Genomic DNA, 54,573 nt, shown 5'->3' on the forward strand with positions numbered 1-54,573 from the left:
TGGCCCGGCTGGGAGGACTGCGCCGTACCGCCCGCCGCCCTCGGCGCCTATCTGCGCGACCTCCGGTCCGGGCCGCCCGGCAGCGTTTCCGTACGTCCCGTGGTGGGTCCGCCCGCCGCGGGACGTACGTGTACCGGGGGCCGCCGGAGCCGTACCCACATGGTGCCGGGAACGTCGGCACCGTACGCGCGCGTGTTTCGCGGGACGGTCGGGTCCGTACGCACGGGAGCACGGCCGCGGTACGGCTCAGCGCACCGCCTCCGCCGCCGCCCGCCCCGCCGCGCGCCCCGAGAAGATGCAGCCGCCGAGGAACGTGCCCTCCAGCGAGCGGTAGCCGTGCACACCGCCGCCGCCGAACCCGGCGGCCTCCCCCGCCGCGTACAGCCCGGCCAGCGGTGTGCCGTCCGCCCCCAGGACCCGCGAGGACAGGTCCGTCTCCAGCCCGCCCAGGGATTTGCGGGTCAGCACCCGGAGCCGTACGGCGATCAGCGGACCGGCCGACGGATCGAGGATCCGGTGCGGCGCCGCGGTCCTGATCAGCTTGTCGCCCAGATACCTCCGGGCCCCGCGGACCGCCGTGACCTGGAGGTCCTTGGTGAAGGGATTGCGGATCTCGCGGTCCCGGGCGACGATCTCGCGGCGCAGCACCGTCTCGTCGATCAGTTCGTCGCCGGTGAGCGCGTTCATCCCGCGCACCAGGGCCGCCAGATCGTGCTCCACCACGAAGTCCGCGCCGTGCTCCATGAAGGCGCGGACCGGCCCGGGGACGTCCGCGCGGGCCCGTTCGATCACCCCGCGTACCGAGCGTCCCGTCAGATCGGGGTTCTGCTCGGAACCGGAGAGTGCGAACTCCTTGCCGATGATCTTCCGGTCGAGTACGAACCAGGTGTGGTCGTAACCCGAGGTCACGATGTGTTCCAGAGTGCCCAGGGTGTCGAAGCCGGGGAAGAGCGGGACGGGCAGCCGCCGTCCGCGGGCGTCGACCCAGAGCGACGAGGGGCCGGGCAGGATCCGGATGCCGTGCCGGGCCCAGACCGGGTTCCAGTTCTGGATGCCCTCGGTGTAGTGCCACATCCGGTCCTGGTTGACATGGCTGGCACCGGCGCGCTCGGCGATTCCCAGCATCAGCCCGTCGACATGGGCCGGAACGCCCGAGAGCATCGTGCGCGGCGGTGCCCCCAGCCGCCCCGGCCACTGCGCGCGGACCAGCTCGTGGTTGCCGCCGATACCGCCCGAGGCGATGATCACGGCCTGGGCCCGGAACTCGAAGGCCCCGGCCACCTCCCGGCTGCTGGCGGTGCCGCGTTCGGCCGGGGACGGCTCCAGCACCTCGCCGCTGACGGTGTCCAGGGTGCCGCCGGTCCGGCCGAGGCCGGTGACCCGGTGCCGGAAGCGGAGCCGGACGAGACCGCGGGCCACACCCTCGCGCACCCGCCGCTCGAAGGGGGCGACCAGACCGGGTCCGGTCCCCCAGGTGATGTGGAAGCGGGGTACCGAGTTGCCGTGGCCGGTGGCTCCGTAACCGCCGCGTTCGGCCCAGCCGACGACGGGGAAGAAGCGGACTCCGCGCTCGCGCAGCCAGGGCCGCTTCTCCCCGGCGGCGAAGTCGAGATAGGCGTCGGCCCACCGGCGCGGCCAGCGGTCCTCCGCCTCGCGGTCGAACCCGGCGGTGCCCAGCCAGTCCTGGCGGGCGAGGTCCAGGCTGTCCCGGATGCGCAGCCGCCGCTGTTCGGGCGAGTCGACCAGGAAGAGTCCGCCGAAGGACCAGTGCGCCTGACCGCCGAGCGACTGCTCGGGCTCCTGGTCCACCAGGATGACGGTACGCCCGGCGGCGACGAGTTCGGCGGTGGCCACCAGCCCGGCCAGGCCGGCCCCGATCACGATCACGTCAGCGTCGTACGCCATGGGTCTCCGTCTCCGTGCCGGTGCGGTGTCGGGACGATCCTCGGTACGGGCCAGGGGCATGTCAACAGGTCCGCCGCCCGGGCGGGGAGACCGTCCACCGCCGGTTCCGATGATCATCCCGCGGGTATCGTGCGCCGCATGGGGCTGCCGATACGGAAGCGAAAGCAGATGTGGATGCGAATGTCGATGCGCATGCGGAACCGGGCGGCTGATCCGGGCCGGTGCGGGCACCGGGCGGACGGATGACGGGCCGGGTACGGAGCCTGCGGCTCTGGTTCTCGCCCGAACGGATGCGGGCGGAGGGGCGGACGCCCGACTACCGCTTCTCGCTGGCCAATGAGCGGACCTTCCTGGCCTGGCTCCGTACGGCGCTCGCGCTGATAGGGGGCGGATTCGCGGTCGACCAGTTCCTGCCCGAACTGCGCTGGGCGGTCCGGGCCGCGATGGCGCTGGGGCTGCTGGCGGCCGGGGTGCTCTGCGCGCTGCGGGCGGTCAACCACTGGGTGCGGTGCGAGCAGGCGATGCGGCGCGGCGAGGACCTGCCGGTCTCCCGGCTCCCGGCGGTGCTGAGTCTGGTGGTCGCGCTGGTGGCGCTGATCATGGTGGCCGTGGTGCTGCTGGGGTGGGACGGGAACCGTTGACGGCGGCCGGCGCGGAGGGCGGTGAGCGGGAGCGGGATCCCGGGCTCCAGCCGGAGCGGACCCGGCTCGCCTGGCGGCGTACGGCTCTGGCGTTCACCGTGGTGGCGGTACTGGCGGCCCGTCAGGCGGCGGGCGGGGACACCATGGACGCGACCGCGTCGGCGGCCTGGGCGGCCGCGATGCTGGTGTGGCTGGCGTTCCTGGGGGTGGCCGGCCGCCGGACCCGCGCCCTGGGCACCGCACGCCCGGCGGCCCTGTCGTCCCGTACCGCCCTGGCGGCGGCGGGCTGCACGGTGGCACTCGCGGTCGCCGCGGTCACACTGCTGCGCTGAACCCGGGGCGCCGGGCGGCAGCCGTGGTACCGGTACCGCGGGCAGGGACGGCACGCCCGGTGGTCCGCCGGGCCGGGACGGGCGGCTCCCCCGCGCGGCACCTTGTCCGGGCGGGACCGTATCCCGGGCGGGACCCTTCCGCGCGGCGCCGTATCCGGGCGGCGCCGCATCCCGGGCGGGACCCTTCCGCGCGGCACCGCATCCCCGGCGCACGGCCGCGGCCCGGCGCCACCGGCACTCGGCCGCACCCCGTCCGCCCCGGCGCGCGCGGATGTGCTCCTCGCGCGTACTCCGGCACGCCCCCGGCGCACCCCCTGGACTCCATACCGACCGGTCGGTCATCATCGGTTGGTCCGTCCCTTCGCTCTCGGAGGTGGCTCCGATGCGTTCCGAATCCCCGCCCGGCCTCGACCCGGTACGCCTCCGCGACCTCCTCGACCGCGAACGTCCCGGGCTGGTGACCGGCCCCCTGACCGCCGAGCTGATCGAGGGCGGCCGCTCCAATCTCACCTACGCCGTCGGCGACGGCGGCACGCGTTGGGTCGTACGCCGTCCGCCGCTCGGGCACGTCCTGGCGACCGCGCACGACATGCGGCGCGAGTTCCGGGTGATCAGCGCCCTGCACCCGACCCCCGTCCCGGTGCCCCGGCCGCTGCTGCTGTGCGAGGACGAGTCGGTGACCGGCGCGCCCTTCTATGTCATGGAGTACGCCCCGGGGACCGCGTACCGCACCGCGGAGCAGCTCGCCGCCCTCGGCCCCGAGCGCACCAGGACCGTCCTCCTCGGACTGCTGGACACCCTCGTCGACCTGCACGCGGTCGCCCCCGAGGCCGCCGGGCTCCAGGACTTCGGCCGCCCCGACGGCTTTCTCGACCGGCAGCTGCGGCGCTGGGGCAAACAACTGGCCGCCTCCCGCAGCCGCGACCTCGACGGGATCGACGAACTGCACGCGGAGCTCGGCCGGGCCCTGCCCGAGTCGCCCGCGCCCGCCGTCGTCCACGGCGACTACCGCCTCGACAACGTTCTCGTCGGACCGGACGACCGCATCACCGCCGTACTGGACTGGGAGATGTCCACCCTCGGCGACCCGCTGACCGACCTGGGGCTGCTGGCGATGTACAGCACCCCCCTGGAGCAGCCCCCCGACTCACCGCTGAGCAGCGGCGCGGCGGCGCCCGGCCACCCCCCGGCCGCCGAGCTGGTCGCCCGGTACGCCGAACGCTCCGGCCGCGACGTCCGCGCCATCTCCTGGTACACCGCCTTCGCCTGGTTCAAGCTGGCGGTGATCCTGGAGGGCATCCACTACCGGTTCGGTCTCGGGCTGACCGTCGGCCCCGGCTTCGACCGGATCGGCGCGCTGGTCCCGCTGTTCGTCGGGCACGGCCTGGCCACCCTGCGGCAGGGCTGATCCGTGGACTTCGCGTTCGACGGGCGGACCGAGGAACTCCGGGCGCGGCTCGGGGCGTTCATGACGGAGTGCGTCCTGCCGGCCGAACCGCTGGCCGAGGAGCAGCGCGCGAGGGCGGCCTCCCCCTGGGAGACCCCGCCGGTGCTGGCGGAGCTGACGGCGGAGGCCCGCCGCCGGGGGCTGTGGAACCTGTTCCTGCCCGACGGGCGGTACGGGCGGTACGGCGCCGGGCTGACCAATCTCCAGTACGCGCCGCTGGCTGAGCTGACCGGCCACAGCCCCGAGCTGGGACCGGCGGCCGTCAACTGCTCGGCCCCCGACAGCGGGAACATGGAGCTGCTCGCGGAGTTCGGTACGGCCGGGCAGCGCGAGCGCTGGCTGGAGCCGCTGCTGGCGGGCCGGATCCGCTCGGCCTTCGCGATGACGGAACCGGATGTGGCCTCGTCGGACGCGCGCAATGTCCGGACCCGGATCGCGCGGGACGGCGACTGCTATGCCGTCAGCGGAAGGAAGTGGTACATCTCCGGTGCCATGAACCCGGACTGCGCGGTCTTCGTGGTGATGGGCGTGACCGACCCGGACTGCCCCGACGTCCGGCGCCGCCACTCCATGGTGCTGGTGCCGCGGGACGCGCCGGGGGTACGGATCGTCCGGGCGATGACGGTGTACGGCTACCAGGACCATGCCCACGGCGGCCACGCCGAAGTGGTGTTCGAGGACGTCCGGGTCCCGGCGGACCAGCTGGTCGGCGAGGAGGGCGGCGGCTTCGCGATCGCCCAGGCCCGGCTGGGGCCCGGCCGGATCCACCACTGCATGCGGCTGATCGGGATGGCCGAGCGGGCGATCGCCCTGATGTGCGAGCGGGCGGTGTCCCGTACCGCGTTCGGCGGTCCGCTGGCGGACCAGGGGGTCGTCCGGAACTGGATCGCCGATGCCCGGGTCACCGTCGAGCAGCTGCGGCTGCTCGTCCTCAAGACGGCCTGGCTGATGGACACCGCTGGCAACCGGGGCGCGCACACCGAGATCCAGGCCATCAAGATCGCGACCCCGCGCGCGGTCGTGGACATCCTCGACCGGGCCGTACAGCTCCACGGTGCCGCCGGGGTGGGCCAGGACACCCCGCTGGCCCGGCTGTGGGCGGCCGCCCGCACCCTCCGGCTGGCCGACGGGCCGGACGAGGTCCACCAGCGGTCGCTCGCCCGCCGCGAGCTGCGGCGGTACGGCTGACCGCCCGTCCCGGCCGGGCCCGGGGGCCGGTCGTCAGGGGCGCAGGGCCCGCATCAGCAGGTCCGCGAGATGGTCCGCGATCTGCTCCTTGGTCAGCGGGCCGTCCGGGCGGTACCAGGTCGGCAGATGGTGGACGGAGCCGAAGTGGTAGTCGACCACCAGATCGGCCGGGGTCGCCGTGGCGAAGACCCCGCTCGTCTGGCCCTCTTCCACCAGCGCCCGGAACCGTTCGTGGTAGCGCCTGCGCTCCGCCCGTACCTGCTTGTTCTTCGCGGGCGAGAGATGGTGCATCGAGCGGAAGAAGATATGCGCGTCCTGGAGGTTCTCGATGGTGGTGACGACCACGTCCGCGGCGGCGGCGCGCAGCCGGACGTCGACCGGCGCGTCGGCGCGGGCGAAGGCGTCGAGCCGCTCCTGCTGGAGGCGGAGCATCCGCCCGTACACCTCCCCGAGGAGGTCCTCCTTGGAGTCGAAGTAGTGGTAGAGCGCGCCCTTGGTGACGCCCGCGGCTTCGACGATCTCCTGTACGGAGGTCTTGTCGTAGCCGTGTTCGGCGAAGAGCCGGGTGGCGGCGGACAGCAGTTTCCGCGGTACGGGGGTGTGGTCCCCGTCCGTCGTCCTCGCCATGCCCTCGACCGCCTTCCGTCTTCCGTCTCGTTCGCCGTACCGCCCCGGGGGTTCCCCGCGGGGTGCGGGGCCGGTTCTCCGCGGGCTGCGGGGCCGCCCGTCCGGGGATCCTCCCACCGGTCCCGCCCGTCCCGCCCGTCCCGTTCCGCCCCGGCGCCCCGCCGGTTCTCCCCCGTGCCGTCCGGCGGGCCCGGGACAGGGCGACAGACTAAGCAGTCGGTCATCAACCGGGAAGAGGAACGCCCCTCCGCGTCGTTCCCCCGCCGCACCCGGCCGCGCTAGCGTGCGCAGCACACGAAGGATCACCGGTACCGGGGTAACGCCCGCGTACGGCAGTGACAGCAGGGACAACGGAGACACCAGGTACGCCGAAGAGAGCCTGAGGAGTCGTATGAGCTTGTCCAGACGGGGACTTCTGGCCGCGAGCGGGGCGGCCGGGGCACTCGCCGCCACCGGGTCCGCGGCCCGCGCGGACGACGAGGGAGGCGGGGGTTCCGGCGACCGGCCGGGACCCGGGCGGCGCGGCCGGGTCCGCACCGGCTTCGACCGGCTCGCGGCCGAGGGGTACGCCCGGCTCGCCGGGGAACGCGTGGGTGTGGTCACCAACGCGACCGGGGTGACCGCCTCCGTACGCCATATCGTCGATGTGATGCACGCCGACGACCGGGTGGACCTCGTCGCGGTCTTCGGCCCCGAGCACGGATTCCGCGGCACCGCCCAGGCGGGCGGCTCCGAGGGGCGCTACGACGACCCGGCGACCGGGCTCCCGGTCTACGACACGTACCGGAAGTCCGGACAGCCGCTGGCGGACGTCTTCACGGCGTCGGGCGTGGACACCGTGGTCTTCGACATCCAGGACGCGGGCGCGCGCTTCTACACGTACATCTGGACGCTGTTCGACTGCATGGAGGCGGCGGCCCTCGCGGGGAAACGGATCGTCGTACTGGACCGGCCGAATCCGGTGACCGGCCGGGCGGCGCTGGGGCCGGTGCTGGACATGCGGTACTCCTCGTTCGTCGGCCGCCGCCCCATCGCTCAGGCGCACGGGATGACGGTGGCGGAGCTGGCGGCCCTGTTCAACGCGGAGTTCCTGAAGGACCGTCCGGCGCGGCTGGACACGGTCCGGATGGCGGGCTGGCGCCGCTCCGACTTCTTCGACGGCACGGGCCTGCCCTGGGTGCCGCCGAGCCCCAATATGCCCACCCCGGACACGGCACTGGTCTATGCGGGCACCTGTCTCTTCGAGGGCACCGAACTGTCGGAGGGGCGGGGCACGACCCGCCCGTTCGAACTGCTCGGCGCGCCCGGTATCGACGGCCGGTGGGCCGAGGCCGCGAACGCCTTGGGGCTGCCCGGCGTACGGTTCCGGGAGGCCTACTTCACCCCGACGTTCGGCAAGCACCAGGGGAAGACCGCGGGCGGGGTGCAGCTCCATGTCCACGACCGGGCCGCCTTCGATCCGGTACGGACCGGGATCGGCCTGCTGGTGACGGCGAAGCGGTCCTGGTCCGGCTTCGCGTGGCTGCGCTCCAACCCGTCCTGGCTCGACACGCTCTCCGGCACCGCGGCGGTCCGCACGATGGTGGACGCGGGAGCCGGGACGGACGAGATCACCGGGGCGTGGCAGGAGGGGCTGACCGCGTTCCGCTCGGTCCGGCGGCGGTATCTGCGCTACTGAGCGCGGGCGGCGGGGCGGGCCGTCCGGCGGTACCCGGTGTACGGAGGCGGGGGCAATCCCCCGCCCCCGTACGGAGGGCCGCCGGATGGCCTCCCGCTGATCACGGACGTCAGGCTGGTGCCATGACGATCTCCGCTTCCGGCCGGTCCCGCCGCGCCGTCCTCCGTACCGTGTCCGCCGCAGCGCTGGGCGGGGTGGCCGCGGCCGCCGTACCGGGTGCCGCCTCGGCCCTGCCCGCGGTCACGGCCGGACCACCCGGGGCGGGATCCGGCGGCGCTCCGCCGGCCGCGCTGTCCGCGCTGCGGCGGGCGGCGCGGCCGCTGGCCGATCTGCGCCCGCTGGCGGGCATGGCCGGCGGGGCGTCGATCCTCGGGCTCGGCGAGGCGACCCACAGCTCCCGGGAGTTCTTCCGCACCAAGAACCGCATCTTCCGGTATCTGGTGGAACGGTGCGGCTTCACCACCTTCGTCCTGGAGGCGCCGTGGAGCAGCGGGGTCCGGATCGACGCCTATGTGCTGCGCGGCGAGGGTGATCTCGACCGGATCGTGCGGGAGGAGTTCCAGAGTTCGTACCGCCTGTGGCGGACGCGCGAGTATCTGGATCTCATCCGCTGGATGCGGCAGTACAACCTCGGCCGTCCGGACCGGCCGGTGCGGTTCGCGGGCAACGACTGCTCCTACGCGGGAGCCGGGCTGTTCGACGCGGTCACCGCCCATGTCGCCGGGCGGAGCCCGGGGCTGCTGCCCCGGATCCGGGCGCTCTACGCGGCCTCCCGGCCGGCCGGCTCGCTCCACGAGTGGACCCTGCGGTACCTCACCCGGCCGATGCCGGAGCGGCAGGCGATGGCGGCGGAGACGGCCGAGGCCCTGCGGCTGCTGGAGCCCCTTCCGGCGGGCACGGGGGCCGCCGCGCGAAGGCACTCCCTGGCCGTGGGGCACGCCCGCGCGATCGCCCAGGCCGGCGCGTTCTACACCCATGACTACTTCGACCCGCAGGGGCGCCGGGCGATGATGGACTACCGCGACCGGATCATGGCCGAGAACACGGTGTGGTGGCAGCGGCGGACGGGCGGCAGGGCCGTGCTGTCGGCGCACAACGGACATGTGGGATACGAGTCCGCACGGCCCGATCTGTACCCCCGGCTTCAGGGGGCGTACCTCCGGGATCTGGTGGGCGACGCCTATCTGTGCGCGGGCTTCACCTTCGGACAGGGGTCGTTCAACGCGATGGACCTCACCGATCCGGCGGAGCCGGTCCGCCGGTTCTCGGTGGGCCCGGCCGTTCCGGGCAGCAACGAGGAGACCCTCGGACAGGTCCGGCCGGGGAACTACTACCTCGATATGCGTACGGCGGATCCGTCCGCGCGGCGCTGGCTGGGCCACGCCCGCCCCACCCGGAGCATCGGCAACTCCTGGCCGGAGGAGGAGGTGGAAACCCGGCTGCTGTCGTCCTACGACGTACTGATGCACCTCCCCCGGATCACGGCGGCCGACCTGATCTGAGCGGATCGTGTCCCGGGTATGGCCGGGGCTCCCCTTGCGCAGGATCCTGCTGTGGGGTCCCGCACCTCCGGCGGGCCCGTCAGGGGGAGGGGGCGGTCATGCCGCGCTGGGACGTGGGACCGTATCAGGACATCGGCTTCGACCGGGACGGCGATGTCGATCCGGAGCAGCGGCACCGCCTGCTGGGCCTGGAGGTCACCGACCTGGTCATGTTCGCCCATGGCCGGAACCAGTCCCCCGCGGCGGCGCGGGAGCTGTACTCGGGCTTCTTCGCGGCACTGCCGGAGCTGATGGGCCGGGGCGTGCGGCCGGGGTTCGCGGGGGTGGGATGGCCGTCGATGGCCTTCCCGGACGAGCCGTCCGGGGGGAGGCCCGGCGCGAACGGGTCCGGGGCCGGTAGGTCCGGGGCCGGTGGGCCGGAGGACCTCGGGAAAACGGCCGTGGAAGCACCCGGCGGCGGGCTGTACGGGCTGGACGCCGGCACCCGGCAGGCCTTGGTCTCCCTCTTCCCCGGACACGGCGGGACCGTGGCGCGGCTGGGCGCGCTGCTGGCGGAACGGCCCGGTTCGGCGGTGGCCGTCGCCGAGTTCGGGCGGCTGGCGCGGCGGCTCGCCGAGGCTCCGGCGGGCGGGCTGGAGTCCTCCTGCTTCACCGACGATCTGCTGCCGGGGGACGAGCAGGGCCCGCCCGCGGTGCTGTTCGAGGACCCGCTGTCGCTCTGCCGGAGGTTCGCCGCGGTACTGGAGCGGGTCGAGGCCGGGGGCACCGGAGTGCCCGGCGGCCGCCCCGGATCGTCCGGCGGGCCGGGGTTCCCCGGCGGTCCGGCCGCCCCGGAGGGTCCGCCGCGCGGGCGGGGCCCGGGCGGCGGGACCGCGGCTCCGGACATCTGGCGGGGCGCCCGCGAACTGCTGCGCCAGACCACCTACTACGCGCTCAAGCGCCGCGCGGGCGCGGTCGGGGAGCTGGGGCTCGGGCCGCTCCTCGGCCAGCTGGCCCGCAGCCGCCCCGCGCTCCGGGTCCATCTCGTGGGCCACGGCCAGGGCGCGCGGCTGGTCGCCTTCGCGCTGCGCGGGCTCCCCGACGGTGTACGGACGGTGAAGTCCGTGACCCTCCTCCAGGGGTCCTTCTCCCACTACGCGTTCGCCACCGGGCTGCCGCACGCGCCGGGCCGGGCCGGGGCGCTGCGGGCCATGGAGCACCGGGTGGACGGCCCGGTGGTGGCCTGCCACTCGCGGTACGACAGCGCGCTGGGGGCGCTCTACCCGGTCGCGTCCGCCCCGGCGTACGACGGCCATTCGCCCGCCCCCGCGGCAGCCGCCGACCCGCGCTGGTGGGCCATGGGGCACAGCGGTATCCATGGAGTGGCGGCGGCCGTCCGGCTCTCGCTGGACGAGGCCCTCACCGGCGGTCTGCCGCGCTCGGGCTGTGTGAGCGTGGACGCCTCCTCGGTGGTCCGGGACGGGGCCCCGCCGTCGGGGGCGCATGCCGACATCTGCCGTCCGGAGCTGGCGAGGCTGGTGGTGACGGCGGGCCGGCTGGGCGACTGAACCTGCCCCCCTCCCGGCCCGGGGCGTCCCCGGACGGGCGGTGGAACCTTGCCACGGGGGTGTTCGTTCTCTCGGAAGAGGGCGTTCATCGCTGGCCTTTCGGGGCAGGCGGGGAGGGTGAGAAGGGGCGTGTCGCGCCGGGATCGGGACCCCGGCGCAGGGGACGCCCGGCTGATGGCACCCATCGGAATTCCGATGGAGCCGGATCGGGTGCTCGTACGTCCCATTTCTCGACGCCGATGTACCAGCGACGGAGGTGGCGGTGACGATGGCCGGTTTCCGGAGTCTTGCGAGACAGGTGCGCGACCCACGGTGCGATCTCGCACTGCGGCGCTATTCCTTGCGCAAGTGCCTTGAGAAGTTCGCCCCTTACGGGCACCGGGCGACCTGGGACCATCTGTGTGCCCGGCACGGCTTCGGGCCGGAGGACCGTTCCCCCGACCCGGCGCGGCTGGTGGCCGCGCTGGAGGAGCTGGAGCGGGCGCGGGACATCTGGCTCGGTTACGAGGAGGAGTTCGCCGACCGCCGCAAGCGCGAGAAGCACGACGGGCTGCGGCGCCCCGCGGCCGACGACGAATGGCACCGGCACGCCTGGGGCGGCAACGGGGTGGCGCGCTGCGACAGCCCCCGTGAACACCCTTCGGCCCCGCTCGACGAGGTGCTGCGGAAGCTGGTCGCCGCGCTGGCGGGGGCGCCCGGCGCCGGCTGCCCCGTCTGCGGCGCCTCGGCGATCGTCTGGCGCCGTGATCTGAAGAACGCCCCCTGGGCCGGGCCCGTCTGCACGGGCTGCGGCATAGTCGTCCCCCGTCCGGTGCTGACGGAGGACGCGGTCGCCGCGGCCCGGCGCGCGGCACGGTCCACGGTCCTCGCCTCCGTGGCCTAGGCCGCGGTCCGGACGCACCATGGCCCGGACGCACCTCGAAGCACAGCCGGCCCGGGCACAGCCTCAGCCGCAGCCGCGACTCCGGCGGCGGCCGAAGCCCTGCCGTAGCAGACGGAAAATGGTTCGCCCCACTCCTTTGCCTCGCGGACAGTGGAGCCGATGCGTGAGCGCCCCCTCGGGCGCCCGCGCGGGGCGGGCCTGTCACGGGGGTGCGGGCCCGCCTCGACGGGCCCATGCACCCACCCCGCACCAGGCCCCGGCACGGCGCGGGCAGACCCGACCCTCCGGCGGCGGCGTCCCCACGGTGGTGACCCCCGGGCGCGCGGCACCGCTCGCCGACCGGGCGGCTACTCCCCCGTCTCCCCGGCCTCCTGGGCGGCCCACAGGGGACCGGGCATCAGCCGGGACCCGGGCCGCTGACGGCCGAAGGCGTCCTCGGGGTTGGACAGGGCGCAGGTCTCCAGGGAGAGACAGCCGCAGCCGATGCACTCGGTGAGGGTGTCCCGGAGCCTCCCGAGCTGCTGGATGCGCTCCTCCAGCTCCCGGCGCCAGGTCCGGGAGAGCCTCGCCCAGTCCTCCCGGTCGGGCGTCCGCTCCTCCGGCAGCTCCGCGAGGGCGTCGCGGATCGTGGCCAGCGGAATACCGACCCGCTGCGCGGCCCGGACGAACGCCACCCGGCGCAGCGCGTCCCTGGTGTAGCGGCGCTGGTTGCCGCTGGTGCGGCGGCTGTGGATCAGCCCCTTGGACTCGTAGAAGTGCAGGGCGGAGACGGCTGCGCCGCTGCGCTGGGCGAGCTGGCCGACCGTGAGTTCGCCGATGGTCTCGGATGGTGGAGGCACCCCTCGAACACTACTGGGTGGTCCGTTGACACGGTCGTCGCTCCCCAGGATGCTGAGCAAGCGCTCAGGCGCCCGGCGGCGGACTCGCGCCGGTGCCCGTCCGCCGGAGCCGTACCGGCGCACCGTACGGCGGAACACTCCGTCACCGAGAGGCAGGGACCGGGGAGATGGCCGAGCCGAGGATCTTCACCTCCGCCGCGGAGCTGGCCGCCGGGGTCGGCGAGCCGCTGGGGCACAGCGACTGGCTGGAGATCGACCAGAAGCGGATCGACCTCTTCGCCGAGGCCACCGGCGACCACCAGTGGATCCATGTGGACCCCGTACGGGCGGCGGACGGCCCGTTCGGAACGACCATCGCCCACGGCTATCTGACGCTGTCGCTGCTGCCCCTGCTGGTTCCGCAGGTGCTGCGGGTCGAGGGCATGAGGATGGGCCTCAACTACGGTACGGACAAGGTCCGCTTCCCGGCGCCCGTACCGGTGGGTTCCCGGCTGCGCGCCGGGGTCACCCTCGGCCGGGTCGAGGAGGCGGGCGGCGGGGTGCAGGTGACCGCGCTGGTGACGGTGGAGCGCGAGGGCGGCGAGAAGCCGGTGTGCGTGGCGGAGTCCCTGTCCCGCTACTACTTCTGAGCCGTGCCGGTCCGCCCGGACCGGGCGGGGGCGGCGCGGCGGCTCACGAGAGAGTGAGGCGCTCCGGCCGGCTCCCCGCCGACACCATCCTCAGCACCAGGTCCGCGTAGAGCGCACCGACCTCGTCCGGGGTGCGTCTGCCGTTGACGTTGAACCAGCGGGCGACGTCGATGCAGAGGGAGAGCACGGCCAGCGTGGTGCCGGGCACGTCCGGGACGTCGAACTCGCCCGTCTCCACCCCCTCCCGGAGGATCTCCCGTACGACGGCGTCGCTGCGCCGCCGCAGGGCCACGATCTCGGTGCGGTGTCCGGGGGTGAGCGCGTCCAGTTCGTACTGGACGACACGGGCGGTGTCATGGCGTCCGGCATGCCAGCGGACGAAGGAGGAGACGGCAGCGGCCAGCCGCTCGCCCGGGGTGCCGCCGCGGGCGGCGGCGGTCGACAGCACCTCCAGGGCCCGGGTGTGGCCGATGCTGCTGATCCGGTGGAGCAGCTCTTCCTTGGTCTTGTAGTGGATATAGAGAGCGGCGGGGCTCATTCCGGCCCGGCTCGCGATATCGCGGGTGGTGGTGGCGTGGTACCCGCGCTCGGCGAAGGCCTCGACCGCGGCGACGAGCAGTCTGCGCGCCGCCTCGGGTGCCACCTCGCCCCACGGGACGTCCTCGCTCCCGCTGTCGGGCGTCGTGTCGTCGGCCGCGGCCATGGCTCTCCTTCTGCTCTCCGGGGCATCACCATACCCCGAAGCTGAGCAAGCGCTTAGGTCCGCGGGCCGGAGCGAACCGCACCGGACCGACCGCACCGCACCGCACCGCACCGCACCGCACCGCACCGGCCACGGCAGCCCGGCTCCACCCGGCGGACGGGCGGCACCCGCCCCCCCCTCAGAAGGCGGAGACTCCCGTCAGGGCCCGGCCGATGATCAGCTTCTGTATCTGGCTGGTGCCTTCGTAGAGTGTCATCACCCGGGCGTCCCGGACCAGCTTCCCGACCGGATACTCGTCGATGTAGCCATAGCCACCGTAGACCTGGAGCGCGTTGTTGGCCGCCCGGACGGCCGCCTCGGAGGCGTACAGCTTCGCCTGGGAGGCGGCGGTCGCGAAGTCCTCCCCCCGGTCGACGAGCCCGGCCGCCCGCCAGGTCAGCAGCCGGGCCGCGGCCACGTCCACGGAGATGTCGCTGATCAGCTCCTGCACCAGCTGATGGCCCGCGATGGGCCGGCCGAACTGTTCCCGCTCGCCCGCGTAGCCGACGGCGGCGTCCAGGGCCGCCTGGGCGATGCCGACACAGCCCGCGGCCACCGAGATCCGTCCGCGAGTGAGCGCCGACATCGCGACCGAGAAGCCCTTGCCCTCCGGTCCGAGCATGGCCGAGGCGGGAACCCGTACCCGGTCGAGCACCAGTTCCGCGGTGGCCTGGCCGCGCAGCCCGAGCTTGCCGTGGACGGGGGTACGGCTCAGCCCCGGGCTCCCGGTGGGCACCAGGAAGGCGGAGACGCCCCGGTGGCCGGGGGCGCCCCCGGTCCTGGCGAACACCAGCGCGACATCGGCCCAGGTCCCGTTGGTGATGAACATCTTGGTACCGGTCAGGAGGTAGTCGCCGCCGTCGCGCTCGGCGCGGGTGGTCAGATTCCCGGCGTCGGAGCCGGTCCCGGGTTCGGTGAGCCCGAAGCAGCCGAGCGCCTCGCCGGAGGTGAGCCGCGGCAGCCAGGTGCGCTTCTGGTCCTCGTCGCCCCAGGCCGCGATGGTCTTCGTGACCAGCCCGAGGGAGACCGAGACGATACCCCGCACGGAGGAGTCCCCGCGCCCCAGCTCCTCGGTGACCAGGCAGTACGCCAGCTGGTCACCGCCGGAGCCGCCGTAGGCGGGGTCCACGGTCAGCCCGAGGAACCCGAGGGCGCCCAGCTTTCCGACGATGTCCGGGTCGACGCTCTCCGCCCGGTCCCAGGCGGTGGCGTACGGCACGACCTCCCGGCGTACGAAGTCCTCCGCCAGCTGGCGTACCGCCGACTGCTCGGCGTTCAGCTCCAGATCCACGGCTCCCGCCCCCTTTTTAACTAGCGCTGATAGTCTTCTTTGGGCGGGCCCTACTATGAGCCCCATGGCCCGCCCCCGCAAGCCCCTCCTCAGCCGTGACCGCATCGTCGAGGCGGCCGGCGCCCTGGTGGACGCCGAGGGGCTCGACGCGGTCTCCACCCGCCGTCTCGCCGCGGAGCTGGGGGTCAGCGGCCCCTCGCTCTACAACCACTTCCGGACGAAGGACGAGATCCTCGAAGCGGTCGCGGACGCGGTCAGCGACCGGATCGACCTCTCGATGTTCGACCCGCGGGACGGGCGCGACTGGCCCACCGCCCTGTACGACTGGGCGCTCTCGCACCGCGCGGCACTGCGGGCCCACCCCCATATCGTTCCGGTCTTCGCCCGCGGCCCCGGCCGCCGGCCGGCCGGGCTGCGGGTCGCCGACGCGGTGTTCGGCGCGATGGTCCGCGCGGGCTGGCCGCCCGCCCAGGCCACCCGGATCGGGGCCCTGATGCGCTACTTCGTCACCGGCTCGGCGCTCGGCTCCTTCGCCCGGGGTTTCGTGGACGACGCGACGGCGTACGACCCGGCCGTCTATCCCCATCTGGGGCGGGCGCATCTGCTGGCGGAGCACCAGGAGCAGGTGGACGAAGGCGCGTTCGAGACCGGGCTGCGGGCGATCATCGACGGGCTGTACCTTCAGTACGCGGCCCTGCGGCCGGCCCCGGAGCGCACCCCGGAGGCATAGCCCTCCCCCACCGCACCCAGCGCCCCACCGGCCCTTGCCCGCCCTCCGGGAACGGCCGCGCCCCGGCGACCGAAGGGTCGCCGAGGCGCTGTGGGGGGAGGGAAAGGTGCGGTCAGATGATGCCGAAGAGCACTCCGGCGGCGAGGACCACCAGCGAGGTGAGGGCCGCCCATTTGACGGTGAACCGGGTGTGGTCGCCGAACTCCACCTTGGCCATGCCGACGAGGACGTAGACGGCGGGCACCAGCGGGCTGGACATGTGCAGCGCCTGGCCGACGAGGGAGGCCCGGGCGATCTCCAGCGGGGACACTCCGTGGGCGGCACCGGCCTCGGCGAGCACGGGCAGCACGCCGAAGTAGAAGCCGTCGTTGGACATGAAGTACGTGAGGGGCAGGCTCAGCAGGCCGGTGACGATGGCCATATGCGGGCCCATGCCCTCGGGCACGGCGCCGACCAGCCAGTCGGCCATGTGCTTGACCATGCCGGTACCGGTGAGGACACCGGTGAAGACGGCGGCGGCGAAGACCATGCCGGCGACGTTGAGGACGTTCTCGGCGTGGGCCCCGATCCGGGCCTTCTGCTCGGCCATGTCGGGGTAGTTGACGGTGAGCGCCAGGGCGGCACCGAGCAGGAACAGCACCGGGATGGGCAGCAGCTCCATGATCATCGCGGTGAGGAGGGCGATGGTGAGACCGGCGTTGAACCAGTACAGCTTGGGGCGCAGGGTGGGCCGGTTCGGGTCGAGACCCTGGAAACCTTCGGTGTCGCCGTCGCCGGGAACCGCGGCGGATCCGGCGGCGTCGTCGCCGGAGCCGCCCGCGGAGGCCGGGGAGCCCGCGGAGCCCTCGGAGGCCGAGCCCCCGGTCTTCGCCGCCGAACCGCCGGAACCGGCCTTCACCAGGACCGTCCCGGACTCCTTGCCGGTCTCCAGCACCTCGTCCAGGGAGAGGTAGCCCACGCGCTTGCGCTCCCGCAGGCCCAGGAAGTACGCCAGGATGAAGACGAAGAGCAGACCGACCATCAGCGCGGGGATCATCGGCACGAAGATGTCGGCGGCGTCGAGCTTCAGCGCGGTCGCGGCCCGGGCGGTGGGGCCGCCCCAGGGCAGGGTGTTCATCACACCGTTGGCCGTGGCGGCGATACCGGTCATCACGACCAGGCTCATCTTCAGGCGCTTGTAGAGGGGATACATCGCCGAGACGGTGATCATAAAGGTGGTGGAACCGTCGCCGTCGAGGGAGACGATCGCGGCGAGGAGCGCCGTACCGACCACGACCCGCATCGGGTCGGCTTTGCAGAACTTCAGAATTCCGCGGACGATCGGGTCGAAAAGACCGACGTCGATCATCACACCGAAGTAGACGATCGCGAACATCAGCATCGCGGCGGTCGGCGCGAGATTGCCGACGCCTTCGATGACATAGTCCCCCAGCTGGGCACCCTGGCCGACCAGGACACAGAACAACGCGGGGATCAGGACCAGCGCCGCGATGGGCGACATCTTCTTCATCATGATCAGGACCAGGAAGGTCGCGATCATGGCGAAGCCGAGGATTGTCAGCATGGGGGGCTACCTAACGTTCATCCTTGAACTCCCACCGAATCGGCGGTCCGGATGACGTTAGGTCGCGTCAATCAGCGTTAACAAGATGTTGACGTGCGAGCAATACGAGCAAAACCATCGGTGAACCCGCAGGTCACACGACCGGCCCGGAAATCCCGCCGCAGCGCGCCCCCGGTCGCCGGAATCCACCCGTCCGGAGGTACGGCCCCGCGTCCGGCGATACGGCCCGCCGCCCGCCGCTCATCCCCGGGGGTCCAGCACCCGCGCCAGATACGCGCGCAGCAGTTGCCGCGCCTCCGCGACGATCGCCGCGTCCCCCTCCTCGGCCTCCCGGAACGCGAGCCGCAGCACCGCGTCCGCCGCCTCCACGGCGACCAGGACCGTACGGCGCAGCCCGGGGTCGGGCTCCCGGCCGATCTGCGCGGCGAGGAAGTGGACGAGCCGGTCGGCGAGCGCATGCTCGGTGCCGGCGGGAGGACTCCCGGCGGGGATCCGGTAGCCGAAGTCCACCAGGGAGAACCCCGGCGCGGTGCGCCGCATCGCCAGATACTCGTCCAGAACGGCGTCCAGCAGCCCGCGCCAGTCCCCCGGCGGCAGCCCGGTCACCCGCTCGGCGACCCGCCGCCCGTACCGGTCAAGATTCCGCGCGGCCAGCGCGTCCACCAGGGCGCGCTTGTTCCCGAAGAACCGGTACACGGACCCGATCGGCACCCCGGCCCGGACGGCGACCGTCCGCGTGGACAGCTCCTCGTACCCCGACTCGTCGAGCAGCTCGGCACAGGCATCGAGAATCCGCTCGAGCCGCTCCGCGCTGCGTGCCTGGACGGGTTCCCGGCGTAGATGGGGGTGGGACACGCGGTCCATCATGCTGCATCCGGCGCCGGCGAGCGGGAACTCCGTACTTGAAGCCCCCGTTCGGCCGGTGACTGGGCACCTCCGCAACCGCTCCAGGGAAGCATCGGCGGCGTGACATCAGTCACCTCCCGTCCGCGGTCGCATGAATGCTCAGCGTAGGCACCGCCGCACGGCCGCCCCGCCCCGGCGCACTGCACCGGCGCACTGCACCCAAGGTGGCCCGGGGGCAATCGGATTCCCGCGAGCCGGAGTTGCGCACCGCACGACAGTTGCCTCGGGCACCCGCCCCAACCCTCCAATCCAGTCACTTTGTGTAATCACTTCACCACCGAACGGGCAGATCGGTTGATCAATGTCAGTTACGGCAGAACTCCGACATTAACTCCGCAGTCACCCAACACATCACCCCCCAAGCTCACTTACCGCGCTTGACGTGCAGTTTTTCCTCATCGTTCAATCACCGCACTTTCAAGATCTCTTCAAATCTCCGAGGTGTAGCTGTGGGGTTCGGGTGGAGACGGTCGCGCACGCCGAGAGGCGTGCGGCGTCGTCGAGCGGTATCAGTACTGTCGGTAGTGGTACTCCCAGCGCTGGTGCTGTCGGCGGTTCCGGCCGTCGCGGACCCTTCCCGGCCGACGGCACCGCCCTCGGCACAGTCACCCGAACAGAGCGCCCTCGCCCTCGCCGAGCAGAGCGGTGAGCGGGTCGAGGTAATCGAGGAGCGCACCGAGCGGGAGACCGTCTACGCCAACCCCGACGGCGACACCCTCACTCTGGAGAAGTCGATCGTCCCCGTCCGGGTCGCGGCATCCGGCGGAGGCTGGGTGGCACCCGACGCGACGCTCGTGAGGCGGAACGACGGTTCCATCGGCCCGAAGGCGGGTGCGGTCGAGGTCTCCTTCTCGGCGGGCGGCAGCGGCCGGGATCTGGTGACCATCGGCGAGCCCGGCCGTTCGGTGTCACTGGGCTGGCCGGGTACCCTGCCCGCGCCGCGCCTCGAGGGCCCCCGCGCCGTCTACGAGAACGTGCGCCCCGATGTCAATCTGATCCTCACCGCCACCGTCGAGGGCTTCCGGCAGGTCTTGGAGGTCGAGACACTGGACGCTGCGAAGGACCCGGCCCTGCGGGCGATCGCCTACGCCCTGGACACCGAAGGTCTGACCATGCGAGCGGGTGCCGCCGGAAGCATGGAGGCCCTGGACGCCAACGGCCAGGTGGTCTTCCGTTCCCCGAGCGCCCAGATGTGGAACTCCGCCGGGGAGGCACGGGCAACGCCCCAGGAAGACGGCCTGCGCCCGCTGGGCCTCGGGGTCCGTACCGCCGGCCTCCGGGCGGACCCGGTGCCGGTCGCTCCTCCCGAGGAGGGTGATCCCCTCGCGGGCCCGGGCACCGGTGACGAGGCCGCCGTCATGGATGTCGTCCTGGGCCGGAACAGCGTCGAGGTGGTACCGGACCCTGGTCTGCTGGCCCGGACGAGCGAGGCCGAGCTGCCGCTGTACATCGACCCGTCCGTCGAACTCAACGAGTCCGAGCGCACGGTGCTGTCCTCCGACGGAGACGTGTTCTACAACTTCTCCGGCGGCGACAACGGCATGAGCGTCGGCAAGTGCGGTACGGCGACCATCGGGGGCCGCACCTACTACTGCGGATCGGGCTATGTGAACCGCATGTACTTCGAGTTCGCTCCGGACAAGCTGAAGGGCAAGCACGTCCTGGACGCCACCTTCGCCGTGACGGAGACGTTCTCCTTCTCCTGTGACGCGCGCTGGGTGGATCTGGAGCGGACCGACAACATCTCCTCCACGAGCAAGTGGCCCGGGCCCGCCAAGCTCGACCAGATGGGTGACCGCAATGTGTCGGCGGGGCGGGGAAGCGCCTGTTCCCCCGCACAGCCCAAGGCCGTCATCAAGTTCAACGACAACCCCGATGAGACGGACGAGAACCTCACCCCGACCGTCCGGGACTTCGCCGCCGGGAAGTTCTCCCGGCTCACGCTGATGCTGATGGCGAAGGACGAGACCGATACGGTCTCCTGGAAGCGCTTCGACGACGACGCGGTCCTCACGGTCGACTACTACAGCAAGCCGGCCATCCCCTCGGCATACGGCCTCAAAGTGGGCTCGAGCCGACTGTGCAGTACAACGGAAGCCTCGCCCTCGGTCATCACCGATCCGCGTCCGGATCTCCTGGCCATGCCCCGGGTTGTGGCTGGCGGTGAATCCGGAGCACGGCTCCGGGTCTCGTTCGACGTCGAGGTGAAGAACGGCACTGCGTGGACAAACGCACCGCAACCCAGTACCGGCCCGCTAAAGCCGACGGCTGGCTATGTCGCGTGGACCAGCGCTCTCAAGGGCTTCCCGGTCCAGGACAAGGACTGGGACGCCGCCCTCACCGACGGAAAGCTGTACCGCTTCAGCGCAGTCACCCACTCCCTGTACAACAGCGACAAGAGCTACCAGGCCAGCTCCGCCTCTCCCTGGTGCTACTTCCTCGTCGACAGCAAGGCGCCGAAAAAGCCGACCGTCAGTGCCTGGACCGTGTACGGCGAGTGCGTGCCCGGGGGGACCTGCGCCCCGGCAGGCGCCCCCGGCAAGCCCGGAACGGTGCTGTTCGGCCCCGGAGCCGGCGAGACGAGCCCCAACAACGGCTACCGCTACAAACTCTCCACAGACTCCGCCTGGTCCGACTGGAAGGCCGGGGTGACCTACAAGGCGACCATCACCCCACCGTCCTCCGGAAGCCTGCTCCTGTACGTGCAGGCCAAATCGGCGGGTTACCCGCTGGGCGGCGAACAGCAGATTGTGCGGTTCCTCGTCAGCGAGGGGCCGGGGGCGGCCGCCCGCTGGAGCTTCGACGAACCGGGCGGAGCCGCCCTCGACGGTTCCCCGGCGGGTGCCGGGCCCCGGGACGACCTGGTCCTGGCGGCCGGAGCGGTCCGCACGCCGGACGGCAGGCGCGGTGAGGTCGTGAAAAGCCCGGCGACGGAGACCACCCCCGAAGTCCGCGGACAGGACCAGGGGCTGACGCTGGAGAAAGCGGGCTACGCCGCCACCGTCCAGCCGGTGGTGGAGACCGCTGCGTCCTACACGATCGCAGCCTGGGTCCGGCTCGATGCCAAGGGCGCCGACGCGACCGTCCTCGGCCAGGACGGAGCCCACTCCAGCCCGTTCTTCCTGGGGTACTGCGAGCTGGCGGGCACTTGGTGCATACGCCTGGCCGATGCGGACACCGCCACCACCTCGCTGGACAACCAGACGGTCCGGGCGAAGAGCCCGGCGCAGACCGGGGTCTGGACACATCTGGCAGCGGTCGTGGACCACGAGGCGAATCTGCTGACCCTCCACGTCAACGGCAGACCTCAGGGAACCGACACCATCACCTCCAACTGGCCGGCCCCGGGACCGTTCCAGGTGGGTCGGGCCAAGCACCGCGGTACGTACACCGGCACCTTCCCGGGGACCGTCGACGAGGTCGCCGTCTGGCAGACGGCCAAGGCCGCCGGAGACATCGCTACCGAGGCCCGGCTCCTCGACGGCCCGGACGGTACGGGCATGCCCCATCTCGAGCTCGTTGCCCATCTCGACCCCCGCGGGGCAACCGGTGACGTGGTCAAGGACACCGTCACCGGCTACGGGGCGGCCCTGACCCTCGGCTCGGGGGCGAGTCTGAGCACCGAATCCATCCTGCTGGACGGAACCGGAGGAGCGGAGTTCGGCACATCCCCGCTGGTCGACGCCACGGGTTCGTTCACCGTGGCGGTGGACGCCCTAGTCGACGGGGTCGCCCTCGCCGACCGGCCGAACGGCCACCGGGCCCAGATCCTGGGCCAGCGGACCGCGGCCGGCTCGTCCTGGGGCCTGTGGTTCGAGAAGACCGGAGCCGGCCCCACCGGCCGCGAGGTCCAGGACGCGGATGGGAACCCTGTCCTCGACGAGACGACGGGCGAGCCCAAGGCGGAAATCGCTGCGCTCGGCCGGTGGCACTTCGGACGACTGACCGCGGACGGCTCCGGCGCCTCGGTCCAGAGCGACGAAGTGGCCGCCGTCGGATCGGAAGTGCGACTTGTGGGTGCCCACGACGCCCAGTCGGGGACCATCAGCCTCTTCCTCAGTGACCGGCAGGGCGAGCCCACCGAGTTCACCGCGGAGGCGGGCAGCGGCGGACCCGCCGTCGGTATGGCCTGGCTGAACAGCGCCTGGGGCAACCACCTCCCGGGCCGGATCGGCACAATCCGTCTGTGGGCTGGCGCGGTGCACAACACCGATCAGAAGGACCTGGTCGTCGGGTACTGAGAATCCGGCGGCCCTTCTCCCGGGCGCGGACCGTGACCACGGTCCGCGCCCTACCTCTCTGCTGCCCTGCGCAGCTTCCAGCACGTCCTCGAACGCCGTCGTCGAACCTCCGTCACGAGAATCCGTTCCCGAGGGCGTGCCGTCCACCCTCCCCATCTCCAGAAAGCAGCTCGTGTTCAGACCACGTCTCTTGCGGGACCTGCGCCGCTCCGGCCGCCTGCCGGTGCTCGGCGCACTCGTCCTCGCTCTGGCCTTCCCGGTGTCAACACCGTCGCAAGCCACGGCCTCCCCCGCCGTCCCCGGCACCCCTGACTCCGCCGTGGACCGGGTCAGCAAGGTCCGCCCCCTCACCGGTCCCGGCGGGAAGAAGGCCCGGGAGCGCGTTGCCCGGGACCGGCAAGCCAACCAGCGCCTGACCGTACAGGCCCGGAATGAGCGCCAGACGGATTGGCCGGAACCCGGCACCGTCCATGACTCGCTGACCGCACGATCCACCGGCTCCCCGGTGGACGTCAGTGCGATCCCGGCTGCCACCGCGGCCGGTTCGGACGGTCGTTCGGCATCGGACGGCGCCGCCACGGTCACCGTGCTCGATCAGCAGGCCGCCGACCGGGCCGGCATCACCGGTCTGCTCTTCACCGTCGGCGCCCAGCGGCGGGGCGCGGCCGATATCTCCGTCGACTACAGCTCCTTCGCCTCGGCCGTCGGCGGCAACTGGTCGTCCAGGCTGGGCCTTGTGCGGCTGCCTTCCTGCGCCCTGACCACCCCTGACAAGGACGCCTGCCGCGCCACCACACCGGTCGTCTCCACCAACGACATTTCGGCGGAGAAGGTCCGCGCCCGCACAGCACTGGCGCCGCGGTCGGCTCCCGCAGTGATGGCCCTGACGGCCTCGCCGACCGCCCCGGCAGCCGGCGGCGGCGACCTCCAGGCCACCCCGCTCTCCGCCTCCTCGTCCTGGGAGGCAGGTTCTTCCTCGGGCTCCTTCAGCTGGTCGTACCCGATCAGCCTGCCACCGGCCGCTGCGGGCCCCGTACCACCGCTGTCCCTGTCCTACGACTCCGGCAGCATCGACGGCCGCACCGCCAACACCAACAACCAGGGCTCGCAGATCGGCGAGGGCTTCGCCCTCACCGAGTCCTACATCGAGCGCAAGTACGGCAGCTGCGACGACGACGGCCAGAAGGACAAGTACGACCAGTGCTGGAAGTACGAGAACGCCTCGCTCGTCCTGAACGGAACCGCCACCGAACTCGTCAAGGACGACAAGACGGGTGAATGGCGGCTCAAGGACGACGATGCGTCCCAGGTGCTGCACCTGACCGGAGCCGAGAACGGCGACGACGGCGACGACATCAAGAGCGGCAAGGGTGACGGCAAGGGCGAGCACTGGAAGGTCGTCACCGGTGAGGGCACGACGTACACCTTCGGGCTGAACAAGCTCCCCGGCGCCGCGGCCCAGCGCACGAACTCGGCCTGGAGTGTTCCTGTCTTCGGTGACGATGCCGACGAGCCGGGCCACTCTTCAGGGAACGCCTTCGGGGGACGTGCCAAGACACAGGTATGGCGATGGAACCTCGACCTGGTCCAGGATGTCCACGGCAATGCCGCCACGTACTGGTACGCCAAGGAGGGCAACCACTACGCCAAGAACGGCGACAAGACCGAGCTCGCCGCCTACGACCGGGGCGGCTACCTCACGGAGATCCGGTACGGCCAGCGGGTCGAGTCCCTGTTCACCGGGGCCGTTTCCGGCAAGGCCGTGCTGACGTACAAGGAACGGTGTACGGCCGGGAAGTGCGACGAGCTGACGAAGGACACCGCCAAGAACTGGCCGGACGTACCCTTCGATGCGATATGCGCCGCGTCCGAGAAGGACTGCCTGGCCACCGGCCCCTCCTTCTTCACTCGTCAGCGCGTCACCGCCATCGGTACCCACGTCTGGTCTACGGCGGCCGAGCCGGACGCTTTCAAGCCGGTCGACTCCTACGCCCTGACGCAGGAGTTCTTCGACGGCCAGGAAATCGGCAACAGCTCGGACCAGGTACTGACCCTGACAGGGATCCAGCGGACCGGGCTGAACGGCACGCCCATCACCCTTCCGGCGGTGGGCTTCACCTACACCCAGCGCCCCAACCGGGTGGAAGGCGGCAACCTGCCGGGCGGCGCCGACATCCTGTCGCTGATCCGGCCCCGGATCTCCACCATCACCTCCGAGTCCGGCGCCGTCACCACCGTGGTGTTCTCCAACCCCGAGTGCGTCCGGGGCAGCAGCATGCCGAAGGCGGAGGACGACAACAGCCTCTCCTGCTATCCCGTGCACTGGCCGGTGAACGGCGGTGACCCACAGCTCGACTGGTTCCACAAGTACCGAGTCACCCACATCAACGTCAGCGACTCGGCCGCCAACAACCCCGCCGTCGAGTACAGCTATGCATACGAGAAGCCGGCCTGGCACTACAACGACGATCCGTTCACCAGGGAGAAGGATCGCACCTGGTCCGTCTGGCGCGGCTACCAGAAGGTGACCTCGTACACCGGTGAGGCCGGAGGCACCCGCTCGAAGACCGTGCAGGTCTTCATGCAGGGCATGCACGGCGACCGGCGGGTGCAGCCGGGCACCACCCGCAGCGCGACGGTCGAAGCAGTCGCCCTCCCGGCCCTCGACGTACCGCCCCTGGTCGACCATGAGCGCTACGCCGGCCTGCTTCGTCAACAGGTCACCTATGACGGCAGCATCCCGATCTCGGCCTCGCTGCACACCTTCTGGACGAAGGAGACCGCCAGCCAGCAGAAGTCGTACGCCCACACCAGGGCGTACTTCGTCCGCCCCGAACGGACCCACGAATACACCTGGCTGACGACCGCCAAGAAGTGGCGGACCACGGCGAGCACCACCTCGTACGACGGCACCTACGGAATGGTGACCCGCTCCGACGAGCACGGCGACCAAGAGGTCACGGGCGACGAGACCTGCACCCGCACGTGGTACGCCCGCAATCCCGACAAGGGGCTGACCTCCCTGGTCTCCCGCACCCGGACAGTCGGCAAGCCGTGCGCCGACACCGACGACGAACTCGACCTGCCGGTCGACCGGAACACCCGCGGGGACGTCCTCGCCGACGCGGCCGTCGTTTTCGACGATCCCAAGGCCACCGCTTGGTCGACGACGCAGACGCCCACGCTCGGTCTGCCGACCTGGACCGGCCAGCCCACGGGCTACCCCGCGAAGAACGGTACGGCGGACCGGGACCCGGCCACCGACGGTTGGCAGACCATTGCCGTGACGGCCTTCGACACGGCGAGCGGAAAGCTGGGACGACCGCTCACCGTGACCGACGCCGAAGGCAATGTCACGACGACCGCGTACTTTCCGGCAAGGTCCGGACCGTTGACGGGCGTCGTGGTCACCCATCCCAAGCCGAGCGCCTCGGCCGCGGCCCACCGCTCCTACACCTACTTCGACCCGGCGCGCGGCTCCATCACCTATGCGCTCGACGCCAACCTCAAGCGGACGGAACACAGCCACGACGCGCTGGGCCGGACGACGGCGACCTGGCTACCGAACCGGTCCAGGGCCGCGGGAGACAGTCCGAACGGAAAGTTCGACTACAGGCTGAGCCAGACCAAACCGTCCTGGACCTCCGTGTCCAAACTCAAGGCCAACGGCAACGACTACCACACGGCCTACACCATCCACGACTCCCTCCTTCGCCAAGTGCAGAGCCAAGTCCCCGCAGCTTCCGGCGGAGGCCGGGTCCTGACCGACACCCGCTACGACTCACGCGGACTGGCGACGGTTACCAAAGCGGAGGCATACGACAGCACCAAGGCACCCGATGGCGAGTACGCGGGAATCGAACACGCTCAGGCCCCGGTACAGAACGACACCGTCTACGACGGTGCGGGCCGAGCCGTGAAGACGACGCTCTCTTCCTGGGGTACGAAGAAGTGGCACACGACGACCGAGTACACCGGTGATTCCGTGGCCACCAGCGCAGTCGAGGGCGGCAACGCCACCCGTGTGATCAACGACGCGCTCGGCCGGACCGTCGAAACCCGCTCCTATGCAGGTTCCCGGCCGGACGACCAAGAGTACGGGGCTGCTACCGGCCTCACCTACACCACGGTCGGCTACACCTACACCCGCGACGGCAAACAGAAGACCATCACAGCTCCGGACGGTTCCCCCTGGTCGTATGCCTACGACCTCTACGGCCGGCAGATCTCCGCCTCCGACCCGGCCCGGGGCACGACCACAACGTCCTACACCCTGCTCGACCGAGTCGATCACACCAAGGACGCACAGGGGCAGGTCCTTCACTACGGCTACGACGACATGGGGCGCAGGACGAGCCTGTGGCAGACGGACCGGACGGATGCCAACAAACTTGCCACCTGGACCTTTGACGCCTTGCTCAAGGGCCGACCGGACGAGTCGGTGCGACATGTTGGTGGCGTCGGCCAACCCGGTAGCAAGGCGTACACCAAGAAGGTCACCGCCTACGACAGCCAGAGCCGCCCCACGGCCACCTCACTGACCCTGCCCGCCGACGACCCCCTCGTGACCTCCGGTGCGGTGAAGGCCACCACGGCCTTCGGGACCGCCTACCGTATCGACGGCACCATCAACAACACGAAGGAACCAGCAGCGGGCGGCCTCGCCGCCGAGACAATCGAGACCCTGTACAACGACGCAGGACTACCTGTTCGGGCCTCGGGCACATCCAACTATCTGCTGGGTGTGAACTACTCCGCCACGGGCCGTGTCCACCAGCTCGAACTCGGCACCTCCGCGGCCGCCAAGCGGGTCTTTGTCTCCCGCACCTACGAGGACGGCACCGGACGACTGCTGACCTCCGCCACCGACGACCAGACTCGCGGTCCGGTCCAGGATCTTCAGTACTCCTACGACCAGGCCGGCAACATCACCGCACTGACCGATCGTGCGAGCGGAGACAACCAGTGCTTCGCCTATGACGGCCACCGGCGTCTGGCGGACGCCTGGACGCCCAAGACGGCAGACTGCGCAATATCCGGCCGCACGACCGAAAACCTGGGCGGCCCAGCACCGTACTGGACCGGATACACCTACAACACCGCTGGTCAGCGCGTAACCGAGAAGCAGCACACCGGCACCCCGGCCACCACCCGCTACTGCTACTCCACCGGGCGCGGACACGCGCTGAAAGCGACCACCACGTCCACGGACAAATCCGCCTGCGAGTCGGCACCGGAGCAGTACACGTACGACCGTTCCGGCAACACCGTGACTCGTGTGGAGAAGGCCGGCTCGCCGGTCGAACAGTCTCTGGAATGGGACGCAGAAGGCAGGTTGGCCAAGCTCACCGAGGGCACCACCGCCACCGGATATCTCTATGACGCGGACGGCAAGCTCCTGATCCGCCGCGACCACGCACCCTCCGGGGAGACGGTCCTCTATCTCGGGTCCACCGAGGTTCACCACAAGTCCGGCAGGTCCTGGGCCAACCGCTACTACCAGGCGGCCGGCTCGACGGTGGCCGTGCGCAGCAATGAGGGCAGCACCGAGAAGGTCTCCTTCCTCTCCGCCGACCACCACGGGACCAGCAGCGTCGCAGTATCCGGCGATAGTTCGCAGGCTCTGAGCAAGCGCTACACCTCCCCCTTCGGCAGTGTTCGCGGCTCCACCGGAACCTGGCCGGACGACAAGGGATTCCTGGGCAAGTCCACCGACCCGGGCACCGGCCTCACCAGCGTCGGCGCACGCGAATACGATCCGTCGACAGGGCAGTTCATCAGCGTGGACCCCCTGCTGATGCTCGAGCAGCACCAATCCCTCAACGGCTACGCCTATGCCAACAACAATCCGACCTCACTGAGCGACCCCTCCGGTCTGGGAGTCCCGGAGTGCGGAGACGGATCCATCTCCTGCACCGGCGGAGTACCCGACACCGCCGAACGCGCCAAGGAGAAGGAGAAGATCCGGGGTGGCACCGGAAAGAAGCGGGAGAAGAGGGATCCGAACCCCGACGGACGCTCCGGAAGGCATGCAGACGGCGTACCGCGACAGAACGAGGAATACGAGCGCGCCCTCTTCACCAATGCCGAAACCGCAGCCCGACTCCGGGAGGAACGTGTCCTCCAGATTCTGGGCGGAATGTTCGACCTCCACAACTACCTGGAGGAACAGGTGGAGGAGATGAACGACGACATGTGCAAGAGGGGTGCCCGGGACGGCTGCGCCATGGCAAACCTCGCCCAGAACCTGATGAACTACGCCCTGGAGCGCACAGAGAGCGAAGTCAAGAAGGTCATGGAGCGCATCGACGAGTCCTGGAGATCCCCACAAGCCGTCAAGGGATCGGATTTCGCCTTCAACGACGAGGAGTTCCAGATCGCGCTGACACTGGCCATCGACGGACACAGGGTAACCAGCAGAAACGACGCCAATCAGCCGCCCCAGCACAGGGGGGACGCTTGGGTGGACGGCAGGCGGACCGATTTCAAGGCCATGACCACGAGTTCCGACAGCGAAGGAATGCGAACGCATTTGCGCAAGGCGGAGCGCCAGCAGGTGGATCTCACTGTAGTCGACACGAGAAAGGGCGGACTCAGCAGAGATGACGCCATGAAGGCCTTCAACAAGTTCGACACGGGCGGCAGGAACATGGAGCGAGTCATCGTATACGGCAATGGATATAAGCTGGACCTCGACCTGAATTAGCCTGAGCAGATGCGGCTGTCCGGGTCGACTAGACCGCTCCGGACAGCCGCATCGAACCAGAGAGACCATAAACAAAGATGAGCAAATTTTCGCGCTTCGCGAGATTCCGAGACGACTTCGACCTGCATGTCGGTCCGGCCCTCACACCATGGAACCGGGATGATTTCGCCATGGAGATCCGCACTGTGGTGGAGGGAATCCTGAACGTCACCTTCCAACCGGACGGAATCACCTTTTCCCGTAAGGACGGCTACCACTTCTGGCTCGCCGACGACAGGATCGAGGTGGACCTCTACGTCGACGACACCGATATCGGATTCCCCTACGACAGGGTGCCCGTCCTCCTGGAGGTGCGTTCGAATCTGGAGGAAGTGGAGACCTGGGAGCTCTCCGAGTCGGTGTACGACCGCCTGGACGGCATGGGCAGGTACCACCTGCTCGCCGTGGCCAAGGACTCCAGCTACATCACCTCGAACTACCCCGTGGGTGACACCTGGTGACACACCGGGGAGCGGCACCCCGCCGCGCCCGCCCCTCGCCACGCCCCGTACACACTTCCCGCACAGCAGACCCGGGGCGTCGGCGTTGACGGGATCCCTCAGCAATCCTACGGTGAGCCATAGGATTGACGAGGGCATCCACGAGGGGCATTCCTCCGGCACCGGGAGTGACGATGAGCGGAAGCGGGCAGACGGCGCAGGGGTACGAGGGGGCGGTCCGGCGGGCCCGGGAGGTCGCGGGGGCGCTGGAGTACGGCAGCGGGTTCGGCAACGAGCATGCGTCCGAGGCGCTGCCCGGCGCGCTGCCGGCCGGGCGGAACTCGCCGCAGCGCGCGCCGCACGGTCTCTATGCGGAGCAGCTCAGCGGCTCCGCGTTCACCGAGCCCCGGGCGGTCAACCGGCGTTCGTGGCTCTACCGGATCCGGCCGTCGGCGGCCCACCCGCCGCTGCGCCGGACCGATGACGGCGGCGTACGCAGCGGCCCGTTCACCGAGGCCGTCCCCGACCCGAACCGGCTGCGCTGGAACCCCCTGCCGGACCCCGCTCCGGGCACCGACTGGCTCGCCGGGCTCTGGACCCTGGGCGGCAACGGCGACCCGGCGGAGCGCTCCGGGATGGCCGTGCACCTCTACCATGCCAACGCGCCGATGGCCGACCGGGTGTTCGGCAACGCGGACGGCGAACTGCTGATCGTCCCGGAGCACGGCGGGCTGCTGCTGGTGACCGAGCTGGGCCTGCTCGCGGCGCGCCCCGGTGAGATCGCGCTGATCCCCCGCGGGGTCCGGTTCCGGGTGGAGCTGCTGGACGAGCGGGCCCGCGGCTACGTCTGCGAGAACTACGGACGGCCGTTCCAGCTTCCCGACCTCGGCCCGATCGGGGCCAACGGCCTGGCCAACCCCCGTGACTTCCGCGCCCCCACCGCCGCCTACGAGGACGTGGAGCGCCCGGTGGAGGTCGTGACGAAGTACTGCGGCCATCTGTGGGCCGCGACGTACGACCACTCCCCGCTCGATGTCGTCGCCTGGCACGGCACCCATGTTCCGTACGTCTACGATCTGCGCCGGTTCAATGTCATCGGCAGCATCTCGTACGACCACCCCGACCCTTCGATCTTCACCGTCCTCACCTCGCCCACCGACACCCCCGGCCTCGCCGACGTCGACTTCGTGGTCTTCGCCCCGCGCTGGCTGGTCGGCGAGGACACCTTCCGGCCGCCGTACTTCCACCGGAACGTGATGAGCGAGTACATGGGCCTCATCCAGGGCGCGTACGACGCCAAGACGGCGGGCGAGGGCGGTTTCGTACCGGGCGGCGGCTCGCTGCACCCCATGATGTCGGCGCACGGCCCCGACCGGGAGACCTTCGAGCGGGCCAGCGCGGCCGAGCTGAAACCGCAGAAACTGGACGACGGTCTCGCGTTCATGTTCGAGACCCGCCGGCCCGTGGTGGTCACCCGCCAGGCCGCGGAGGCCGGGCACCGCCAGAAGGAGTACGACAGCGTGTGGCAGGGTCTGGAGCGTCACTTCCCGTCCTGACCCCCACGGTCTCGCCCGACCCGGAGATACGGAGCCACCCGTGACCTCCTCCTTCGCCCCGGACTCGCTCGTTCTGAACCGCAAGCTGCCGCTGTGGTACCAGGTCTCGCAGTCGCTGCGCGCCTCCATACTGGGCCGGGCGCCCGAGGCGTCCCTGCGGCTGCCCACCGAGGAGCAGCTGGCCGCGCACTACGGCGTCAGCGTGCTGACCATGCGGCAGGCGCTGAAGGAGCTGGAGGCGGAGGGCCTGATCACCCGGCACCGGCGGCGCGGCACCTTTATCGAGCCGGGGGCCCGGCGGGGCGCGCCCCGCCGGCTGCTGGGTTCGATCGACGCGATCGTGGCGCAGCAGTCGGGCGAGCGGACGACGGTCCTGGGCCATGGCCCGGAGCCGGTGCCCGGCGAACTGGCCGAGTACTTCCCCGGGCTGTCCGAGGTGGTGACGTACCGCAGGCTGCGCCGGGACGGCGAGACCGGGGAGCCGACGAACTGGGCGGCGAACGCGGTCCGGCCCGATATCGCCGCCCTGCTGGATGTGGCCGATCTGGAGCGGTGGCCGATGACGAAGGTGCTGCGGGACGCGGTGGGCGTACGGATCGGCCGGATCACCGACACGGTGGAGGCGCGGCTCGCGGACCCGCGGACCGCGGAACTCCTGGAGGTGCCGCTGCTGAGCCCGATCCTGCACTACACGGGGGTGACGCACGATACGGAGGGCCGGGTCGTGGACGTCGCCCGGATCCACTACCGGGGCGACCGGTTCTCGTTCTCGGTGACGGTCGACGCCCCGTAGGCCGGGACCGGCCGGGTTCGCGGCCGCGGACGGGATCGTCGTGGGTCGGGTCCGCCCGGGCGGGGCGGGAGGACGGGACCGCCCGGCCCGGGCCACGGGACCGGCGGGTGCGCTCACCGGAGCGGCCGGGGCAACCGCGGCGGCCGGGGCGCGGCGCCCCCACCGGGGTTCCGTCGCGCTCCGGCCCACCGCCGTCCGCCGCCGTGCGCCGGGGCGCCTCCCCGTATCCCGCCCCGGCCCGGTCCCGCTTCCGGGAGAATGGCCGCCATGCCGATGCTGGACGCGCTGATGCCCTGGGGCGTACGCCCGCTGCGGACCGGGCGGCCCTGGGTGCTCGCCCCCGATCCGGGGTCGCTGACGGCCCGCTGGGACGCGCTCGTACGGGCGGACGGCACCGGGCGGGACACGCTGTTCGTGCCCACCCGGGCCCGCACGCCGTACAGCACGGTCGGCCAGCTGCCCGGACAGCGCGGGGGCACCGGCCGGTTCGCCCGGGAGGCCGGACGGTGCCCGGCGCCCGTCCCGGTGCTCCGCGGCCCCTTCGACCGCCAGTGGCTGCTGCCGGACCAGCGGCTGATCGACGAGGCCCGGCCCGAGCTGTGGCGGGTGGCGGACCCGGCGCAGGTCTTTCTGCTGGAGTCGGGCGCGGCCGCCGGCGGGGAGGAGGCGCTCGAGGCGCCGCCGGTGCTGGCCTCGGCGTGGCTGCCGGACGGCCGTCCGCCCGCGGGCCGGCCCGGCCGGATCCGCCCGCTGTTCCGCAGGCCGGGCGGCGCGGAGCCCAATCTCGCCCCGGGGCTGACGGCCGCGCTGGCCGGGCGGTACGGCCACCGCGTCGGCGCCCCGGACGTCCTCCGCTGGATTCTGGCCGCGGCCCGCCCCTCCCCCACCGGGTGCGAGGTGCCGCTGCCCGCCGACCCCGCCGTCTGGGCCCGCGGCGTCGAACTCGGCGGCGCGCTGCTGGAGGTCCAGTCGCGGGGCGCGTACGGCGGCGAGCGCCCCCGGCTGCCGGGCGGGCGCCGCCCCTATGTCCGGGCCGCCCTGCCCGCCCGTCCGGCGGGCATCGCATACGACCCCGGTACGGAGACCCTGGAGCTGGGCGAGGGCCGGATCTCACCGGTCCCCGCGGCCGCCTGGGAACTGCGGTGCGGCGGGGTCCGGGTGCTGGAGGACTGGTTCGCGGCCCGTACGGCACCGGCGGAGCCCGGCTCGCTGGCGGCGGTCCGGCCGCCGGGCTGGCCGCAGGAGTGGACGTCCGATCTGCTGGAGCTGGTCACGGTGCTGGCGCTGCTCGGGCAGCTGGCCCCGCGCCGCGCCGGACTGACCGCGCCGGACGCCTTCGAGGAGCTCGGCCCGCTGCCCGGGGTGCTGCCCCCGCCCCCGTGGTCCCGGCGCCCCGCGTCGGTGCTGGACCACGGGGAGGAGGGCCCGGAGGGCCAGTTCGCGCTGCCGCTGGCCTGAGGTACCGCCGGGACCCGTGACAGGGGACCGCCCCGCACGGTAGGCACGGTGCATGTACACAGCACCGGCATCGCAGCCGCTCCCCCTGGCGGGTATCACCGTCGTCGCCGTCGAACAGGCGGTCTCCGCGCCCTTCGCCACCCGCCAGCTCGCCGACCTCGGGGCCCGGGTCGTCAAGGTCGAGCGCCCGGACGGCGGTGACTTCGCCCGCGGCTACGACACCGCGGCCCGCGGACTCGCCTCCCATTTCGTCTGGTGCAACCGCGGCAAGGAGTCCCTCGCCGTCGATCTCAAGGACCCGCGCGGACTCGCCGTGCTCCGGAAGCTGATCGGCCGGGCGGACGTCTTCGTACAGAACCTCTCCCCGGGCGCCGCGGCCCGGCTCGGCCTGGACGCGGCGACGCTGTGCGCCGCGCACCCCCGGCTGGTGGCGGTGGACATCTCCGGCTACGGCTCCGGCGGGCCGTACCGGGACCGGCGGGCCTACGACATGCTCGTGCAGTGCGAGGCGGGGCTGGTGTCGGTGACGGGCACGGCCGGCGAGCCCGCGAAGGCGGGGGTGCCCGCGGCCGATATCGCGGCGGCGATGTACGCGTTCTCGGGGGTGCTGGCCGCGCTGCTCCGGCGGTCGGCCACCGGGCGCGGCGGCCCGGTGGAGATCTCCATGCTGGAGTCGCTGGCGGAGTGGATGGGGCATCCGCTGCACCATGCGATGCACGGGGGCGAAGCCCCGGCGCGTACCGGAGTCGCCCATGCGGTGATCGCGCCGTACGACGCCTATCCGACGGCCGGCGGCGGACGGGTGCTGCTCTCGGTGCAGAACGACCGGGAGTGGCGGCTGCTCGCGGAGCGGGTGCTGGGCCGTCCGGAGCTGGGCGGTGATCCGCGGTACGCCACCAACACCGCCCGGGTCCGCAACCGGGCCGCCACCGACGCGGTGGTGGCCGCGGCGCTGTCCCGGCTCGGTACGGAGGAGGCGGTACGGGCCCTGGAGGACGCGGGGATCGCCTGTGCCCGGCTGAACTCCGTGCCGGAGGTGGCGGAGCATCCGCAGCTCGCGGCCCGGGACCGCTGGCGGGAGATCGCGACCCCGGCGGGACCGCTGCGGGCACTGCTGCCGCCGATCACCCTGCCGGGCGGCCCGGAGGCGCGGATGGGACCGGTCCCGGCGCTGGGCGAGCATACGGACGCGCTGCTCGCCGAGGTGGGCGCGGACGAGGCGGAGCGGGCCGCGCTGCGCCGGGACGGCGTGGTCGCCTGACGGCAGCCGGCTGCTGCGGGGCGGCCCGGCGGGTGACCGGGCCGTGACGGGGAGGCCGGAGGGAGTGTCAGTCGCCCGTGCGCGGGGCCGCACAGGCGGTGACACGTGACGCGGAGTGCGCGACGGCGGCTCGGGTGACGGCCGCCCGGCAGCCGAGAATCAGTGGCGGCTGCCGAGGAGCGTACGGCGCAGTCGGCGCAGCGGGGCAAAGAGGGACACTCGTCCGGTCCTGCCGCGGTTGCGCTCGTGCGCGACGTCGCGCGCGGTCAGCTCCAGCATCAGGGACGTCGCCTCGACCGTCTCGCGCTGCGGAACGGCGGGGCCGCCCAGCACCGAGAGATGGCGGTCGAGACGCGAGCTGGTCGCGCTGCTTCCGCAGGTGATCGCAGGCACTCGCGGCCTGCTCCGCACTGTTATCTGTTCCATGACACTCCCCACCCGTAACGACGCACCCGGCCCGGGCAGGTTAACCCTATCGCCCCCGGGTGACACTCGTGTATCCCGCCTGCGCGATTCACCACGCCCGTACGCGAGTTGACGCCACCCCCCACCGGCACCGTCAATTCGGTCGATTTCCCGGCGAGTTGGACAGATACCGGCATCGCGGCCGTGACATCACAGTAGTCACAGCAGCCCCGGCAGCGACAGGAAGTGATCGCGCTCACAGCGGCACCACGGCCGTCCGGCGGTTGGTGACAAGCCGGTGACAGGAGGGTGCCGGGCGCGCTCCAAGTGCGCTCCCGGGGGGCCGCAGCGGGCCGGATTCCGGCTAACTTGAAAGGGTTTCCCCCCGGCTTCCGGCGGGGTTCCTCGATGTCGTGCACCGCCGTACCTCCGCCCTTTCGGATGGGAGCCCTGATGCACGGAAGACTCGTCGCCGACCGGTACCGCCTGGACGCCCCGCTGGGCGAGGGCGGCATGGGAGTGGTGTGGCGCGCCAGGGACGAAGTACTGGACCGCGAGGTGGCGGTCAAGGAGGTACGGGCCCCGGGGGGCCTCGGCACCGCGGACGTCCGGCGGCTCTACGCCCGGCTGGAGCGCGAGGCCCGGGCCGCGAGCCGGGTCTCCCACCGCAACGCGGTCACCGTGTACGACGTGGTGTTCGACCGCGGCGGGGCGGGCCACGGCGCGGACGGCGACCGGGGCGGCAGCGGCGGGGAGGGCGACGCGGACCGGCCGTGGATCGTGATGGAGCTGGTGCGGGGCCTGTCGCTGGCCGAGGTGCTGGCCGCCGAGGGCCCGCTCACCCCGCAGCGGGCCGCCCGGATCGGCGCCGAGGTGCTGGCCGCGCTGACGGCCGCCCATGAGGCCGGCGTACTCCACCGCGATGTCAAACCGGGGAACGTCCTGATCGGCAACGACGGGCGGGTGGTGCTCTCGGACTTCGGCATCGCCTCCGTCGAGGGCACCCCCCAGCTCACCATGACGGGTGAACTCGTCGGCTCCCCGGAGTTCCTCGCCCCGGAGCGGGCCCTCGGGCGGAACCCGGGTCCCGCCTCGGACCTGTGGTCGCTGGGGGTGCTGCTGTACGCGGCGGTGGAGGGCGCGTCGCCGTTCCGCCGGAACACGGCGCTGGGCACCCTGCAATCGGTGGTGGAGGACCCGCTGCCGCCGTCCCGGCTGGCCGGGGAGCTGGCGCCGGTCATCGCCGGGCTGCTGCAGAAGGATCCGGCGGAGCGGCTGGGGGCGGCCGAGGCCACCAGGGCGCTGCGGGTGATCGGTGCCGGGGGTACGGCCGCCGGACCGGCGGCGCTCCCGGGGGCGTACGCGCCGACCGTCACGACGGCGACCCCGCTGCCCGGCCCGGTACCGGTGACCGTCGCGTCCCCCGTGTCCGGGCCCGCCGCCGTACCCGGCACCGCCGGGGCCGATCCCGGCCCGCCGGACAAGCGGGCGAAGGCGGTCCTCGCGGCGGGGGCGGCGCTCGCCGTGATCGCCTCGGCCGGACTGGCCTGGGCGCTGATCGGACAACTCGGCGGCGGGGGCGACAAGGACAGGCCGGCCGGCGCCGCGTCGTCCGCCGCCCGGACCACCGACTCGCCGGTGAAGGCGCCCGTGGCCGCCGGCGGCGGCACGCGCAGTGCGCCGGCCGGCCCGAGCGCCGCGGCCTCGCCCTCGCGGGAGGTGCGGCAGCGCGTGACCGTCACCGTCGAGGCGGTACGCGACGGCTGGACGGGCAGCTGCCCGCCGGCCGCCTCCGCCGCCGCCCCGGCCTTCCGGGCGCGGATCACGGTCGGCTCGGTCCCCACGGCCGTCGAGTACCGCTGGACCACCGAGAACGGCACCGCGACCGACTCCCGGTGGCGGACCCTCGACTTCGGGGCGTACGGGGAGCGCACGCGGACGGTGGAGCACACGGTCTCCGCGTACCGGGAGGGGGAAACGCTCCGGGACCGGATCCGGGTGGAGATCCGGAAGCCGGTCGCGGCGCGTTCGGAGTGGGTCGCGTTCACGGTGGTGTGCGAGCGGACGCCGCCGTCGGGTGCGGGGTCGGCGTCCGCGAGTGCCCCGGCGGCCGGTGCGACCGCCGGGACGACAACCGGGGCGGGCGGCTGACCCGGGTCCGGGTCCGGGCCCGGCGGAGCGGGCGGGAGCCCGCCGCCGGAGCGGCCGGGTCACCGGACCGCCGGACCGCCGGACTCCCGGGCCGTCAGGCGTTCGAGCGGAAGACCGGCAGATAGCCGCCGGACTGTCCGGCCGCGGTCGGGTGGTACGAGTCGCCGATGCTGGTCCAGTTCACGCTGTGCAGCCACGGCGCGGAGGAGCAGATCTCGTGCCCGGTGAAGGCGGGTACGACACTGGCGAAGGTGTAGCCGTGGTCGGCGGCCCGCTTGGCGACGGCGGTGTTCAGATGGTCGGCCGCGCCGTTGATGGCGGCCCGCTCGTTCTCGCTCAGACCGAGCAGACAGCCGCCGCCGAGCTTGTAGAAGCGGGGATAGCCGAGCACCACGACCCGGGCGGCGGGTGCCTTGGCGCGGATCGCGCCGTACACGCTGTCGAGCCGGCCCGGCAGGGTCGAGTCGACGTACGCCTTGGCCTGGTTCACCCGGTTGATACAGGCGGACTCGGACTGGAGGACGCAGGTCGTCATCACGTCCGAGAAGCCCGCGTCATTGCCCCCGACGGTGAGGGAGACCAGGTCGGTGCCGGAGTTCAGCGGGCCGAGCTGGTTCGCGCTGACATCGTTGGTACGGGCTCCGGAGCAGGCGGTGAAGGAGAACGAGGAGGGCGCGTTCGCGGCCGCCCAGAGCTTCGGGTAGGCGCGGTTGCTGCGCTTGCAGTCGCCGCTCGCCCCGTCGTAGTCGCCCGCGCCCACGCCCGAGGAGTAGGAGTCGCCGAGGGCGACGTAGTCGACGGGGGCGGCCGCCTCTCCGGCCTGGGCCGGGGCGGCTCCGGCGACCGCGAGTAAGGCACCGAGCAGAAGCGTGGACGCGAGTTTCACGACACGGGTCGGTTTCATGGATTCTCCCTCTAGGCAGGATCGCTGCGCCCACCGTGGTACCAGGCGGCCCGATCGACAGAGAATGTTCATGACAAGAGAGATTGGTCACTCTTCTTGACGCGGAATCAACCGCGGTTCAGCATGTAGGGCTCCACCCCAGGCTGCCCGGGAGCACAACCGCCCATGCGGGACCACGACGACACACCACCGGCGATCAGGAACGATCTTCCACCGATCCTCGCGGGGGCCGCGTGCGCCACGGCCGGAACCGGCGTCGCACTGGCCCTGTTGGGCAGCGATTCACCCCTTCGCGCCCCCTTCGTCCTGTTCTTTCTGTTCGCCGCACCCGCAGCCGGACTCTTCGCACTGCTGCGCCGGATGGAACCGGGGGCGCGTACGGCGGCCGCCGTTGCCGGCGCCGGTGCGATCGACCTCGCAGCCGCGGCGGCACTGTCCGGACTGGAGGCGTTGTCAACGGGTTCATCCGTGGCGGTTATCGTGACTGTCTCCGCACTGCTGTTCCTCTGGGCAGCGGCGGACCGGAGGAACGAACGGTCCATGCCGGAACAGATCCACCAGTGACCGGTCATTCGGTCTCGAAAATGCAAAAAATCAAGTCCACGTTCCTGGGCTTGTCATACAGTCGCCAACATCAATACCGTCAGACAACCACTCGCTTTTGAGACATCACGAAGCGGCTCAAGGGGAGGGCTCGCGCGCCGCGGTGGCTCGGAGCGGGTGGGCGCGGTAGGGGGGTGCCGTACCCGGTTCGCGTACTCGTATTCGTGCTCGTCATCGACTGCGTACCGAGGCGTACCGCGCGGCCAGTTCTGTAACTCGTCCCTTGGTGCGGAGTGCTGCTCCGCCGTGGCCGAGCGAGAAGTAACCCCCCTTTAAACCGGACATGCGTCCTGACCGCCCGGGCGCGGGCGGTCCACCGGTGGAGAGGGAAAACAATCCAATGACTTCAGTTCTGCGCCCGGCCGACCCGGGGCACGGTTCGACGGCGGCCGACCCGGGGCACGGTCCCGAGGCGGGCACCGCCCTGCTCGGCGAGCGGGAGACGGGTGCCGATCCGGCCGCCGGCCCGGACGACGGCGCCGCAAGACACTACCGGCCGGTCTCCTCGCACCTGGCCATCGCCCCGCCCGTGAGCGTGGTGATCCCGGCCATGAACGAGGCGCAGAACCTTCCGCACGTCTTCAAGACGCTGCCCGACTGGATCCACGAGGTCGTGCTCGTCGACGGCAACTCCACCGACGACACCGTCGAGGTCGCCCGGCAGCTGTGGCCCGACGTGAAGGTCGTCACCCAGGAGGGCAAGGGCAAGGGCGACGCCCTGATCAGCGGTTTCGCCGCCTGCACCGGCGACATCATCGTGATGGTCGACGCGGACGGCTCCGCCCACGGCAGCGAGATAGTCTCGTACGTCTCCGCCCTGGTCTCCGGCGCGGACTTCGCCAAGGGCTCCCGCTTCGCCAACGGCGGCGGCACCGACGACATGACCTTCATCCGCAAGCTGGGCAACCGGGTGCTGTGCGCCACGGTCAACGCCAAGTTCGGCGCCCGCTACACCGACCTCTGCTACGGCTACAACGCCTTCTGGAAGCACTGCCTGGACGACATCCGGCTGGACTGCACCGGCTTCGAGATCGAGACGCTGATGAACATCCGCGTCGTCAAGGCCGGACTCCGGGTGCAGGAGGTGCCGAGCTACGAGTACGACCGCATCCACGGCGTCAGCAACCTCAGCGCGGTCCGCGACGGACTGCGGGTGCTGCGGGTCATCCTGAAGGAGAAGGGCGTCACCCGCGCCGCCCGCCGCCGCGCCCAGGGCGGCTCCGGCGTCCGCGCCGAGCGCGGGGAGTCCGCGTGAGCGAGGACCCCGGCCCGGTCTCCGGGCCGGGCCCCGGCCCCTCCGGCCCCGGCTCCGGCTCCGGCTCCGCCGCCGGGCGCGGTTTCTCGGTGGTCGTCTGCGTCTACACCGAGGACCGCTGGAGCGACATCCTCGAAGCCGTCGCCTCGGTCCGCGCCCAGTCGCTGCCCGCCCTGGAAACCCTGCTGGTCGTCGACCACAATCCGGCGCTCCTCGGCAGGCTGGCCCGGGAGTTCGAGGAGTACGCGGCGGACTCGCCGGACCTGCCCCGGGGCGCGGCCGTCCGGGTGCTCGCCAACGCGGGCCCCCGCGGTCTCTCGGCCGGGCGCAACACCGGCATCGCCGCCGCCCGCGGCGAGTTCGTGGCCTTCCTCGACGACGACGCGGTGGCCGAACCCGACTGGCTGCGCGTCTTCGCCGAGGGCTACGACGACCCGGCGGTGGTGGCCGTCGGCGGCCGCACCGACGCCGCCTGGGCCTCCGGCCGGCGGCCGGACTGGTTCCCCGAGGAGTTCGACTGGGTCGTCGGCTGCACCTACCGGGGGCTGCCCCCGGGCCGGGTGCGGGTCCGCAACGTACTCGGCGGCAACGCCTCCTTCCGGCGCACCGCGTTCGACGCCGCCGGGGGGTTCGCCACCGGCATCGGCCGCGACGGCGACAAGCGGCCGCTGGGCTGCGAGGAGACCGAGCTGTGCATCCGGCTGTCGCAGGCGCTGCCGGACGCGGTGCTGCTGATCGACGACCGGGCGGTCATCCACCACAAGGTGCCCTCGGTCCGTGAGCGCTTCGCCTACTTCCGTACCCGCACCTATGCCGAAGGGCTGTCCAAGGCGCTGGTGGCCAGGAGTGTGGGCGCGGGCAAGGGGCTGGAGTCCGAACGCGCCTACACCACCCGGGTGCTGCCCGCCGGAGTGGTCCGGGGGCTGCGGGACGCGGCCCGGGGCCGGCCGGGCGGCGCGGGCCGCGCCGGGGCCATCGTCGCCGGGGTCGCCGCGGCCGCCGGGGGCTATGCCCTGGGCACCCTGCGGGCCCGCCGGGGCGGGGTCACCTTCTCGTCGGGGCCGATCGCGCCGCTGCCCGCGGACCACGAGACCACGGACCACGAGTCCGCGGCCGGGAGCACCGGAGCCGCCGTGACGACCGGGGAGACCCGCACCGGATGAACACACCCGTTCCCGTACTGATGTACCACGCGGTGGCCGACGACCCGGCGAAGGAGACCTACGGGCTCTCCGTCACCCCGGCGGCCTTCGCCGAACAGATGGCAGTCCTCGCCGAACGCGGTTTCACCCCGGTCACCACGGCCGAACTGGGTGCCGCCTGGCGGTCCGGCGAGCGCCGGCCGCTGCCCGCCCGCCCGGTGCTGATCACCTTCGACGACGGTTACGAGGGGGTGCACCGGTATGCCCTGCCGGTGCTGGCGGAGCGCGGTTTCGCCAGCACCCTCTTCGTCTCCACGGGCTGGCTGCGGGGCGCCCACGAGGAGGGCGGCGCCCTGGACACCATGCTCGACTGGGACCAGGTGCGGGAACTGGCCGCGGCCGGCTGCGAGATCGGCGGCCACACCCACAGCCATCCGCAGATGGACCAGATCGACGACGCACGGCTGCGGTTCGAGACCGAGCACTGCCGGGACGTCGTCGCGGGCGAACTGGGCGAGCTGCCCGGATCCTTCGCGTACCCCTACGGCTACTCCAGCCGCCGGGTCCGCGAAACGGTCCGGGCGGCGGGCTTCGCCCAGGCGTTCGCGGTCGGCAACGGCCTGGCCCGGGCCGCCCAGGGCCCGTACGCCGTCGAACGGCTGACCGTCCGCCGCCGGACCGGTATCGACGAGTTCACCCGGATCGTGGAGGGCCGGGCGATCGTCCGCACCTTCGCCGCGGACCGGGTGCTCACCAAGGGGTACGCGGCCGTGCGCCGCACCCGCCGCGCGGCGACACTGCTGCGGGAGGCGGCCGGGCCCGGCGCCCGGGCCTGACGGCCCGGCCCGGCCCGGCGAACGGAAGCGCGGGCCCGGCGGTACCGGCCCGCGCCCGCCGGGCCCGTACGCGCCGGTCACCGGGAACCGGCGGACACCGCTCCGGGCCTCTCACCGGACCCTCCGGACCGCACCGCGCACCGGGCGGGCACAAAAGCCGGTGCGCCGCCGGAGCCGGTGACGGATCATAAGGCGCATGTCAGTCCCGCAGCCCCAGGACGCCCTGCCGATCCGGCTCCATCTCACCGACGACGACTCGCCCGCCGATGTCATCGACGCCCTGTTCATCAGCCGCTTCGCCGGTGGCGACCAGCCCTGCGCGCACTCCGTCACCATCGACACCGTCCGCGCCGACGCACCGCTGCTGCCGCCGGACGCCCGGGTACTGCGCCGGTCCGTCGGGACCAACCGCCGCAGCTCGGTGCTGGCCGAGGGGGACGGCTGGACGCTGCTGGTCTCCCGCTGGCAGCAGGGCGTCGACGTCTCGGTCACGGCGGTCACGCCGGAGCTCGCCCGGGAGGTCGTGGAGCGGACCGTGCGGGACGCGGAGGAGAAGCCCGAGCCGGTACCGGAGAACGTGACGATGGGCTTCTGGTACCACTCCCCCGGCCGCGGCCCCCGCCGGACCACCCGGCCGATCACCGCGGGCTCCTGGGAGGAGGTGCGCGGCAACTACTCCGCGCCGGTCGGAGCGGCCTTCGACGGGCTGATGAAGCTCACGCCCGACGAGATCACCGGCCGGCTGCTGCTGCTCCACGGCCCGCCCGGCACCGGCAAGACGTCCGCGCTGCGGACCCTGGCCCGGTCCTGGCGGGACTGGTGCCGGGTGGACTGCGTGCTCGACCCGGAGCGGCTCTTCAACGACGTCGGCTATCTGATGGACATCGCCGTCGGCGAGGACAACGAGGAAGACGATGACGACGCTGCTGCCGCCGCCGCCGGGGACGACGGCGGTGCGGGCGGCCGACCGAAGAGCCGCTGGCGGCTGCTGCTTCTGGAGGACTGCGACGAGCTGATCCGCGGCGAGGCCAAGCACGCCACCGGGCAGGCGCTCTCCCGGCTGCTGAACCTGACCGACGGTCTGCTCGGCCAGGGCCGCAATATCCTCGTCGGCATCACCACCAACGAGGACCTCGAACGGCTGCATCCCGCCGTGGTGCGGCCAGGCCGCTGTCTGGCCCGGGTAGAGGTCGGCCCGCTGTCGCGCGAGGAGTCCACCGCCTGGCTGGGCACGGCGGACGGAGTGGGCCGGGAGGGTGCGACGCTCGCCGAGCTGTACGCGCTGCGCCGGGGCAGCACCCCGCCGTCGGTTCAGGACCGGAGCCGGACGCCGGACGCGGGCCTGTATCTGTGAGCCGGACGCCCGCCGCCGCGCTACCGGCGGCGGGCGGGGCACGCGCCGGCCGGGACCGGTGGCGGGCGCGGGGTCAGGATCCGGTGCCGTACGCGGCGCGCAGCGCGTCCCCGACGGCCGCCGCCGCTTCGCCGGCGGAAGCGCCGAGCCGGTGGGCGCGTTCGGCGAAGGCGTCAGCGGCCCGGGCGAGTTCACGGGCGGCCGCGTCGCCCGCCGCGGCGACGAAGGTCCCGTTGCGGCCCCGGGTCTCGACGACCCCGTCGCTCTCCAGGGCCCGGTAGGCCTTGGCCACGGTATTGGGGGCGAGTCCGAGCTCTTCGGCGAGGCCCCGGACGGTCGGCAGTTTGTAGCCGGCCGGCAGCGCTCCGGACCGGGCCTGTTCCGCGATCCCGGCGCGCAGTTGTTCGAAGGGGGCGGTGCCCGATGCGGTATCGATGGCGATCTTGAGGGTCACGCGCCGATTCTCCCCCATCCCCCCGTCCCCCATCCGTACGGCGGTCCGCCGGGATCCGCCGGAAGCACGAGGACAGGAAAGACACGATGACCGGAACGGCGGGGACGCCGGTGGAGATCCGTCTGGTGAAGGCGGGCCGCACCAAGATCGAGTATCCGGCGGAGCGGATCGCGGACGACGGTACCCGGGTGGTGGTCCGGGCCGCCTGGGCGGCGCCCGGTGTCCGGGACTTCGGGTTCGTCCGCTTCGAGCCGGGCGATGTGTTCACCGAGTACTACTGGCGGGACCGCTGGTACGCGGTGAAGGAGGTCAGGACCGGGGACGGCGGGCTCAAGGGCTGGTACTGCGACATCACCCGGCCGGTGGGGGTGTCCGGCGCCGTACTGACGGTGGAGGACCTGGACCTCGACCTCTGGGTGCCGCCGGACGGCGGGCCCGCGCTCAGGCTGGACGAGGACGAGTTCGCGGCGAGCGGTCTCGCGGAGCGGGATCCGGCAGCCGCCGCGGCGGCCGTGCGGGCGCTGGACGAACTGGCCCGCCGGGCCGCGGAGCCGGACGGGCTGGCCCCGCTGCTGGCCTGACGGACGTCCGCCCGCCGGGCCGGAAAGCCGGGCGGACCCGCGCCGCCGCCGGTCTAACGGGCGTCCGCCCTCCCGGGGGCGGCTTCGCCCAGCGGTACGCCGAGGGGTTTGCGGTAGTGGATGCGGTCGTACGGGCCGTCGATCCGGCGGTCCGTGATCTCGTACCCGTAACGCGCGTAGAGATTCTGGTTCTCCCACATCAGTGCGTTGGTGTAGAGCCGGATCTCCGTCAGGCCGAGCTGCCGGGCCCGGACCTCGGCCAGTTGCAGAAGGGCCCGGCCGAGGCCGGTGCCCCTGGCGTCCGGGTGGACCGCGATGGACTCCAGGAAGAGGTGGTCCTCGTGGGGGACGAGGACGATGACCCCGCGGACGGGGTCCCCGGTCACGAACACCCGCCCCGCCGCCACATCGGCGGCGTGGTCCGCCTTCATGGGGGCGGGCACGACTCCGATCCGCTCGATGTAGTGGTGGTAGGCCGCGTCGGTCACGGTCTTCACCAGCGGTACATCTCCGGGGACGGCGAGGCGGGTGTCCATGGTCATCTCACATCCGGGTTCATGACGTGATGTTACGACGGCGCAGAACGAGCTTCTTCAGCAGCGGCCACGCCAGCAGGATCGCGATGATCACGTAGACGGTGACGGAGAAGCCGGTGTTCACCAGTCCCGAGATGCTGCCGTCGCTGAGCTGGAGGGCGCGCCGCAACTGCTGCTCGGCGCCCGGGCCCAGGATGACACCGATGACCGCGGGCAGGATCGGCAGCCCGTAGCGGCGCATCCCGAAGCCGATCAGACCGATGATCAGCAGGATCACCAGGTCGAGGGCCTCGCCGCCGACCGCGTAGGCACCGACTCCGGCGAAGAAGAGGATGCCCGCGTAGAGGTACGGCCGCGGGATCCGCAGCAGCTTCGCCCAGACCGGCGCCAGCGGCAGGTTCAGCGCCAGCAGCAGGACCATGCCGACGAAGAGCGACGCGATCAGACCCCACACCAGGTCGGGCTCGCGCTCGAAGAGCAGCGGTCCGGGCTGGATGCCGTACTGCTGGAACGCGGCCAGCATCACGGCCGCGACGGCGGTGGTGGGCAGACCGAGGGTGAGCATCGAGACCAGGGTGCCCGCGGCCGAGGCGGACGCCGCCGACTCCGGTCCCGCGACGCCCTCGATGGCGCCCTTGCCGAACTCCTTCTTGTTCTTGGAGAGCCGCTTCTCGGTGACGTAGGAGAGGAAGGTGGGGATCTCCGCGCCGCCCGCGGGGATCGCGCCGAAGGGGAAGCCGATGAACGGGCCGCGCAGCCAGGGCTTCCAGGTGCGCTTGACGTCGTCCTTGCCGAGCCAGGGGCGGCCGACCGGGATCGGGGCGGACGCGCCGCGGCGCAGATGGGCGGCGACCCAGAGGGCCTCGCCGATGGCGAAGAGACCGACGGCCACGATGACCACGTCGACACCGTCGGCGAGCTGGAGCGAGCCGAAGGTGAGCCGCTGCTGGCCGGTCATCGAGTCGAGACCGACGAGTCCGATGGTGAGACCGATCAGCAGGGAGGCCAGTCCGCGGATCCGGGAGGAGCCGAGGACGGAGGTGACGGCGATGAACGCCAGCACCATGATCGCGAAGTAGTCGGGGGCGCCGATGTCGACGGCGAGTTCGGCGACCTTGGGCGCGAGGGCGACCAGCAGGATGGTGCCGATCATGCCGCCGGCGAAGTGACCGATGGCGGCGGCGGCGAGTGCTTGGGAGCCGCGCCCCGATTTCGCCATCGGATTGCCTTCGATCGCGGCGACCACCGCCGCGCTCTCACCCGGTGTGTTGAGCAGGATCGAGGTGGTGGAGCCGCCGAACATGGCTCCGTAGTAGATACCGGCGAACATGATGAACGCGCCGGTCGGTTCGAGTCCGTAGGTGACGGGGAGCAGCAGGGCGACGGCCATCGCGGGGCCGATGCCGGGCAGGACACCGATCGCGGTGCCCAGGAGCACTCCGATCGCCGCCCAGAGGAGGTTGATGGGCGTCAGCGCGGTGCCGAAGCCGTCGATCAGTGAGTTGAACGAATCCATCGGGCTACAGCACCCCCATGAGCGGGCCACCCGGCAGCGGAACACCGAGCAGGTTGTTGAAGAGGTAGTACGTGCTGAGCGCGAGCACGGCGGCAATCAGCGGGTCGCGGTGGAAGTGCCTGCTGCCGAGGGCGAACGCGGCGCCCCAGAAGAGCAGGGTTCCGGCGATCGGGAAGCCGATCGGTCCGATGAGCACGGCGAAGGCCAGGAAGACACCGGCGAGCAGGAGGACGGTCTGCCAGTCGCTCGGTTCGCTGAGGTCGATGTCCTCGCCGCCCTCGGCCTCGCCGCGGCCGCCGCGCAGGACGTCGACGGCGAGCAGTACGGCGACCACCAGCAGGCCGATGCCGACGACGATCGGCACGGTCTTGGGGCCGACCGGGCCCCGCTGGGCTATCTCGACGTCCATGGTGAGGGCGTCGCCGAGGACGAGCAGACCGATGGCGAACAGCAGCACGCTGACACCGAGCTCGGAGCGGTCCCGAAGCCAGGAGCCACGGCTCTCGGGGGCCTTGTCGGCGGTCTTCTCGGGGGTCTTGGCGGACGCGTTCTCCGCCGGCTGCGCGGCGGGAGTCTCCTGCGGGGTCACAGTCCCAGCTCCTTCAGCACCTGGTCGACGCTCTTGTTCTGTGCGTCGAGGAAGTCACCGAACTCGTCACCGGCGAGGTAGGCATCGGTCCAGCCGTGCTTCTTCAGCGACTCCTTCCACTGGGGCGACGCGTGCAGCTTCTCGACGAGGGCGAGGAGCTTCTCCCGCTCCTGCTCCGAGAGGCCGGGGGGTGCGACAATGCCGCGCCAGTTGATGAACTCGGTGTCCAGCCCGGCCTCGCGGAGGGTGGGGGCGTCGAGGCCGGGCACCCGCTGGGCGCCGGTCACGGCCAGCAGCCGCAGCTCGCCGGACTTGATCTGGTCGAGGTACTCGCTGACGCCGGAGACGCCGAAGGCGACCTTGTTGCCCAGGATGGAGGCGAGCAGTTCGCCGCCGCCGTCGAAGGGGATGTAGTTGACGGACTTGGGCTTGATGCCCGCCGCCTGGGCCATCAGCATCGGGGCGAGGTGGTCGGGGCCACCGGGGGACGAACCGCCGCCGACCGTGAGCTTGCGGGGGTTCTCCTTCCAGGCCTCCAGCAGCTGCTGGATCGTCTTGTAGGGCGAGTCCTTCGAGACCACGACGATGCCCTGCTCCTGGGTGAGCCGGGCGATCGGGGTGGTGTCGGCGAGGGTCTTCGGGGTCTTGTTCGCGTGGACGGCGCCGACGACGCCGAGGCCCATCGACATGGCGAGCTTGCCGTTGCCGTGCTCGCTGACGAGCCGGGCGAGCCCGACCGTGCCGCCGGCCCCGGGGAGGTTGAAGACCTCGATGTCATGGGTCAGGTCGGCGTCCTCGGCGTTCTTCGCCGCGGTACGCGCCGTGATGTCGTAGCCCCCGCCGGGAGTGTTGGGGACCATGAATCGCAGCCCGGGGATCTTCGTGCCGGTCTCGGAGGTGTCGCCCGTACTGAGCAGGGGCGGCCCCACGAGCACCAGCAACGCCGCCCCGAGCAGGGCGAGGGGAGTGCGCAATCGCACGTGAGCCGCCTCTCGGTAGGAGTTTCTGTGAGGTGGCCCACATGTTGCCGTCGCGTTAAGAAAGTGTCTCTCTTCCGGAATCAACGGACGTTGTGGTCATTGTGGTCCCGGCTTAGCGTGAGCTCGTGACGAATGTGCTGGTGGTGGACGACGACTTCATGGTCGCCAAGCTCCACAGCCGCTATGTGTCGGCCACCGACGGCTTCCGGGTCGTCGGGGTGGCCCATAACGGCGCGGAGGCATTGCGGGCGGCGGAGAAGCTGCGGCCCGACCTTGTGCTGCTCGATATCTACCTGCCCGATATGGACGGGCTGAGCGTGCTGCGCGAGCTGCGGGCCGCCGAGGAACGGGATCCCGGGCGGGCGACGGTGGACGCCCTGTTCATCACGGCCGCCCGGGACGCGGAGCTGGTGCGGGCCGCGCTGCGGGCGGGCGCGCTGCACTATCTGATCAAGCCGTTCACCCAGTCCGCGCTCCAGGAGCAACTGCGGCACGTGGCCTCGCTGCGCTCCCGCTTCGACCGGCTGGGCCAGGCCCGGCAGGAGGACGTGGACCAGATCTTCGGCACCCGGCCGCCGGGCGCCCGTGGACTGCCGAAGGGGCTGGCGCCGCACACCGCCGAGCTGGTGGAGCGCATTCTGCGGGAGCATCCGGGGGATCTGTCGGCGTCGGAGTGCGCCGAGGCGGGGTCGCTGTCCCGGGTCAGCGCCCGGCGGTATCTGGAGTACTTCGTGGAGACGGGACGGGTCGAGGTGACCCTGCGTTACGGGGGTACGGGGCGTCCCGAGCGGCGCTACCGGATCGCGGGGCGCCGCTGAACCCGGGCGCCGGGCGCGGCCACGGGGCGGGGCAGGGTCACTGCCCCGCCCCGCCCTTATCACTGTTTTCGCAGCTCAGAGCCGGTCTACCGGGGTCCGGCTCACTCTCCCAGCTCGGCGGTCAGCCAGCGCTGGGGGCGCATCCTGAAGACCGTCTGGTCACCGAAGCCGGCGGCCAGCTCCAGATAGTCCGCCACTTTCCCGGGCGGGAGGTAGCGCCGGGTGATCTCTTCCAGCTGTGCCCTGGTGGCCGGCTCGGCGGAGACGATCGGGCCTTCCACCGACACGTACCGCACGGTGGGCACCACCCGGTCCACCATCAGCGAGAAGCGGCCGGCCCTGGTGAGCAGCCCGGCCTTGCGGGACGTGGTGCCGGTGATCACCCACAGCTCACCGTCCGTGTCGTACTGGTACCAGATGGGGAGGGTCAGGGGTGCCCGCCCCTCCTCCCCCGAGTCCACCGAAAGGGCGGCGATATGCGGTTCCCGCAGGAACTCCTCGCGTTCTTCCCGGCTCAGGACGGTGGGATTGTCTGCCATGGACGCTCTTCCTCCGCTTCGGGTCGGTTCCCTTGCGTGCGGTGCGGAGCGGCCGGAGCCGCTTCCTCAGCCCGCGCTTAGCGCCTCCTTAAAACAAGGATAAGGATCAGCATCTTCCCGTCGCCGCGGGGAACTTCGGGCCTCCGAGGGGCTAGCTTGCTCAACGCCGGAGCTCGGCCCGGACCCTGTGCGCAAGAGGTGATGCACGGGCTGCGCACCCCTGTCCGGGCCGCTCCGGCTCCCCCCAACGTTTGCTCTGAGGAGAACGTCACCATGAGCGCTCGCCGCAAGGTCACGATGGCCGCCGCGCTCGGCTTCGCGCCGCTGGCACTGACCGGGCTGACGGCCACCCCCGCCGCCGCCCATGGCACCATGACGGACCCGGTCAGCAGGATCGCCGCATGTCACGCGGAGGGTCCGGAGAACCCCGACACCGCTGCCTGTCAGGCGCTGGTCGCCGCCGGCGGCACCCAGCCGCTGTACGACTGGAACGAGGTCAACCTGCCCGACCCGGCCGGTGCCCACCAGGCCCGGATCCCGGACGGCAAGCTGTGCAGCGCCGGCCGGGACAAGTACAAGGGTCTGGACGCGCCGCGCACCGACTGGCCGTCGTCGCCGATGGCCGCCGGTTCGAAGACCTTCCAGTGGCGGGCCACCGCCCCCCACAAGGGCACCCTGGACCTGTTCATCACCAAGGACGGCTACGACCCCACCAAGCCGCTGAAGTGGTCGGACCTGGAGGCGCAGCCCTTCGCCTCCGTCACCAACCCGCCGGTGGTGAACGGCTCGTTCGTCTTCGAGGGCACCGTCCCGCAGAAGTCGGGCCGCCACCTGATCTACTCCATCCTCCAGCGCTCGGACTCGCCGGAGGCCTTCTACACCTGCTCGGACGTGGTGTTCGGCGGCGGTACGGGCGGTGCCCCGGCGGCCGCGGCCCCGTCGGAGAAGCAGATCGCGCAGACCGCGGCGAAGTCGTCGGTCGACCACTCCGGCCACGGCGGCGACTCGCCGTCCGAGGCCAAGGCCAATGCCGCCTACACCGCGAAGCACGCCGGCCACCAGGCCGCCGGCAGCAAGGCCGACGAGGGCGCGAAGGCGCAGCTCGGCGGCTCCGCCCCGGCCGCCGGCCAGGGTGACTCCGAGGTGCTGGCGGCCACCGGCGGCGACAACACCACGATGTACATCGCCGCGGGCGGCGGTCTGGTGCTCGCCGTCGGCGCCGGTGTGGTGTTCGCCTCGGCGCGGCGCAGGCCGGCGGCCGGCGGCCGCTGACCGCCACCTGCCCCCTGCCGCGCTCCGGGCGGCCCCCACGGCTGCGCGTCCGTCATCCGATGACGGACGCGCAGTCCGTTTTCCGGGCGTGGGCCGGGTCGAGGGCGTTGGCGACCTCGTGGAAGGCGATCCGGTCGACGGTGCCGACGGCGACGTGCTCGGAGAGGTCGAGCGGGCAGAGGTCCTGGACCACGACGTTCCGGACGCCCGGGCCGGTCAGGAACTGGCTGCGGTACGGGGTGACGACCTGGTCCCAGCGGGTCGCGATCACCGTGTAGCGGACCCCGGGAACGGTGTCGCCGCCCTGGTTCAGCCGGGTGAGGAAGGGTGATCCGGCGATCTGGTCGGTGAGGGCGGGGGCGGTCGTGCCGATCGCCTGCTCCGCGCCGGGGAAGTACCGCAGCAGCCGGGTGAGCCCGAGCAGATCCGTGCCGTGGTTGCTGGGCGCGATGCCGACGAGGGCGTTGACCTCCGCGGCGCCGCCGAGGAACTTCAGATAGTGGCGGGGCATCATCCCGCCCTGCGAATGCCCGACGAGGTCCGCCTTCGTTGCCCCGGTGGCGGCGAGTACCCGGTCGACGAACCCGTCCAGTTCCCCGGCGGACCGGGCGACGGGGCCGAGCCCGTGGAAGAACGGCACCCCGGGCAGCTTTCCGTAGTCCAGCGAGTAGACGCAGTAGCCGCGGTTGACCAGGTACGGGGCGAGTCCGAGCCAGTTGTCGACCGAGTTCCCGAAGGTGCCGTGGACGAGCACCACGGGCCGGGGGTGGGCGGCGGAGGGCTTGCAGGACCAGTTGTTCCAGCCCCGGTCGGGGGCGACGGTCCCGGGTACCGGGTCCGCGGCCGCGGCGGCGGCCGGGGTGCCGGGGCCCAGTGCGGCGAGGGCGGCCAGGAGCAGGGCGGCCAGGGGGCGGAGGTATCGGTTCCGGAGCGGCATCGGGCGGTCTCCTCGCGGCTCGGAGGGGGCGGCCGCCCGGGAGGGAGACCGGACGGCCGGAGCACCGGAGCCGGCGGGCCCACGAATGTGGTGCTCACGACAAGTTACGCACGGGTAATCCGGAGTGGGAAGTTACGCGCCGGTAAAAACTGAGCGCACGTCAGAAAGCCTGCCCGCGCGGGATCTTCCGCCACGAACCGCGAGCACCCGTCACCCGTCACCCGTCACCCGTGAAGCCCCATCGCCCGCGTGCCCCGGTGCCCCGTCCGGACGGCGTACGGGACGGACCCGCGCCGCTCCCGCCGCCGGCGCCCCCGGCCACTCCCGCCACCTCCACCTCCACCGGCCACTCCCGCGGCCGGTGCCCCTGACCGTTCCGGCCGCCCGCCGCCCGCCCCTCCGGCCCGTCCCGCAGGCCCGGCGCCGTCCCCCGTTCGGCCCCCTTCCGCCTGCGCCCGCCCCGCCCTGCGCCGACCGTGGGGCCATGACGCGGACAACGGACGGCGACCGGCCCACCCCCCGAGCCCCGGCCGGGAACCCGCCGCGCCCCGGCTTCCTCGACGAGGTCAGGGACGCGGTCACCCTCCGGGCGGCGCTGCTGATCATCGGGGTTCTCGCGCTCCAGCTCGGGTTCATCACCTCCTATATCGGCGCCTTCCACCAGCCGAAGCCCACGGACATCCCGATCGCCGTGACCGCGCCGACCGCCGCCGCCACCGAACGGGCCGTGGCGGAGCTGGCCGCCCTGCCCGGCAACCCGCTCGACCCCCGGGCCGTTCCCGACGAGGCGACCGCCCGGGCCCGGATCGCGGAGCGCGAGACCGACGGCGCCCTGATCCTCGCCCCCGCGGGCCCCGACCGCATGCTGGTGGCCAGCGCCTCCGGGGCCTCCCTCGCCGACGCCCTGACGGCCGTCGTCACCCGGGCGGAGAAGGCCCGGGGCCGTACCGTCGACGTGATCGACGTGGTCCCCGACGCCCCCGGCGACGCCCGCGGGCTCACCTCCTTCTATCTGGTCGTCGGCTGGTGCGTCGGCGGCTATCTCTGCGCGGCGGTCCTGGCCATCAGCGCGGGCGCCCGGCCCGCCAACCCCCACCGGGGCCTGATCCGGCTCGCCGTCCTGCTGCTGTACGCCGCCGTCACCGGGCTGCTGGGAGCGGTGATCGCCGGGCCGCTGCTCGACGCCCTGCCGGGAAGCACCGCCGCCCTGTGGGGCCTCGGCACCCTGCTGGTGTTCGCGGTCGGGGCGCTCACCCTGGCCCTCCAGGGCCTGGCCGGGATCATCGGCATCGGCCTGGCGATCCTGCTGGTGGTCGTGCTGGGCAACCCCAGCGCCGGCGGTGCCTACCCCTACCCCCTGCTGCCCCCGTTCTGGCGGGCCATCGGTCCCGCGCTGCCGCCCGGCGCCGGAACCTACGCGGCCCGCTCCATCGCCTATTTCCGCGGCAACGGAGCCCTCGGACCGATGCTGGTGATCGCCGCCTGGGCACTCGGCGGGGCGGTCGTCACCATGGTCTGCGCGGTGCTGCGGCGCCGGGCCGCGGAACGGGAGCCGTCGCCGGAACCGGGCTCCCCAGGGGTCACGGCGGACGGCCCCGCTCCGGGGGCGTAACACCGGCGCACAGCGGCGCGAACCCGGACGGGAAGCTTTCGAATCTGCCGCCAAGTGATGGAAAAACCGGCTGAGCCGGGGCGCTGGATGGGTAATCATCAGAAGGGCGGGGAATGCACAGTGTTCGGCTGTCACGCCCTTCCGGGGCGCGGGGCGAAGGGGGTCGGGGTGCGACATCGGGTGCGCATGAACGACGGGCGGCATCTGATCGCGGAACTATCGGGGGATCCGGGGGGCAGGCCGGTATTCCTGCTCCACGGCACCCCCGGCAGCAGACTGGGTCCCGCCCCCCGGGGCATGGTCCTCTACCAGCGCGGAATGCAGCTCATCGCCTACGACCGCCCGGGGTACGGCGAATCGGACCGGCTCGCGGGCCGCAGCGTCGCCGATGTGGCCCAGGACGTCCGGGCCATCGCCGACGATCTGGGCCTGGAGCGGTTCTCGGTGGTCGGCCGCTCCGGCGGCGCGCCGCACGCCCTGGCCTGCGCCGCGCTGATGCCCGACCGGGTCGACCGGACGGCCGCCCTGGTGACCCTGGCCCCCCGGGACGCGGAGGGGCTCGACTGGTTCGAGGGCATGGCCGCCTCCAATGTGGACGCCTACACCTCCGCGCTGGACGATCCCACGGTCTTCACCAAGGTGTTCACCCTGCGCTCCGACGAGATCCGCCGGGATCCGATCCGGCTGCTCAACGACCTCCGCAGGGAACTGCCGGACTCGGACCGGGCGGTCGTCGCGGACGCCGGGGTCCGGTCGATGCTGCTGCGCAACTACCAGGAGGCGCTCCGGATGTCGGCCTGGGGGTGGATCGACGACGCCCTGGCGTTCTCCAGTCCCTGGGGCTTCGATCCGGCGGACATCGACTGCCCCGTCATGCTCTGGCACGGCGAACAGGACGTCTTCTCCCCCGTGGGCCACTCCCGCTGGCTGGCCGAGCGGATCCCGGGGGTGACGGCCGTCCTCGAACCGGCGGCCGCGCACTTCGACGCCCTGCACGCCCTGCCGGGCATTCTGACCTGGCTCACCGAGGAGCTGTAGGGCTCTCCGCGGGGGCCGAGCAGGTAGTCGGCGCCCTTGCGGTCCTTGAGGCGGAACAGTTCCGGGCCGTACTCGGACCAGCGGCCGCTGGCCTCGTAGGGCTCCT

44 protein-coding genes are annotated in these 54,573 nt (G+C 72.1%); 28 read left to right on the forward strand and 16 right to left on the reverse strand.

Annotated elements, in window-relative coordinates:
- Positions 1 to 246: 246 nt before the first annotated feature.
- Positions 247 to 1,905, reverse strand: a complete 1,659-nt coding sequence (locus ACWDR0_RS23480) for an FAD-binding dehydrogenase (protein ID WP_456353706.1) — start codon at positions 1,903 to 1,905, stop codon at positions 247 to 249.
- A 242-nt stretch (positions 1,906 to 2,147) separates the two neighbouring features.
- Here ACWDR0_RS23480 and ACWDR0_RS23485 point away from each other — a divergent pair, with 242 nt between their 5' ends.
- The 4 genes from ACWDR0_RS23485 (at position 2,148) to ACWDR0_RS23500 (ending at position 5,513) form a co-directional block, all read left to right on the forward strand.
- Positions 2,148 to 2,546, forward strand: a complete 399-nt coding sequence (locus ACWDR0_RS23485; protein WP_456353707.1) for a YidH family protein — start codon at positions 2,148 to 2,150, stop codon at positions 2,544 to 2,546.
- On the forward strand, positions 2,528 to 2,878 hold the full coding sequence (locus ACWDR0_RS23490) for a DUF202 domain-containing protein (RefSeq protein ID WP_456353708.1): 351 nt from the start codon (positions 2,528 to 2,530) through the stop codon (positions 2,876 to 2,878). The genes ACWDR0_RS23485 and ACWDR0_RS23490 overlap by 19 nt, the downstream gene beginning before the upstream one ends.
- A 382-nt stretch (positions 2,879 to 3,260) precedes the next feature.
- Complete coding sequence (locus tag ACWDR0_RS23495) at positions 3,261 to 4,286, forward strand: phosphotransferase family protein (protein ID WP_456353709.1); 1,026 nt, start codon at positions 3,261 to 3,263, stop codon at positions 4,284 to 4,286.
- A 3-nt stretch (positions 4,287 to 4,289) separates the two neighbouring features.
- Positions 4,290 to 5,513, forward strand: a complete 1,224-nt coding sequence (locus ACWDR0_RS23500) for an acyl-CoA dehydrogenase family protein (protein WP_456353710.1) — start codon at positions 4,290 to 4,292, stop codon at positions 5,511 to 5,513.
- 33 nt (positions 5,514 to 5,546) lie between these two features.
- On the opposite strand, the gene ACWDR0_RS23505 is transcribed toward ACWDR0_RS23500, so the two are convergent.
- Positions 5,547 to 6,140, reverse strand: a complete 594-nt coding sequence (locus ACWDR0_RS23505) for a TetR/AcrR family transcriptional regulator (protein WP_456353711.1) — start codon at positions 6,138 to 6,140, stop codon at positions 5,547 to 5,549.
- A 391-nt stretch (positions 6,141 to 6,531) separates the two neighbouring features.
- Here ACWDR0_RS23505 and ACWDR0_RS23510 point away from each other — a divergent pair, with 391 nt between their 5' ends.
- The 4 genes from ACWDR0_RS23510 to ACWDR0_RS23525 all read left to right on the forward strand — a co-directional run bounded on the left by ACWDR0_RS23510 (position 6,532) and on the right by ACWDR0_RS23525 (position 11,750).
- Positions 6,532 to 7,818 carry an exo-beta-N-acetylmuramidase NamZ family protein gene (locus ACWDR0_RS23510; RefSeq protein ID WP_456353712.1) on the forward strand — a complete coding sequence of 429 codons (1,287 nt, stop codon included), beginning with the start codon at positions 6,532 to 6,534 and terminating at the stop codon, positions 7,816 to 7,818.
- Between the two features lie 122 nt (positions 7,819 to 7,940).
- Entirely contained in the window at positions 7,941 to 9,320 is a 1,380-nt protein-coding gene (locus ACWDR0_RS23515) for an erythromycin esterase family protein (protein ID WP_456353713.1), read from the forward strand.
- A gap of 98 nt (positions 9,321 to 9,418) precedes the next feature.
- The gene (locus ACWDR0_RS23520) at positions 9,419 to 10,867 is read left to right on the forward strand and encodes a serine-threonine protein kinase (RefSeq protein WP_456353714.1); all 1,449 of its coding nucleotides are present in this window, start codon (positions 9,419 to 9,421) and stop codon (positions 10,865 to 10,867) included.
- 268 nt (positions 10,868 to 11,135) lie between these two features.
- Positions 11,136 to 11,750, forward strand: coding sequence for a hypothetical protein (locus ACWDR0_RS23525; RefSeq protein WP_456353746.1), 615 nt, complete (start codon positions 11,136 to 11,138; stop codon positions 11,748 to 11,750).
- A gap of 347 nt (positions 11,751 to 12,097) precedes the next feature.
- Here ACWDR0_RS23525 and soxR read toward each other — a convergent pair whose 3' ends face one another.
- Positions 12,098 to 12,589 (reverse strand): redox-sensitive transcriptional activator SoxR, encoded by a 492-nt coding sequence (gene soxR, locus ACWDR0_RS23530; protein WP_456353715.1) that lies wholly within the window; start codon positions 12,587 to 12,589, stop codon positions 12,098 to 12,100.
- Positions 12,590 to 12,756: 167 nt separating this feature from the next.
- Between soxR and ACWDR0_RS23535 the strand changes: the two genes are divergently transcribed.
- On the forward strand, positions 12,757 to 13,218 hold the full coding sequence (locus ACWDR0_RS23535; RefSeq protein ID WP_456353716.1) for a MaoC family dehydratase: 462 nt from the start codon (positions 12,757 to 12,759) through the stop codon (positions 13,216 to 13,218).
- 43 nt (positions 13,219 to 13,261) lie between these two features.
- Here ACWDR0_RS23535 and ACWDR0_RS23540 read toward each other — a convergent pair whose 3' ends face one another.
- Positions 13,262 to 13,921 (reverse strand): TetR/AcrR family transcriptional regulator, encoded by a 660-nt coding sequence (locus ACWDR0_RS23540; RefSeq protein WP_456353717.1) that lies wholly within the window; start codon positions 13,919 to 13,921, stop codon positions 13,262 to 13,264.
- Between the two features lie 178 nt (positions 13,922 to 14,099).
- On the reverse strand, positions 14,100 to 15,251 hold the full coding sequence (locus ACWDR0_RS23545; protein ID WP_456353718.1) for an acyl-CoA dehydrogenase family protein: 1,152 nt from the start codon (positions 15,249 to 15,251) through the stop codon (positions 14,100 to 14,102).
- A gap of 64 nt (positions 15,252 to 15,315) precedes the next feature.
- Here ACWDR0_RS23545 and ACWDR0_RS23550 point away from each other — a divergent pair, with 64 nt between their 5' ends.
- A complete protein-coding gene (locus ACWDR0_RS23550) occupies positions 15,316 to 15,981 on the forward strand; it encodes a TetR/AcrR family transcriptional regulator (protein WP_456353719.1) in 666 nt (221 codons plus the stop codon).
- A 112-nt stretch (positions 15,982 to 16,093) separates the two neighbouring features.
- Here the strand turns inward: ACWDR0_RS23550 and ACWDR0_RS23555 are convergent, their stop codons facing one another.
- Both ACWDR0_RS23555 and ACWDR0_RS23560 read right to left on the reverse strand, forming a co-directional pair.
- Positions 16,094 to 17,545: a CitMHS family transporter gene (locus ACWDR0_RS23555; RefSeq protein ID WP_456353720.1), complete on the reverse strand. Its 1,452-nt coding sequence runs from the start codon at positions 17,543 to 17,545 to the stop codon at positions 16,094 to 16,096.
- 240 nt (positions 17,546 to 17,785) lie between these two features.
- Positions 17,786 to 18,409, reverse strand: coding sequence for a TetR family transcriptional regulator (locus ACWDR0_RS23560; protein WP_456353747.1), 624 nt, complete (start codon positions 18,407 to 18,409; stop codon positions 17,786 to 17,788).
- A gap of 566 nt (positions 18,410 to 18,975) precedes the next feature.
- Here ACWDR0_RS23560 and ACWDR0_RS23565 point away from each other — a divergent pair.
- From ACWDR0_RS23565 to ACWDR0_RS23595, 7 genes are all read left to right on the forward strand, one after another.
- The gene (locus tag ACWDR0_RS23565) at positions 18,976 to 22,692 is read left to right on the forward strand and encodes a LamG domain-containing protein (RefSeq protein WP_456353721.1); all 3,717 of its coding nucleotides are present in this window, start codon (positions 18,976 to 18,978) and stop codon (positions 22,690 to 22,692) included.
- A gap of 172 nt (positions 22,693 to 22,864) precedes the next feature.
- A complete protein-coding gene (locus ACWDR0_RS23570; protein ID WP_456353722.1) occupies positions 22,865 to 29,398 on the forward strand; it encodes an RHS repeat-associated core domain-containing protein in 6,534 nt (2,177 codons plus the stop codon).
- 170 nt (positions 29,399 to 29,568) lie between these two features.
- The gene (locus ACWDR0_RS23575) at positions 29,569 to 29,898 is read left to right on the forward strand and encodes a hypothetical protein (RefSeq protein WP_456353723.1); all 330 of its coding nucleotides are present in this window, start codon (positions 29,569 to 29,571) and stop codon (positions 29,896 to 29,898) included.
- Positions 29,899 to 30,071: 173 nt separating this feature from the next.
- The gene (gene hmgA, locus ACWDR0_RS23580; protein WP_456353724.1) at positions 30,072 to 31,433 is read left to right on the forward strand and encodes a homogentisate 1,2-dioxygenase; all 1,362 of its coding nucleotides are present in this window, start codon (positions 30,072 to 30,074) and stop codon (positions 31,431 to 31,433) included.
- 40 nt (positions 31,434 to 31,473) lie between these two features.
- Entirely contained in the window at positions 31,474 to 32,226 is a 753-nt protein-coding gene (locus ACWDR0_RS23585; protein WP_456353725.1) for a GntR family transcriptional regulator, read from the forward strand.
- A 258-nt stretch (positions 32,227 to 32,484) separates the two neighbouring features.
- Positions 32,485 to 33,684 (forward strand): type ISP restriction/modification enzyme, encoded by a 1,200-nt coding sequence (locus tag ACWDR0_RS23590; RefSeq protein ID WP_456353726.1) that lies wholly within the window; start codon positions 32,485 to 32,487, stop codon positions 33,682 to 33,684.
- A 52-nt stretch (positions 33,685 to 33,736) separates the two neighbouring features.
- A complete protein-coding gene (locus tag ACWDR0_RS23595; RefSeq protein WP_456353727.1) occupies positions 33,737 to 34,945 on the forward strand; it encodes a CaiB/BaiF CoA transferase family protein in 1,209 nt (402 codons plus the stop codon).
- 159 nt (positions 34,946 to 35,104) lie between these two features.
- On the opposite strand, the gene ACWDR0_RS23600 is transcribed toward ACWDR0_RS23595, so the two are convergent.
- A complete protein-coding gene (locus ACWDR0_RS23600; protein ID WP_456353728.1) occupies positions 35,105 to 35,371 on the reverse strand; it encodes a hypothetical protein in 267 nt (88 codons plus the stop codon).
- Between the two features lie 432 nt (positions 35,372 to 35,803).
- On the opposite strand from ACWDR0_RS23600, the gene ACWDR0_RS23605 reads away from it, so the two are divergent.
- The gene (locus tag ACWDR0_RS23605; protein WP_456353729.1) at positions 35,804 to 37,501 is read left to right on the forward strand and encodes a serine/threonine-protein kinase; all 1,698 of its coding nucleotides are present in this window, start codon (positions 35,804 to 35,806) and stop codon (positions 37,499 to 37,501) included.
- 94 nt (positions 37,502 to 37,595) lie between these two features.
- Here ACWDR0_RS23605 and ACWDR0_RS23610 read toward each other — a convergent pair whose 3' ends face one another.
- A complete protein-coding gene (locus ACWDR0_RS23610; RefSeq protein WP_456353730.1) occupies positions 37,596 to 38,405 on the reverse strand; it encodes an SGNH/GDSL hydrolase family protein in 810 nt (269 codons plus the stop codon).
- Between the two features lie 165 nt (positions 38,406 to 38,570).
- Here ACWDR0_RS23610 and ACWDR0_RS23615 point away from each other — a divergent pair, with 165 nt between their 5' ends.
- The 5 genes from ACWDR0_RS23615 (at position 38,571) to ACWDR0_RS23635 (ending at position 43,595) form a co-directional block, all read left to right on the forward strand.
- Positions 38,571 to 38,969 carry a hypothetical protein gene (locus ACWDR0_RS23615; protein WP_456353731.1) on the forward strand — a complete coding sequence of 133 codons (399 nt, stop codon included), beginning with the start codon at positions 38,571 to 38,573 and terminating at the stop codon, positions 38,967 to 38,969.
- Between the two features lie 379 nt (positions 38,970 to 39,348).
- Positions 39,349 to 40,263, forward strand: a complete 915-nt coding sequence (locus ACWDR0_RS23620; protein WP_456353732.1) for a glycosyltransferase family 2 protein — start codon at positions 39,349 to 39,351, stop codon at positions 40,261 to 40,263.
- Between the two features lie 89 nt (positions 40,264 to 40,352).
- Positions 40,353 to 41,426, forward strand: coding sequence for a glycosyltransferase family 2 protein (locus ACWDR0_RS23625; protein WP_456353748.1), 1,074 nt, complete (start codon positions 40,353 to 40,355; stop codon positions 41,424 to 41,426).
- Entirely contained in the window at positions 41,423 to 42,241 is an 819-nt protein-coding gene (locus tag ACWDR0_RS23630) for a polysaccharide deacetylase family protein (protein ID WP_456353733.1), read from the forward strand. The genes ACWDR0_RS23625 and ACWDR0_RS23630 overlap by 4 nt, the downstream gene beginning before the upstream one ends.
- 196 nt (positions 42,242 to 42,437) lie before the next feature.
- Positions 42,438 to 43,595 (forward strand): DUF5925 domain-containing protein, encoded by a 1,158-nt coding sequence (locus ACWDR0_RS23635; RefSeq protein ID WP_456353734.1) that lies wholly within the window; start codon positions 42,438 to 42,440, stop codon positions 43,593 to 43,595.
- Between the two features lie 73 nt (positions 43,596 to 43,668).
- On the opposite strand, the gene ACWDR0_RS23640 is transcribed toward ACWDR0_RS23635, so the two are convergent.
- The gene (locus ACWDR0_RS23640; RefSeq protein WP_456353735.1) at positions 43,669 to 44,049 is read right to left on the reverse strand and encodes a GntR family transcriptional regulator; all 381 of its coding nucleotides are present in this window, start codon (positions 44,047 to 44,049) and stop codon (positions 43,669 to 43,671) included.
- A gap of 86 nt (positions 44,050 to 44,135) precedes the next feature.
- Between ACWDR0_RS23640 and ACWDR0_RS23645 the strand changes: the two genes are divergently transcribed.
- Positions 44,136 to 44,630 carry a DUF402 domain-containing protein gene (locus ACWDR0_RS23645; RefSeq protein WP_456353736.1) on the forward strand — a complete coding sequence of 165 codons (495 nt, stop codon included), beginning with the start codon at positions 44,136 to 44,138 and terminating at the stop codon, positions 44,628 to 44,630.
- Positions 44,631 to 44,683: 53 nt separating this feature from the next.
- On the opposite strand, the gene ACWDR0_RS23650 is transcribed toward ACWDR0_RS23645, so the two are convergent.
- Genes ACWDR0_RS23650 through ACWDR0_RS23665 form a run of 4 tightly spaced genes read right to left on the reverse strand, consistent with a single transcriptional unit; the run spans position 44,684 to position 48,251 of the window.
- Positions 44,684 to 45,172, reverse strand: coding sequence for a GNAT family N-acetyltransferase (locus ACWDR0_RS23650; RefSeq protein ID WP_456353737.1), 489 nt, complete (start codon positions 45,170 to 45,172; stop codon positions 44,684 to 44,686).
- A gap of 13 nt (positions 45,173 to 45,185) precedes the next feature.
- A complete protein-coding gene (locus ACWDR0_RS23655) occupies positions 45,186 to 46,682 on the reverse strand; it encodes a tripartite tricarboxylate transporter permease (RefSeq protein WP_456353738.1) in 1,497 nt (498 codons plus the stop codon).
- A 4-nt stretch (positions 46,683 to 46,686) separates the two neighbouring features.
- Entirely contained in the window at positions 46,687 to 47,271 is a 585-nt protein-coding gene (locus tag ACWDR0_RS23660; protein WP_456353739.1) for a tripartite tricarboxylate transporter TctB family protein, read from the reverse strand.
- Entirely contained in the window at positions 47,268 to 48,251 is a 984-nt protein-coding gene (locus ACWDR0_RS23665) for a Bug family tripartite tricarboxylate transporter substrate binding protein (RefSeq protein ID WP_456353740.1), read from the reverse strand. The genes ACWDR0_RS23660 and ACWDR0_RS23665 overlap by 4 nt, the downstream gene beginning before the upstream one ends.
- Before the next feature lie 134 nt (positions 48,252 to 48,385).
- Here ACWDR0_RS23665 and ACWDR0_RS23670 point away from each other — a divergent pair, with 134 nt between their 5' ends.
- Positions 48,386 to 49,069 carry a response regulator gene (locus ACWDR0_RS23670; RefSeq protein WP_456353749.1) on the forward strand — a complete coding sequence of 228 codons (684 nt, stop codon included), beginning with the start codon at positions 48,386 to 48,388 and terminating at the stop codon, positions 49,067 to 49,069.
- 101 nt (positions 49,070 to 49,170) lie between these two features.
- Here ACWDR0_RS23670 and ACWDR0_RS23675 read toward each other — a convergent pair whose 3' ends face one another.
- Complete coding sequence (locus ACWDR0_RS23675) at positions 49,171 to 49,608, reverse strand: pyridoxamine 5'-phosphate oxidase family protein (RefSeq protein WP_456353741.1); 438 nt, start codon at positions 49,606 to 49,608, stop codon at positions 49,171 to 49,173.
- Positions 49,609 to 49,881: 273 nt separating this feature from the next.
- Here ACWDR0_RS23675 and ACWDR0_RS23680 point away from each other — a divergent pair, with 273 nt between their 5' ends.
- Positions 49,882 to 50,880: a lytic polysaccharide monooxygenase gene (locus ACWDR0_RS23680; RefSeq protein ID WP_456353742.1), complete on the forward strand. Its 999-nt coding sequence runs from the start codon at positions 49,882 to 49,884 to the stop codon at positions 50,878 to 50,880.
- A gap of 52 nt (positions 50,881 to 50,932) precedes the next feature.
- Here the strand turns inward: ACWDR0_RS23680 and ACWDR0_RS23685 are convergent, their stop codons facing one another.
- Positions 50,933 to 51,817, reverse strand: a complete 885-nt coding sequence (locus ACWDR0_RS23685) for an esterase/lipase family protein (RefSeq protein WP_456353743.1) — start codon at positions 51,815 to 51,817, stop codon at positions 50,933 to 50,935.
- A gap of 484 nt (positions 51,818 to 52,301) precedes the next feature.
- On the opposite strand from ACWDR0_RS23685, the gene ACWDR0_RS23690 reads away from it, so the two are divergent.
- Together ACWDR0_RS23690 and ACWDR0_RS23695 are read left to right on the forward strand one after the other, a co-directional pair.
- Positions 52,302 to 53,429 carry a DUF3533 domain-containing protein gene (locus ACWDR0_RS23690; protein ID WP_456353744.1) on the forward strand — a complete coding sequence of 376 codons (1,128 nt, stop codon included), beginning with the start codon at positions 52,302 to 52,304 and terminating at the stop codon, positions 53,427 to 53,429.
- A gap of 168 nt (positions 53,430 to 53,597) precedes the next feature.
- Positions 53,598 to 54,467: an alpha/beta fold hydrolase gene (locus ACWDR0_RS23695; protein ID WP_456353745.1), complete on the forward strand. Its 870-nt coding sequence runs from the start codon at positions 53,598 to 53,600 to the stop codon at positions 54,465 to 54,467.
- Positions 54,468 to 54,573 lie beyond the last annotated feature (106 nt).

The sequence above is a fragment of the Streptomyces sp. NPDC003691 genome (assembly GCF_053981115.1).

Excerpts from the sequence above, each read along its gene's own strand:
- ACWDR0_RS23675 (WP_456353741.1), bottom strand. The coding sequence starts at position 49,608 with ATGGCAGACAATCCCACCGTCCTGAGCCGGGAAGAACGCGAGGAGTTC.
- ACWDR0_RS23615 (WP_456353731.1), top strand. The coding sequence starts at position 38,571 with ATGCGGGACCACGACGACACACCACCGGCGATCAGGAACGATCTTCCA.
- ACWDR0_RS23595 (WP_456353727.1), top strand. The coding sequence starts at position 33,737 with ATGTACACAGCACCGGCATCGCAGCCGCTCCCCCTGGCGGGTATCACC.
- ACWDR0_RS23525 (WP_456353746.1), top strand. The coding sequence starts at position 11,136 with ATGGCCGGTTTCCGGAGTCTTGCGAGACAGGTGCGCGACCCACGGTGC.
- ACWDR0_RS23690 (WP_456353744.1), top strand. The coding sequence starts at position 52,302 with ATGACGCGGACAACGGACGGCGACCGGCCCACCCCCCGAGCCCCGGCC.
- ACWDR0_RS23600 (WP_456353728.1), bottom strand. The coding sequence starts at position 35,371 with ATGGAACAGATAACAGTGCGGAGCAGGCCGCGAGTGCCTGCGATCACC.
- ACWDR0_RS23645 (WP_456353736.1), top strand. The coding sequence starts at position 44,136 with ATGACCGGAACGGCGGGGACGCCGGTGGAGATCCGTCTGGTGAAGGCG.
- hmgA (WP_456353724.1), top strand. The coding sequence starts at position 30,072 with ATGAGCGGAAGCGGGCAGACGGCGCAGGGGTACGAGGGGGCGGTCCGG.
- ACWDR0_RS23630 (WP_456353733.1), top strand. The coding sequence starts at position 41,423 with ATGAACACACCCGTTCCCGTACTGATGTACCACGCGGTGGCCGACGAC.
- ACWDR0_RS23610 (WP_456353730.1), bottom strand. The coding sequence starts at position 38,405 with ATGAAACCGACCCGTGTCGTGAAACTCGCGTCCACGCTTCTGCTCGGT.
- ACWDR0_RS23680 (WP_456353742.1), top strand. The coding sequence starts at position 49,882 with ATGAGCGCTCGCCGCAAGGTCACGATGGCCGCCGCGCTCGGCTTCGCG.
- ACWDR0_RS23620 (WP_456353732.1), top strand. The coding sequence starts at position 39,349 with ATGACTTCAGTTCTGCGCCCGGCCGACCCGGGGCACGGTTCGACGGCG.
- ACWDR0_RS23495 (WP_456353709.1), top strand. The coding sequence starts at position 3,261 with ATGCGTTCCGAATCCCCGCCCGGCCTCGACCCGGTACGCCTCCGCGAC.
- ACWDR0_RS23520 (WP_456353714.1), top strand. The coding sequence starts at position 9,419 with ATGCCGCGCTGGGACGTGGGACCGTATCAGGACATCGGCTTCGACCGG.
- ACWDR0_RS23685 (WP_456353743.1), bottom strand. The coding sequence starts at position 51,817 with ATGCCGCTCCGGAACCGATACCTCCGCCCCCTGGCCGCCCTGCTCCTG.
- ACWDR0_RS23505 (WP_456353711.1), bottom strand. The coding sequence starts at position 6,140 with ATGGCGAGGACGACGGACGGGGACCACACCCCCGTACCGCGGAAACTG.
- ACWDR0_RS23560 (WP_456353747.1), bottom strand. The coding sequence starts at position 18,409 with ATGGACCGCGTGTCCCACCCCCATCTACGCCGGGAACCCGTCCAGGCA.
- ACWDR0_RS23575 (WP_456353723.1), top strand. The coding sequence starts at position 29,569 with ATGGAGATCCGCACTGTGGTGGAGGGAATCCTGAACGTCACCTTCCAA.
- ACWDR0_RS23535 (WP_456353716.1), top strand. The coding sequence starts at position 12,757 with ATGGCCGAGCCGAGGATCTTCACCTCCGCCGCGGAGCTGGCCGCCGGG.
- ACWDR0_RS23605 (WP_456353729.1), top strand. The coding sequence starts at position 35,804 with ATGCACGGAAGACTCGTCGCCGACCGGTACCGCCTGGACGCCCCGCTG.
- ACWDR0_RS23480 (WP_456353706.1), bottom strand. The coding sequence starts at position 1,905 with ATGGCGTACGACGCTGACGTGATCGTGATCGGGGCCGGCCTGGCCGGG.
- ACWDR0_RS23515 (WP_456353713.1), top strand. The coding sequence starts at position 7,941 with ATGACGATCTCCGCTTCCGGCCGGTCCCGCCGCGCCGTCCTCCGTACC.
- ACWDR0_RS23635 (WP_456353734.1), top strand. The coding sequence starts at position 42,438 with ATGTCAGTCCCGCAGCCCCAGGACGCCCTGCCGATCCGGCTCCATCTC.
- ACWDR0_RS23555 (WP_456353720.1), bottom strand. The coding sequence starts at position 17,545 with ATGCTGACAATCCTCGGCTTCGCCATGATCGCGACCTTCCTGGTCCTG.
- ACWDR0_RS23540 (WP_456353717.1), bottom strand. The coding sequence starts at position 13,921 with ATGGCCGCGGCCGACGACACGACGCCCGACAGCGGGAGCGAGGACGTC.
- ACWDR0_RS23510 (WP_456353712.1), top strand. The coding sequence starts at position 6,532 with ATGAGCTTGTCCAGACGGGGACTTCTGGCCGCGAGCGGGGCGGCCGGG.
- ACWDR0_RS23655 (WP_456353738.1), bottom strand. The coding sequence starts at position 46,682 with ATGGATTCGTTCAACTCACTGATCGACGGCTTCGGCACCGCGCTGACG.
- ACWDR0_RS23590 (WP_456353726.1), top strand. The coding sequence starts at position 32,485 with ATGGCCGCCATGCCGATGCTGGACGCGCTGATGCCCTGGGGCGTACGC.
- ACWDR0_RS23650 (WP_456353737.1), bottom strand. The coding sequence starts at position 45,172 with ATGACCATGGACACCCGCCTCGCCGTCCCCGGAGATGTACCGCTGGTG.
- ACWDR0_RS23550 (WP_456353719.1), top strand. The coding sequence starts at position 15,316 with ATGGCCCGCCCCCGCAAGCCCCTCCTCAGCCGTGACCGCATCGTCGAG.
- ACWDR0_RS23485 (WP_456353707.1), top strand. The coding sequence starts at position 2,148 with ATGACGGGCCGGGTACGGAGCCTGCGGCTCTGGTTCTCGCCCGAACGG.